This is a genomic window from Pseudonocardia oceani, from assembly GCF_019263585.2.
Lineage (GTDB): Bacteria > Actinomycetota > Actinomycetes > Mycobacteriales > Pseudonocardiaceae > Pseudonocardia > Pseudonocardia oceani.
Map to the genome: position 1 here is coordinate 5483662 of NZ_JADQDF010000001.1, position 55646 is coordinate 5539307.

The 55646-nt window shown below is 74.5% G+C and carries 54 protein-coding genes and 2 pseudogenes (2 of these 56 only partly in view); 36 read left to right on the plus strand and 20 right to left on the minus strand.

From position 1 onward, the window contains the following. The 5 genes in view from I4I82_RS27445 to I4I82_RS27465 are tightly spaced (at most 3 nt apart) and all read left to right on the plus strand, a layout consistent with a single transcriptional unit that may run on beyond the window. Positions 1-835, plus strand: the 3' portion of a protein-coding gene (locus I4I82_RS27445; protein WP_218590408.1) for a cupin domain-containing protein. The gene continues 251 nt to the left of window position 1, outside the view; the window shows 835 of its 1086 coding nt (coding positions 252-1086); its start codon lies off the left edge, out of view; it ends in the stop codon at positions 833-835. Beyond that, complete coding sequence (locus tag I4I82_RS27450; protein ID WP_218590407.1) at positions 832-1647, plus strand: fumarylacetoacetate hydrolase family protein; 816 nt, start codon at positions 832-834, stop codon at positions 1645-1647. Before I4I82_RS27445 ends, I4I82_RS27450 begins: the two co-directional genes overlap by 4 nt. A 3-nt stretch (positions 1648-1650) precedes the next feature. Then, positions 1651-3213, plus strand: a complete 1563-nt coding sequence (locus tag I4I82_RS27455) for an FAD-dependent monooxygenase (protein ID WP_218590406.1) — start codon at positions 1651-1653, stop codon at positions 3211-3213. After that, on the plus strand, positions 3210-5240 hold the full coding sequence (locus I4I82_RS27460; protein ID WP_218590405.1) for an acetate--CoA ligase family protein: 2031 nt from the start codon (positions 3210-3212) through the stop codon (positions 5238-5240). The genes I4I82_RS27455 and I4I82_RS27460 overlap by 4 nt, the downstream gene beginning before the upstream one ends. Continuing rightward, on the plus strand, positions 5221-6897 hold the full coding sequence (locus I4I82_RS27465) for a (2,3-dihydroxybenzoyl)adenylate synthase (protein WP_218590404.1): 1677 nt from the start codon (positions 5221-5223) through the stop codon (positions 6895-6897). The genes I4I82_RS27460 and I4I82_RS27465 overlap by 20 nt, the downstream gene beginning before the upstream one ends. 289 nt (positions 6898-7186) lie before the next feature. On the opposite strand, the gene I4I82_RS27470 is transcribed toward I4I82_RS27465, so the two are convergent. Further along, positions 7187-7393, minus strand: coding sequence for a hypothetical protein (locus I4I82_RS27470; protein ID WP_218590403.1), 207 nt, complete (start codon positions 7391-7393; stop codon positions 7187-7189). Between the two features lie 49 nt (positions 7394-7442). On the opposite strand from I4I82_RS27470, the gene I4I82_RS27475 reads away from it, so the two are divergent. After that, complete coding sequence (locus I4I82_RS27475) at positions 7443-7709, plus strand: DUF1330 domain-containing protein (RefSeq protein WP_218590402.1); 267 nt, start codon at positions 7443-7445, stop codon at positions 7707-7709. A gap of 10 nt (positions 7710-7719) precedes the next feature. On the opposite strand, the gene I4I82_RS27480 is transcribed toward I4I82_RS27475, so the two are convergent. From I4I82_RS27480 to I4I82_RS27510, 7 genes are read right to left on the minus strand one after another with little or no spacing between them, the layout of a single operon-like run. Then, complete coding sequence (locus I4I82_RS27480) at positions 7720-8922, minus strand: TetR/AcrR family transcriptional regulator (protein WP_218596210.1); 1203 nt, start codon at positions 8920-8922, stop codon at positions 7720-7722. A gap of 58 nt (positions 8923-8980) precedes the next feature. Continuing rightward, positions 8981-9844, minus strand: coding sequence for an SMP-30/gluconolactonase/LRE family protein (locus I4I82_RS27485; RefSeq protein WP_218588829.1), 864 nt, complete (start codon positions 9842-9844; stop codon positions 8981-8983). Beyond that, complete coding sequence (locus tag I4I82_RS27490; RefSeq protein WP_218588830.1) at positions 9841-11481, minus strand: AMP-binding protein; 1641 nt, start codon at positions 11479-11481, stop codon at positions 9841-9843. Before I4I82_RS27490 ends, I4I82_RS27485 begins: the two co-directional genes overlap by 4 nt. Beyond that, positions 11478-12506 (minus strand): acyl-CoA dehydrogenase family protein, encoded by a 1029-nt coding sequence (locus I4I82_RS27495; RefSeq protein ID WP_218588831.1) that lies wholly within the window; start codon positions 12504-12506, stop codon positions 11478-11480. The genes I4I82_RS27490 and I4I82_RS27495 overlap by 4 nt, the downstream gene beginning before the upstream one ends. Then, positions 12499-13659: an acyl-CoA dehydrogenase family protein gene (locus I4I82_RS27500; RefSeq protein WP_218588832.1), complete on the minus strand. Its 1161-nt coding sequence runs from the start codon at positions 13657-13659 to the stop codon at positions 12499-12501. The genes I4I82_RS27495 and I4I82_RS27500 overlap by 8 nt, the downstream gene beginning before the upstream one ends. A gap of 5 nt (positions 13660-13664) precedes the next feature. Continuing rightward, positions 13665-14438, minus strand: coding sequence for an enoyl-CoA hydratase-related protein (locus tag I4I82_RS27505; RefSeq protein WP_218588833.1), 774 nt, complete (start codon positions 14436-14438; stop codon positions 13665-13667). Between the two features lie 17 nt (positions 14439-14455). Then, positions 14456-15430, minus strand: a complete 975-nt coding sequence (locus I4I82_RS27510; protein WP_218588834.1) for an LLM class flavin-dependent oxidoreductase — start codon at positions 15428-15430, stop codon at positions 14456-14458. Positions 15431-15611: 181 nt separating this feature from the next. Here I4I82_RS27510 and I4I82_RS27515 point away from each other — a divergent pair, with 181 nt between their 5' ends. From I4I82_RS27515 to I4I82_RS27525, 3 genes and pseudogenes are all read left to right on the plus strand, one after another. Beyond that, positions 15612-15914 carry a Dabb family protein gene (locus tag I4I82_RS27515; protein WP_218588835.1) on the plus strand — a complete coding sequence of 101 codons (303 nt, stop codon included), beginning with the start codon at positions 15612-15614 and terminating at the stop codon, positions 15912-15914. 49 nt (positions 15915-15963) lie between these two features. After that, positions 15964-16791, plus strand: a complete 828-nt coding sequence (locus tag I4I82_RS27520) for a DNA/RNA non-specific endonuclease (protein ID WP_218588836.1) — start codon at positions 15964-15966, stop codon at positions 16789-16791. A gap of 54 nt (positions 16792-16845) precedes the next feature. Further along, positions 16846-17229 (plus strand): annotated as a pseudogene (locus tag I4I82_RS27525) (SDR family NAD(P)-dependent oxidoreductase); the annotation flags it as partial. Between the two features lie 161 nt (positions 17230-17390). On the opposite strand, the pseudogene I4I82_RS27530 reads toward I4I82_RS27525, so the two are convergent. Then, a pseudogene (locus tag I4I82_RS27530) lies at positions 17391-17516 on the minus strand (aldo/keto reductase); the annotation flags it as partial. On the opposite strand from I4I82_RS27530, the gene I4I82_RS35105 reads away from it, so the two are divergent. The 4 genes from I4I82_RS35105 to I4I82_RS27550 all read left to right on the plus strand — a co-directional run bounded on the left by I4I82_RS35105 (position 17485) and on the right by I4I82_RS27550 (position 19886). Continuing rightward, on the plus strand, positions 17485-17778 hold the full coding sequence (locus I4I82_RS35105) for an aldo/keto reductase (protein WP_226370275.1): 294 nt from the start codon (positions 17485-17487) through the stop codon (positions 17776-17778). The pseudogene I4I82_RS27530 and the gene I4I82_RS35105 sit on opposite strands and share 32 nt — an antisense overlap. Next, on the plus strand, positions 17703-17996 hold the full coding sequence (locus tag I4I82_RS27540) for an aldo/keto reductase (protein WP_226370447.1): 294 nt from the start codon (positions 17703-17705) through the stop codon (positions 17994-17996). The genes I4I82_RS35105 and I4I82_RS27540 overlap by 76 nt, the downstream gene beginning before the upstream one ends. An 86-nt stretch (positions 17997-18082) precedes the next feature. Beyond that, positions 18083-19234 (plus strand): zinc-dependent alcohol dehydrogenase, encoded by a 1152-nt coding sequence (locus tag I4I82_RS27545; protein WP_225920700.1) that lies wholly within the window; start codon positions 18083-18085, stop codon positions 19232-19234. A gap of 10 nt (positions 19235-19244) precedes the next feature. Continuing rightward, entirely contained in the window at positions 19245-19886 is a 642-nt protein-coding gene (locus I4I82_RS27550; RefSeq protein ID WP_225920701.1) for a hypothetical protein, read from the plus strand. Here the strand turns inward: I4I82_RS27550 and I4I82_RS27555 are convergent. Then, positions 19814-20980, minus strand: coding sequence for a glycosyltransferase (locus tag I4I82_RS27555; protein WP_218588839.1), 1167 nt, complete (start codon positions 20978-20980; stop codon positions 19814-19816). The genes I4I82_RS27550 and I4I82_RS27555 overlap by 73 nt on opposite strands. A gap of 48 nt (positions 20981-21028) precedes the next feature. Between I4I82_RS27555 and I4I82_RS27560 the strand changes: the two genes are divergently transcribed. Both I4I82_RS27560 and I4I82_RS27565 read left to right on the plus strand, forming a co-directional pair. Further along, positions 21029-22012, plus strand: coding sequence for a Gfo/Idh/MocA family protein (locus I4I82_RS27560; protein WP_225920702.1), 984 nt, complete (start codon positions 21029-21031; stop codon positions 22010-22012). Then, positions 22009-23106, plus strand: a complete 1098-nt coding sequence (locus I4I82_RS27565) for a zinc-dependent alcohol dehydrogenase (protein ID WP_218588841.1) — start codon at positions 22009-22011, stop codon at positions 23104-23106. The genes I4I82_RS27560 and I4I82_RS27565 overlap by 4 nt, the downstream gene beginning before the upstream one ends. 39 nt (positions 23107-23145) lie before the next feature. Here the strand turns inward: I4I82_RS27565 and I4I82_RS27570 are convergent, their stop codons facing one another. Next, positions 23146-25437, minus strand: coding sequence for a hydantoinase B/oxoprolinase family protein (locus tag I4I82_RS27570; RefSeq protein WP_218588842.1), 2292 nt, complete (start codon positions 25435-25437; stop codon positions 23146-23148). Then, positions 25434-27575, minus strand: a complete 2142-nt coding sequence (locus I4I82_RS27575; protein WP_218588843.1) for a hydantoinase/oxoprolinase family protein — start codon at positions 27573-27575, stop codon at positions 25434-25436. Before I4I82_RS27575 ends, I4I82_RS27570 begins: the two co-directional genes overlap by 4 nt. A 113-nt stretch (positions 27576-27688) precedes the next feature. Here I4I82_RS27575 and I4I82_RS27580 point away from each other — a divergent pair, with 113 nt between their 5' ends. Genes I4I82_RS27580 through I4I82_RS27610 form a run of 7 tightly spaced genes read left to right on the plus strand, consistent with a single transcriptional unit; the run spans position 27689 to position 34448 of the window. Then, entirely contained in the window at positions 27689-29167 is a 1479-nt protein-coding gene (locus tag I4I82_RS27580) for an FAD-dependent monooxygenase (RefSeq protein WP_218588844.1), read from the plus strand. After that, positions 29164-30756 (plus strand): (2,3-dihydroxybenzoyl)adenylate synthase, encoded by a 1593-nt coding sequence (locus tag I4I82_RS27585; RefSeq protein WP_218588845.1) that lies wholly within the window; start codon positions 29164-29166, stop codon positions 30754-30756. Before I4I82_RS27580 ends, I4I82_RS27585 begins: the two co-directional genes overlap by 4 nt. Then, complete coding sequence (locus tag I4I82_RS27590; protein ID WP_218588846.1) at positions 30753-31541, plus strand: maleate cis-trans isomerase family protein; 789 nt, start codon at positions 30753-30755, stop codon at positions 31539-31541. Before I4I82_RS27585 ends, I4I82_RS27590 begins: the two co-directional genes overlap by 4 nt. A 28-nt stretch (positions 31542-31569) precedes the next feature. Continuing rightward, positions 31570-32274, plus strand: coding sequence for a TetR/AcrR family transcriptional regulator (locus tag I4I82_RS27595; protein ID WP_218588847.1), 705 nt, complete (start codon positions 31570-31572; stop codon positions 32272-32274). A gap of 58 nt (positions 32275-32332) precedes the next feature. Beyond that, a complete protein-coding gene (locus I4I82_RS27600) occupies positions 32333-32962 on the plus strand; it encodes a VOC family protein (RefSeq protein ID WP_218588848.1) in 630 nt (209 codons plus the stop codon). Next, complete coding sequence (locus I4I82_RS27605) at positions 32959-33207, plus strand: hypothetical protein (protein ID WP_218588849.1); 249 nt, start codon at positions 32959-32961, stop codon at positions 33205-33207. The genes I4I82_RS27600 and I4I82_RS27605 overlap by 4 nt, the downstream gene beginning before the upstream one ends. Further along, the gene (locus tag I4I82_RS27610; RefSeq protein WP_218588850.1) at positions 33204-34448 is read left to right on the plus strand and encodes an alpha/beta hydrolase; all 1245 of its coding nucleotides are present in this window, start codon (positions 33204-33206) and stop codon (positions 34446-34448) included. Before I4I82_RS27605 ends, I4I82_RS27610 begins: the two co-directional genes overlap by 4 nt. Before the next feature lie 7 nt (positions 34449-34455). Here the strand turns inward: I4I82_RS27610 and I4I82_RS27615 are convergent, their stop codons facing one another. Further along, positions 34456-36246: a TerD family protein gene (locus tag I4I82_RS27615; protein ID WP_218588851.1), complete on the minus strand. Its 1791-nt coding sequence runs from the start codon at positions 36244-36246 to the stop codon at positions 34456-34458. 225 nt (positions 36247-36471) lie between these two features. Between I4I82_RS27615 and I4I82_RS27620 the strand changes: the two genes are divergently transcribed. From I4I82_RS27620 to I4I82_RS27650, 7 genes are all read left to right on the plus strand, one after another. Then, the gene (locus I4I82_RS27620) at positions 36472-36642 is read left to right on the plus strand and encodes an alpha/beta fold hydrolase (protein ID WP_218588852.1); all 171 of its coding nucleotides are present in this window, start codon (positions 36472-36474) and stop codon (positions 36640-36642) included. Positions 36643-36659: 17 nt separating this feature from the next. After that, positions 36660-39029: an FdhF/YdeP family oxidoreductase gene (locus I4I82_RS27625; protein WP_218588853.1), complete on the plus strand. Its 2370-nt coding sequence runs from the start codon at positions 36660-36662 to the stop codon at positions 39027-39029. A 240-nt stretch (positions 39030-39269) separates the two neighbouring features. Beyond that, the gene (locus tag I4I82_RS34555) at positions 39270-39536 is read left to right on the plus strand and encodes a LuxR C-terminal-related transcriptional regulator (protein WP_218588854.1); all 267 of its coding nucleotides are present in this window, start codon (positions 39270-39272) and stop codon (positions 39534-39536) included. 46 nt (positions 39537-39582) lie between these two features. Beyond that, a complete protein-coding gene (locus I4I82_RS27635) occupies positions 39583-40098 on the plus strand; it encodes a mycothiol transferase (protein WP_218588855.1) in 516 nt (171 codons plus the stop codon). 4 nt (positions 40099-40102) lie between these two features. Continuing rightward, positions 40103-40645: an isopentenyl-diphosphate Delta-isomerase gene (gene idi / locus I4I82_RS27640; RefSeq protein WP_218588856.1), complete on the plus strand. Its 543-nt coding sequence runs from the start codon at positions 40103-40105 to the stop codon at positions 40643-40645. Positions 40646-41346: 701 nt separating this feature from the next. Further along, entirely contained in the window at positions 41347-41697 is a 351-nt protein-coding gene (locus tag I4I82_RS27645) for a hypothetical protein (RefSeq protein ID WP_218588857.1), read from the plus strand. A 167-nt stretch (positions 41698-41864) separates the two neighbouring features. Next, positions 41865-42371, plus strand: coding sequence for a flavin reductase family protein (locus I4I82_RS27650; protein WP_218588858.1), 507 nt, complete (start codon positions 41865-41867; stop codon positions 42369-42371). A 164-nt stretch (positions 42372-42535) separates the two neighbouring features. Here I4I82_RS27650 and I4I82_RS27655 read toward each other — a convergent pair whose 3' ends face one another. From I4I82_RS27655 to I4I82_RS27665, 3 genes are all read right to left on the minus strand, one after another. Continuing rightward, positions 42536-43459 carry an aldo/keto reductase gene (locus tag I4I82_RS27655; protein ID WP_218588893.1) on the minus strand — a complete coding sequence of 308 codons (924 nt, stop codon included), beginning with the start codon at positions 43457-43459 and terminating at the stop codon, positions 42536-42538. 38 nt (positions 43460-43497) lie between these two features. Beyond that, a complete protein-coding gene (locus tag I4I82_RS27660) occupies positions 43498-44439 on the minus strand; it encodes a sigma-70 family RNA polymerase sigma factor (RefSeq protein WP_218588894.1) in 942 nt (313 codons plus the stop codon). 296 nt (positions 44440-44735) lie between these two features. Then, a complete protein-coding gene (locus I4I82_RS27665) occupies positions 44736-45992 on the minus strand; it encodes a DUF3141 domain-containing protein (RefSeq protein WP_218588859.1) in 1257 nt (418 codons plus the stop codon). Positions 45993-46229: 237 nt separating this feature from the next. On the opposite strand from I4I82_RS27665, the gene I4I82_RS27670 reads away from it, so the two are divergent. Then, complete coding sequence (locus I4I82_RS27670) at positions 46230-47972, plus strand: PHA/PHB synthase family protein (protein WP_226370276.1); 1743 nt, start codon at positions 46230-46232, stop codon at positions 47970-47972. 24 nt (positions 47973-47996) lie between these two features. Continuing rightward, positions 47997-48371 carry a helix-turn-helix domain-containing protein gene (locus I4I82_RS27675; RefSeq protein WP_218588860.1) on the plus strand — a complete coding sequence of 125 codons (375 nt, stop codon included), beginning with the start codon at positions 47997-47999 and terminating at the stop codon, positions 48369-48371. 147 nt (positions 48372-48518) lie between these two features. Here I4I82_RS27675 and I4I82_RS27680 read toward each other — a convergent pair whose 3' ends face one another. The 4 genes from I4I82_RS27680 to I4I82_RS27695 form a co-directional block, all read right to left on the minus strand. Continuing rightward, positions 48519-49775: an HNH endonuclease signature motif containing protein gene (locus tag I4I82_RS27680; protein ID WP_218596212.1), complete on the minus strand. Its 1257-nt coding sequence runs from the start codon at positions 49773-49775 to the stop codon at positions 48519-48521. A 235-nt stretch (positions 49776-50010) separates the two neighbouring features. Continuing rightward, on the minus strand, positions 50011-50436 hold the full coding sequence (dtd, locus tag I4I82_RS27685; protein WP_218591405.1) for a D-aminoacyl-tRNA deacylase: 426 nt from the start codon (positions 50434-50436) through the stop codon (positions 50011-50013). A gap of 30 nt (positions 50437-50466) precedes the next feature. Further along, complete coding sequence (locus I4I82_RS27690) at positions 50467-51954, minus strand: DUF7782 domain-containing protein (RefSeq protein WP_218591404.1); 1488 nt, start codon at positions 51952-51954, stop codon at positions 50467-50469. Positions 51955-51988: 34 nt separating this feature from the next. Then, entirely contained in the window at positions 51989-52651 is a 663-nt protein-coding gene (locus I4I82_RS27695) for an anti-sigma factor (RefSeq protein ID WP_218591403.1), read from the minus strand. A 167-nt stretch (positions 52652-52818) separates the two neighbouring features. Between I4I82_RS27695 and I4I82_RS27700 the strand changes: the two genes are divergently transcribed. The 5 genes from I4I82_RS27700 to cbiQ form a co-directional block, all read left to right on the plus strand. Continuing rightward, complete coding sequence (locus tag I4I82_RS27700) at positions 52819-53394, plus strand: HhH-GPD-type base excision DNA repair protein (RefSeq protein ID WP_218591402.1); 576 nt, start codon at positions 52819-52821, stop codon at positions 53392-53394. Between the two features lie 10 nt (positions 53395-53404). Beyond that, on the plus strand, positions 53405-53806 hold the full coding sequence (locus I4I82_RS27705) for an ArsR/SmtB family transcription factor (RefSeq protein WP_218591401.1): 402 nt from the start codon (positions 53405-53407) through the stop codon (positions 53804-53806). A gap of 109 nt (positions 53807-53915) precedes the next feature. Then, complete coding sequence (locus I4I82_RS27710) at positions 53916-54608, plus strand: energy-coupling factor ABC transporter permease (protein ID WP_218591400.1); 693 nt, start codon at positions 53916-53918, stop codon at positions 54606-54608. A 1-nt stretch (position 54609) separates the two neighbouring features. Further along, the gene (locus I4I82_RS27715; protein ID WP_218591399.1) at positions 54610-54936 is read left to right on the plus strand and encodes an energy-coupling factor ABC transporter substrate-binding protein; all 327 of its coding nucleotides are present in this window, start codon (positions 54610-54612) and stop codon (positions 54934-54936) included. Continuing rightward, positions 54936-55646 carry the 5' portion of a cobalt ECF transporter T component CbiQ gene (gene cbiQ / locus I4I82_RS27720; protein WP_218591398.1) on the plus strand. The gene runs 24 nt beyond the window's last position, so 711 of the gene's 735 nt are visible here — the first part of the coding sequence; the start codon lies at positions 54936-54938; the stop codon falls past the right edge of the window. The genes I4I82_RS27715 and cbiQ overlap by 1 nt, the downstream gene beginning before the upstream one ends.

The window sequence follows — 55646 nt, forward strand, 5'->3', positions numbered from 1 at the left end:
CGGTCTGCCCGGCACCGCCTACGCCACCCCGACGCTGTGGGCGGCCATCCAGTACCTGGGCCCGCGTGAGGAGGCGCCCGCGCACCGGCACACCCAGACCGCGTTCCGGTTCGTCGTCGAGGGCGAGGGTGTGTGGACCAACGTCGAGGGCGACCCGGTCGCGATGCGCCGCGGTGACCTGCTGCTCACCCCGGGCATGCACTTCCACGAACACCACAACACCACCGACCACCCGATGGCCTGGATCGACGGCCTCGACATCCCGCTGGTCCGCACGATCGACGCCGGCTTCTTCGAGTTCGGCCCCGACGTGCTGTCCACGACCGAGACCCCTGCGGTGTCGCGCAACGAGCGGCTGTGGGCGCACCCGGGGCTCACGCCCGTCGGCGCTTCGGCCGCGACGGCCTCACCGCTGATGGCCTACCGCTGGGAGCACACCGACGCCGCCCTGACCGCGCAGCTGGAGCTCGAGGACGAGGGGCACCCCGGCGTCGTCGAGCCCGGGCACGCCGTCGTCCGCTTCACCAACCCGGCGACGGCGGGGGACTGCCTGTCGACGATGCGCTGCGAGATGCACCGGCTTCGCGCGGGCACCTCGACGGCGCTGACCCGCACCGCCGGGTCGTCGGTCTGGCAGGTGTTCGAGGGCTCCGGCGTGGTCACGGTCGGCGACGAGCGCTACGAGGTCGGCCGGGGCGACCTGTTCTGCGTGCCGTCCTGGGCCGGGCTCGCGTTCGACGCCGGCCCCGAGGGGCTCGACGCCTTCGCCTTCTCCGACGCCCCCGTCTTCGAGGCCCTCGGTCTCGCCCGCACCTCCCGAGAGGACCGCTCGTGAAGCTCGCGACCATCCGGACCACCACCGGGACCGCCGCGGTCCGGATCGACGACGACGCCGCGGTCGAGCTCGGCGCGACCGACCTCGGCGCGTTCCTGGCCCGCCCGGACTGGAAGGACGCCGCGGCGGCCGCGGACGGGCCCCGTCACGACCTGGCCGGGCTCGACTACGCCACGCTGGTGCCGCGTCCGGAGAAGGTGTTCTGCGTCGGGCTGAACTACCGCACCCACATCCTGGAGATGGGCCGCGAGCTGCCGCGGTACCCGGCGCTGTTCGCCAAGTTCGCCCGCGCGCTGGTCGGTGCCCACGACCCGGTGGAGATGCCCGTGGGGTCGGAGCAGGTCGACTGGGAGGCCGAGCTCGGTGTCGTGATCGGCGCGGAGGTCCGCCACGCCACCCCGGAGCAGGCGGCCGCCGCGATCGCCGGGTACACGGTCGTCAACGACGTCACCGCGCGCGACTTCCAGTACCGGTCGATCGAGTGGCTGCAGGGCAAGACCTTCGAGCGCAGCACCCCGGTCGGGCCGTGGCTCGTCGTCGACGAGGGGACGCCGGGGGAGATCACCTGCGAGGTCGACGGCGACGTCGTGCAGAAGGCGGACAGCTCGGACCTGGTGTTCTCGCCCGCCGACCTGGTCGCCTACATCTCGCAGATCATCACCCTGGTCCCGGGCGACCTCATCGCCACCGGCACGCCGGGCGGGGTCGGCCACGCGCGCACGCCCCCGCGCTACCTGGCCGAGGGCTCGGAGCTGGTCACCCGGATCGAGGGCGTCGGCGAGCAGCGCAACACCCTCGTGACGGGCGCCTGAGGCATGCGCATCGCCGTCGCGGGAGGCGGCCCTGGTGGGCTGTTCTTCGCCACCCTGATGAAGCGCGCCGACCCGTCCGCCAACGTCACCGTCTTCGAGCGCAACAAGGCCGACGACACCTTCGGCTTCGGCGTCGTGTTCTCCGACCGCACCCTGGCCGGCATCCACGACGCCGACCCGGTCCTGCGGCAGGCGCTCACCGAGCACGGCCGGCACTGGGACGACATCGAGGTGCGGCTCAAGGGCGAGCGCATCCGCTGCGGCGGCAACGGCATGGCGTCCGTCGTGCGCACGACCCTGCTCGCGCTCATGCAGGCCCGCGCCCGCGACGTCGGCGCCGAGCTGCGGTTCTCCGCCGAGGTCACCCTCGACGACCTCGCCGGCTACGACCTCGTCGTGGCCGCCGACGGCAGCAGCTCGACCATTCGCGAGCAGCTCGACGCCGACCTGGGCGTCGAGGTGGAGACGGCGACGGCGAAGTTCGTCTGGTTCGGCACCGACTACCTGTTCGACGGCCTGACGTTCGTGCACGAGCGCAGCCCGGACGGCGTCTTCGCCGTGCACGGCTACCCGATCTCCGACCGGGTGTCGACCTTCATCGTGGAGACCGACGAGGCCTCCTGGCGCCGCGCCGGGCTCGACGAGTTCGACGTCACGCAGCCGCCGGGCGTCAGCGACCTGGTCACGAAGGACTACCTGGAGAAGCTGTTCGCCGACCAGATCGACGGGAGGCGGCTGCTCACCAACAACTCCCGCTGGGGCAACTTCCGCACCCGCCGCACGCAGCGCTGGCACAGCCTGGCGCCGCGCCCGGTCGCGCTGCTGGGCGACGCCGTGCACACCGCGCACTTCTCCGTCGGGTCGGGCACGAAGATGGCGATGGAGGACGCGGTCGCGCTGTCGGCGGCGCTGGCCGCGCACCCGGACGACGTCGCCGCCGCACTGGCGGCGTACGAGGAGGCGGCCCAGCCGTCGGTGCGCAGGATCCAGGACTCGGCGCGCCCGAGCCTGGCCTGGTGGGAGCACTTCGGGCGCTACCACGACGCCTTCGAGCCGTGGCAGTTCGCCTACCACTTCCTCTCCCGCAGCATCTCCGACGCGCGGCTGGCCCGGCGCGCCCCCGACTTCGTTGCGGCGAGCCACCGCGGCTGGGTCGACGCCCACGGCGCCGAGCCGCTGGACACGCCGTTCGAGCGCGGGGGGTGGTCGACGCCGGAGCGGCTGGTGCGCGTGTCGTCCACCGCGGTGGCGGGTGGGCTCCCGTTCGCCGACGAGCCGCAGCCCCGTGCCTGGGCCGCCTGCGTCGAGGCCCCCGCCCGCGAGGACGGGCTGCCGGAGGTCGTCGACCGCCTGCGCCGCCTCGCCGCCCTGGGGGAGCGGGCACCGGTGCTCGTCGCGGTGCACGGCGGTACGGCGCTGACCCGCACCCTGGTCTGCGAGCAGGCCCGGATGCAGGAGCGGCTGCCCGCGCTGCTGGTGGACATCGACGGCGGCGACGACCTGCGCGACCGCGCGGTCACCACGGTCCTGTCCGGCCGGGCCGACCTCGTCGGGGTCCCGACGTGACGGGCCTCGACGCGCTGTTCGCCCCCAAGGGCATCGCCGTCGTCGGCGCCTCCCGCGACCCCGGCAAGCTCGGGGCGACGATGGCGCGGTCGCTCGCCGGGTTCGGCGGGCACCTCGCCCTGGTCAACCCGCGCGACGACACCATGCACCCGAGCGTCGCCGCCGCCGCGGACGACGGGCCGGTCGACCTGGCGATCGTCTGCGTCCCCGCCGCCGCGAGCGCGGCCGTCGTGGCCGAGGCGGCGGCCGCGGGCGCCGGGGCGGCGGTGGTCTGCGGAGGCGGGTTCGCCGAGGCCGGCGGGCCGGGCGCCGGCTACCAGGCCGACCTCGCCGCCGTCGTCGCCGGTACCCGAATCCGCCTGCTCGGCCCCAACACCAGCGGCTTCCTCGCCCCGCACGCCGGCGTCACGGCCAGCTTCGTGCCCGGCGTGGCGCAGGTGCGGCCGGGACGGGTCGCGGTCGTCGCGGCCAGTGGCGGCGTCAACCACGTCCTGGCGTTCCTGCTCACCGAGGCCGGGCACGGGCTCAGCCTGGCCGTGGGCCTGGGCAACGCCGTCGACGTCTCCGCGCCCGACGTGCTCGACCACCTCGCGGGCGACCCGGGGACCACCGCGGTCGCGCTGCACCTCGAGTCCGTCGCCGACGGCCCCCGGCTGGTCGCGGCCGTCCGCAGGCTCTCGGCGCAGCGGCCGGTCGTGGCGCTGGTCGTGGGGCGCCACGACATCGGGGCGTTCGCCGCCTCGCACACCGGCGCCCTCGCCACGTCCTGGCGCGCCACCCGCGCGGCGCTGGCGCAGGCCGGGGCGGTCGTCGTCGACGACGAGCGCGAGCTGGTCGACGCGGTCGGCGCCCTGTCGGTGACGCGCGCGCGACCCGCGCGCTCGGCCGGCGTCGGGGTCGTGACCGCCCAGGCCGGACCGGGCCTGCTGCTGCTCGACGACCTGCGCGGCCGCCGGATCGACGTGCCGGAGCTCGTCCCCGCCACCCGTGACGCGCTGGCGGCCCTGCTGCCCCCGCTCACGTTCCAGGCCAACCCGGTCGACACCGGCCGCCCCGGCCCGGAGCTGGGCCGGATCCTGCGCGCCGTCGCCGCGGACCCCGGGGTCGACGTCCTCGCCGCGTACGCCCTCCACGAGCCGGACGCGGTGGACCTCGTCGCGGCCGCCGCGGAGGGCCGGGTCGCCGACGTGCCGGTGGTGCTCGGCGTCGGCGGCGCCGGCGACGAGGTGGTGCGGCAGCGGCGCGCCCTGCTCGCCGCCGGGATCGCGGTCGCCGCCGACCCCCGCGGCGTGGCCGCGGCCACCGGGGCGCTGGTCGCCGACGCCCGCGCCCGGTCCCGCGCCGCCGCCCCGACGGCGCCCGCCGAGGTGCCGTACGGGATCCACGGCCCGCACGACGAGGACCGGGCCAAGGGTCTGCTCGACCTGCTGGGCGTCACGACCCCCGCGCGCCGGGCGTGCGGTTCGCGCGCCGAGGCCCACGCGGCGCTCGCCGAGCTCGGCGGGCCGGTGGCCGTGAAGGTCCTCGACGCGGCCGTCCTGCACAAGACCGAGACCGGCGGCGTGCACCTCGGCGTCCGGACCGCGGCGGAGCTCGACACCGCCCTCGACGCGCTGCCGGCCGGGCGCTGCCTCGTCGAGTCCATGGCGCCCGCCGGCGTCGACCTGGTTCTCGGCGCCCGCCGCGACCCCGTCTTCGGGCCGATCGTGCTGCTCGGCATCGGTGGCACCACCGCCGAGGCGCTCGCCGACGTCGCGATCCGGCTCGCCCCGCTCACCCCGGCGGAGGCGGCGGACATGCCCGACGACCTGGCCGGACGCGCCCTGCTCGACGGCTGGCGAGGCGGCCCGGTGCTCGACGCGCCCGCGCTCGGCCGGGTCGTCGCCGCACTGGGCGAGCTGCTCGTGGCCAACCCCGGCCTCGCCGAGATCGAGATCAACCCCCTGCGCGTCACCGCGGCCGGTCCGGTCGCCCTCGACGCCGTCGTCATCCCCCGGGAGACCAGCGATGCCCAGCCCCGTCCGTGACCACACCGTGCCCTGGCCGTCCGACGTCGTCGAGGACTACGTCGCCCGGGGCTTCTGGCTCGGCGTCCCGCTCGGCAGCGCGCTGCGGCAGGTCGCGGACGGGCACCCGGAGGCCCCGGCGCTGGTCGACGTGGCCGCCGGCGTGCGGCTGGCCCACGGGGAGCTCGCCGACCGCGCCGACGCCGCCGCGGCCCGCCTGCTCGACCTCGGGATGGCGCCGGGGGAGCGGATCGTGGTGCAGCTGGGCAACGGGTGGGAGTTCGTCGTCCTCACGCTGGCGTGCCTGCGCGCCGGGATCGTGCCGGTCATGGCGCTGCCCGCGCACCGTCGCACCGAGCTCGCCCACCTCGCCCGGCACGCCGAGGCCACCGCGATCGCCGTGCCCGACCGGTTGCGGGACTTCGACCACCAGGCGTTCGCCCACGAGCTCGCCGACGACGTCCGCGAGGCCACCGGCGGTCCGTGGCACGTGCTCGTCGCGGGTGACGACGTCGCGCCCGGCAGCGTCGACCTGCGCGCGCTGTGCGGCCCCGGCGACCCGGCCGCCGATCGGGCCCGGCTCGACGCCCTGGCCCCGGGTAGCCGCGACGTCGCCGTCTTCCTGCTGTCGGGCGGTACGACCGGGCTGCCGAAGCTCATCGCCCGCACCCACGACGACTACGCCTACAACGCGCGCCGCAGCGCCGAGATGGCCGGCGTCGACGCGGGGACGGTGTACCTGGTCAGTCTCCCCGCCGGGCACAACTTCCCGCTGGCCTGCCCCGGCATCCTCGGGACGCTGCTGGCCGGGGGCGTGGTCGTGACGCTGCCCTCGCCCGAACCCGTCCGCGCCTTCGCCGCGATCCGGGACGAGGGCGTCACGCACACGGCGGTCGTCCCCGCGGTCGCAGGCCGCTGGCTCGACCACGCCGCCGAGCACGGTGCGCCCGCGCCGCTGCGCGTGCTCCAGGTCGGCGGCGCCCGGCTCGCCGACGAGCTGGCGCGCAGGGTCGCGCCGGTGCTCGGGTGCCGGCTGCAGCAGGTGTTCGGGATGGCCGAGGGGTTGCTCAACTACACCCGGCTCGACGACCCCGACGACGTCGTCTGCACCACCCAGGGGCGCCCGATGAGCCCGGCCGACGAGGTCCGGCTCGTCGACGAGCTCGACCGGGACGTCCCCGAGGGCGAGCCCGGCTCCCTGCTCACCCGCGGCCCCTACACCCCGCGCGGCTACTACCGGGCGGCCGAGCAGAACGCGCGCGCCTTCACCGACGACGGCTGGTACCGCTCCGGCGACATCTGCCGACGCACGCCCGAGGGCAACCTGGTCGTCGAGGGCCGCGACAAGGACATGATCAACCGGGGCGGGGAGAAGATCTCGGCCGAGGAGGTCGAGAACCTCGTCCACCAGCTGCCCGCGGTGGCGCAGGTGGCCGCGGTGGCCATGCCCGACCCACAGCTGGGGGAGCGGGTCTGCCTGTACGTGGTGCCCCGGCCGGGCGCGACCGTGACGCTGGAGGAGATCCGCGACGCGATGGACGCCGTCGGCGTGGCCCGCTTCAAGCTGCCCGAGCACCTCGTCCTGGTCGACGAGCTGGCCGCCACGAAGGTCGGGAAGATCGACAAGAAGGCCCTGCGCGCCGACATCGCCGAGCGGCTCAGCGGCACGCCCGCCTGACGCGGCCGGGCGCGTGACCCCCACCTGGCTGTGGTCGGGCCCTACGCCCTCCGGCGCCGCCGACGACGGCCCGCGACCTCGGGATCGTCCTCGGTGGCGGCCAGGGCGTGGCGGAACCGCTGCTGGCCGCCCTGCGTGCTGGTGTCGTAGGCGGCGCCGATCTCGGTCCAGGTGCCGCCCTCTCGGCCGCGGGATCGCGGCGCCGGCCGTCGATCCCGTGCGCGAGGTCGAGAGTGCGCCGCAGTGGTCGCCCCAGGGACCGTGGTGGTGCGGCTTCGGTGATCGCCCGCTACAGCCGGCGGAACGACCGGGCCAGCCAGGCGCCGGCCCCGAGGCAGCAGGCCACGCCGGGCAGCAGCGCCCCGACGGCGGCGAGCATCACGCCGAGGGTGAGCACGGACGTCGCCAGCACGAGCTGCACGAGCAGGCCGGGGGTCACCGGGCCCATCCTCCTCCACGACGCCCCGCGCACCACCACCCGCTCACGTGCGTGCACGCTTACAAGTATGTGGGGGAGAGGAGGACCCGAGGAGCGAGGAGACACGATGATCGAGATCGACGAGGCCGCCCCTGGATGCGATGCCGGGCGAGGGACCCGGGGGGACGGCCTGGAGGTCCTCCACCTCGGCGACGGCGGCCGCGCGCTGGTCGCCGACGAGGGGCAGGCCTGGGACACGGTCGTGCTGGTGCGCTACCCGAGCCGGCAGGCGTTCGTGGACGTGGTCCGCGACCCGGAGTACCGGGCGGGGGCGCACCTGCGGGCCGAGGCGCTGGTCGAGAGCGTCCTGCAGCCGACCGTTCCGGCCGGCTGACCCGGCGGGGTCACGCCTGCGGCAGCCCGAGCACGGCCCGGGCCGCGCCGACGAGCTCCGCGGTGAGGACGGGGTAGCGCCGCAGGTGGGGGATCCGCACGCAGTCGTCGACGAGCGTCTTCGCCGTGCGCACCAGGGTCGCCGCGAGGGCGTCGGGAAGGTCGGGCCGGGCGACCGACAGCCACCGCTGCCACTCCAGGACGTGGTCGGCCTGGATCCGGTCGATGCGCTCCCGGGCGGCGTCGGGGAGGTAGAGCCGCTCGGTGAGCCCGACGGCGAGCAGGTCGGTGGCCTCGCGGGCGACGCGGACGTAGCCCTCGATGAGCAGGCCGAGCACCGCCTCGTCGGGGCAGGGTGTGCGCATGGCGCGGTCGGCCTCCAGCGCCAGCCACTCGTGGAACCGGCTGACGGCCGCGACGAGGATGTCGGCCTTGGTGTCGAAGTAGCGGTACAGAGCGGGGCCGACGATGCCGAGCCCGGCGCCGATGTCGTCGATGCTGACGCCGGCGAAGCCCTTGGCGCGGAACTCCCGCGCCGCCACGTGGAGCAGCTGCTCGCGACGCGCGTTCGGCTCCCGGTCGGCCTCGTGCACCGGCCCGACCGGCGCGGCGGCCACGGGGGCGGCGATCACCCGCTTGCCCGCCTCGGCGAGCTCCTGGGTGAGGCGCGCGTGGGGGAGCGCGCTGTCGTAGAAGCCGGGCCCGGAGATGATGCTGACGGTGACCCAGCCGCGGATGTCGGCGGTCTCGCGGTCGAGGTCGCCCCGGGTGGCGCGCACGACGAGCTCCTCGAGCTGCTCGGCGATCCACCGCGTCCGGCGCCGGACCAGGCGGAAGTCGTCGACGGCCAGGTGGCGGGCCTCGCGCTGCCAGAGCAGGGACAGCCGGCGGCTGTCGAGCGCGGCCCCGGTGAGCGCGACGAGGCGGGCGTCGACGTCGTCCTGCCCGGGCGGCCGCTCGCCCAGCTCGGTGATGACGTCGATGACGTGCTGCTGGTCCTCCCGCACGACGTGCGCGAGGAGGGCCTGCTTGTTGTCGTAGTGGCGGTAGAGCGCGCGGGCGGTGATGCCGCTGGCCTCGGCGATGTCGTCCATGCGGACGGCGTGGAAGCCGCGGACGCTGAACAGCTCGCCGGCGTTGCGGGCGATCTCGGCCCGCCGGTGCCGGGGGCGGGTGCGGGGTGGGGGCAGTGACCCTGCCGGGGCAGCGTCCATGCCGTGGTCTCCTCTCGCCCTGCGGCGGCATCCTAGCGAGAGGGACCACGGCGGGAGCTCACGCGGCGGGCGCGCCCGTGCGCCCCACGCGGGCCGCGGCGACCACCGCGGTCGACCGGCCCTGCACGAACTCCTCCAGCGTGGTGGCGTTGCAGGTCATGTACAGCGTGCCGAGGTCGTCGTCGCCGAACGCGCAGGAGATCGCCTGCGCCCCCGTCACGGGCACCTTGTCGGTGAGCTCGCCGCCCTCCACGACGCGGTAGAAGCCCGCGTCGTCGCCGGTGGTGAGCGCGTTGCCGAACCACACGCCGCCCTCGTCGTCCAGCGCGATCCCGTCCGGCATGAACCCGTCCGCGAGCTGGGCCCAGGCGCGCGGGCGCGTCAGCGAGCCGTCGGCGGCGACGTCGAACGCGGTGATCCGGTGCAGGAACGTCTCGGCGAGGAGCAGGACCCCGTCGGGCGTGAGCGCCATGCCGTTCGGGAACAGCACGTCGCCCTCGACGCGGTGCACCTTCCCCTCCGGGTCGATGTGCGCGAGCGCTGTGGGCCTCGGGTCCTCGGTGCCGACGGCGAACCCGAAGTTGCCGGCGTAGGCGTGCCCGGCGGCGGTGACGAGCAGGTCGTTGCCGGGTCCGCCGGCGATGTCGCCGAAGTCGGCGTAGGGGGACAGGGCGCCGTCGGCGGCGATCCGCTGCACGGTGGCGTCGGCCTGCGACACCACGAGCGTCGACCCGTCGGGCAGGAACCCGAGTCCCGACGGCGCCCCCGGGACCTCGGCGACGGTCGTGGCGCGGCCGTCGGCGTCGAAGACCAGTACCTTCCCGCTGAAGAAGTCGCTGGCCCACAGCCTGCCGTCGCGCCAGCGCAGGGACTCGAGGAACCGGTGGCCGGAGGCGAACTCGGTCAGGGTGTGCTGCTTCATCGCGTCACTTCCGTGGGGGTTCGGCCGGCTCGCGCGAGATCGCGGAGCCGGAACTTCTGGACCTTGCCGCTGGGGTTGCGGGGCAGCTCGTCGAGCAGGATCAGGCGCTCGGGGAGCTTCTGGCGGGCCGTCCGCCGCTCCGTGAGCCAGGCGACGATCGCGGGCAGCGTCACGCTCTCCCCGGCGGCCGGGACGACGACCGCGCAGACCCGCTCGCCCAGGACCGGGTCGGGTGTGGAGACGACGGCGACGTCCGCGACCGCGGGGTGCTCGAAGAGCTGGTCCTCGATCTCCCGGGCGCTGATGTTCTCGCCGCCGCGGATGATGATGTCCTTCTTCCGGCCGACGATCTGCACGTAGCCGTCGGCGTCGATGCGGGCGAGGTCGCCGGTGCGGAACCAGCCGTCAACGGTGAAGGCGTCGGCGTCGAGCGCGGCGTCGAGGTAGCCCAGGAACAGCTCCGGCCCGCGCACCTCCAGCTCGCCGTCGGCCGAGAGCCGCACCTCCGCCGCGCCGATGGTGCGACCGTCGGTCTGCGCCCGCTTCTCCACGGGGTCGGTCGCGTTGCTGCTGGTCGCGGTGGGGTGCTCGGTGGAGCCGTAGCCCCGGCTGACCGTGCACCCCAGCGCGGTGGTCGCCGACCGGACCAGCTCCGGCGGCACGTCGGCGCCGCCGCAGGCGAACACGCGCAGCGAGCTCACGTCGTGCTGCGGCAGCGACGGGTGGTGGACGAGCCCGTGCAGGAACGGCGTCGCCGCCACCACGAAGCTGCAGCGGTGCTCCTCGATCAGGTCGAGCGCGCGCCCGGGCTCCCAGACGTCGAGCAGGACGACCGTGGTGCCGAGCATGAACGGCAGCTGCATGCCGTAGAGGACGCCGATGATGTGACCGACCGGCGAGGGCATGAACACGACGTCGGCCGCGGTGAGACCGAAGAACTCGATCATGCTGCGGTTCTCGTGCTCGAGGGTCCGGTGGCTGTGCAGCACGCCCTTGGGCGCCGACGTGGTGCCGGAGGTGTAGAGCAGCAGCGCGATGTCGGCGGCGGTGCGCGGGGCACGGCCCTCGTCGGCACGGCCCTCGTCGGCACGGCCCTCGTCGGCACGGCCCTCGTCGCGGCCCTCGGCGAGCAGGTCCTCGAAGCGCAGCCGGCCGTCGTCGGGCCCCGCGCCCACGACCACGACGGTGTGCAGCGCCGGGACCTCCGCCCGGATCCCGTCGACCATGCCGGGGTAGTCGAACCCCCGGAACAGGTGCGGCACCACCACGACCGTGGACGCCGCCTGGCGCAGGATGAACGCCGTCTCGCGGTGCCGGTAGATCGGGATGATCGGGTTGCTGACGGCGCCGAGCCGGATGGCGGCGAGGTGCACGACGATCGCCTCGGTCCAGTTCGGGAGCAGCCACGACACCACCTCGCCGGGCCGGACGCCGCGACCCCGCAGGGCCGAGGCGAAGCGGTCCACGGCGTCGTCGAGCTCGCGGTAGGTCCAGTGCCTGCCGCGGTCGACGACCGCGACCGCGTCCGGTGTGCGCCCGGCCACCGCGGCCAGGTGGGCGTCGACGAGGTCGTCGGTCCAGTGGCCCGCCTCCGTGCTGCGGCGGGCGCGCCCGCCGTCGGGCACCGTCGCCTTCACGCCGCCCTCCCGCCGTCCAGGAGGGCGGCGCCGACCCGCTGCCGGAGCTCGACCTCGTCGCCGTACCAGCCGCGCAGCGCCAGGGCGCGCCGGTAGAACCAGCTCACGTCGCTCTCGGTGGTGAACCCCATGCCGCCGTGCAGCTGGATCGCGTCCTCGCAGACCCCGACGGCGGCCTCGGCGGCGTGCGCCTTGGCGGTAGAGGCGAGCAGGTCCAGAGCCGCGGGCGGCGCCCCGTCGGCGTCGGCGACGGCGGACAGGCACAGGTTGTGCAGCCCCGTCGACCGCGCATGCATGTCGGCGGCGATGTGCTGGACCGCCTGGAAGCTCCCGATGGGCCGGCCGAACTGCTCGCGCTGCCCGATGTGCTCGACGGTGCGGTCGAGGGCGCCCCGGGCGAGCCCGCTGAGCTCGCAGGCGAGCAGCAGCCGGGCCCAGGAGCGCAGGCCGGCGACGCGCCCGTCGCCCGTCAGGACCTCGTCGGGGACGACCTCCTCCAGCGTGACGCGGGCGAACGCGGTGGCGGGGTCGGCGCTGTCGAGGGCCTCGATGCGCACCCCCGGCGCGGCCGCGCCGACCAGGCAGACCGCCTCCCCGGCGACCACCACCAGCCGGTCGGCCTGCGCGGCGAACCGGACGGCGTCGACGGTGCCGGTGAGCCGGTCCCCGGTCAGGACGGCCGTCCCGAGGGCGCCGGCACCGGGGTCGACCAGCGCGGCCGGAACGCCCTTCCCGTCCGCGTCGACGCCCTCCACCAGCGCCGGGAGCAGGCTGTTCTCCAGCTGCGGGCCGATCACCAGGTGCCGTCCGTACTGCTCGAAGACCGGGCCGAGGTCCGACAGGGTCGCGCCGAGGCCGCCCCGGTCCTCCGGCACGGCGAGCGCGTACCAGCCCAGGTCGGCCGACTCGGCCGCGAGCTCGGCGTCCCAGCCGCCCCGGTCGAGCAGCACGCGGCGGCGGTCGCCGTCGTAGGCGCGGGTGAGGTAGTCGTCCACCGCGGTGGCGTACTCGTGCTGCTCAGCCACGGGGGAGCTCCAGGAGTCGTTGGGCGACGATGGTCCGCTGGACCTGCGCGGACCCGCCGTAGATGGAGGCGGCGCGGGAGTAGAGGTGCTCGTGCGCCCAGTGCCCCGACCGCAGGCCCGACGGGCTCGCGCCGGGCACCGCACGCAGGGCGCCGAGCAGGCCGGCGATCTCGGCGAAGACGGTCTGCTCCACGTCGTTGAGGACGAGCTTGTCGACCGAGTCGGCCGGCGTCGGCCCGGTCCCGGCGACGAGCCGGGCCGCGGTCTGCCGCGTCTGGGCGTCCAGGACGCGCATCGCGATGTGCGCGCGCCCGACCGCGTCCCGCGCCCGGTCGCTCACCGAGCCGTGCGCGCGGAGCGCGGCGACCGCGTCGTCGAGGGCGACCTCCAGCTCGACGCGGCGACGGAGGTTGGCGCCCGAGCGCTCGCTGCCGAGCGTGTGCGTGGCGATGGCCCAGCCGTCGTCCAGGCCGCCCAGCAGGTTGCCGCGCGGCACGCGCACCTCGTCGAGGAAGACCTCGCAGAACTCCTCGTCGCCGGTCATCTGCCGGATGGGTCGGGTCGTGATGCCGGGGCTCGCCATGTCGGCGAGCAGGTAGCTGATTCCGGCCTGCTTGCGGACCGCGGGATCGGTGCGGACCAGCAGCGCGCACCACTGGGCCTTGTGCGCCCAGCTCGTCCAGATCTTCTGGCCGGAGACCACGAAGTCGTCGCCGTCGACGACGGCCCGGGTGCGCAGCGAGGCCAGGTCGGAACCGGCCTCGGGCTCGGAGAAGCCCTGGCACCAGATGTCCTCGCCCGACAGCAGCCGGGGCAGCAGCTCGCGGCGCTGCTGCTCGGTGCCGTAGCGGTCGATCGACGGGCCGACGACCTCCAGGCCGATGAGGCCGACGGGCTGCGGCGCCCTGGCCCGGACGAGCTCCTCGTCGAACACGAGCTGGTGGGCGTGGGTGAGCCCCTGGCCGCCCGCCTCCCGCGACCAGGCGAGGCCGGCCCAGCCGCCGTCGAACAGCGTCCGCTGCCAGCGCCGCAGCACGGCGAACCGGCCGTCGGGGTCCTCGGGGATCTCGGGGATCCCTGTGCCGGCGAGCCAGGACCGGACGCGGTCGCGGAACGCCTCGAGCGGTTCCCCCGTCACCGGGTTGTCGGTCACCGCGCTCACCGCCCCGTGTAGACGGGGGAGCGGCGGTCGAGGAAGGCGTTGACCGCCTCCTTCGAGTCCTCGTAGCCCGACAGCTCGCGGGTGAGGCCCTGCTCGAACTCGTAACCGGCCTTGAGGTCGGAGTACTCGATGCCGTTGAGGCTCCGCTTGGCCAGGCGCAGCGTGACCGGGCTGTGCCGGGCGATCGACCGCGCCAGCTCCTGCGCCGCGTCGAGCAGCTGCTCCGGCGGGACGATCTCGACGATGCCGCCGTAGGGCAGGAGCTGCTCGGCGGGGTAGAGGTCGCCGGTGTAGTGCATCAGCCGGACCATCCCCTGGGGCACCAGCCGGGACAGGTGCTTCGCGCCGCCCAGCACCCCGACGTTGACCTCGGGGGTGGCGAACCGGGCGCCCTCCGCGGCGACGACGAGGTCGCACGAGGCCGCGATCGCGAGGCCGGATCCCACGGCGACGCCGTGGACCGCCGCGATGACCGGGTAGGGCGAGTCGTAGATCGCCCAGAACGCCTCCCGGGCCAGCAGCAGCCGCTCCGGCGCGTTGTCGGGGTCGAGCGTCTGGAACTCGGCGAGGTCGTTGCCCGCGCAGAAGTGCTTGCCCCGCCCCGCGAGCACGACGACCCGGGCGGTGGTGAGGCGGTCGGGCAGGGTGCGGAAGAACGTGCGGATCTCGCTGTAGAGCTGGTGATCGGTGGCGTTGACCGGGGGCCGGTCCAGCCACGCGGTGGCGATCGGGCCGTCCTCGTGCCACTCGATGAGCTGCAGGTCGTCCATGCGCGGTTCTCCTCGGGTCAGCGGTGGTAGGCGGCGGCGAACGCCTCGAGCTCGCGGGGGATGTCGCGCCCGGCGGGCTGGAAGTGGACGTGTCCGCACCCGGCCTTCTCCAGCTCGGCGAGCCGGTCCCGCCACTGGTCGCGGGTGAGCGCGACGCCGGAGCCGGCCATCACCTCGCGGGTGACGAAGGGCCGGTCGATGTCGTTGAGGCCGACGACGTGACGGTCGTGCAGCGCGATGTGCCGGACGTCCGCGGGGACGTGGTCGTAGGCCGCCGCCCAGACGTGCCCGCCCTCGCCGAGCAGCTCGTCGATCACGCCGTGCTCGACGGCCCAGTGCAGGAACAGGGCGGCGGCGTGGCCGGCGGCGTCGACCGCGCGCTCGGACCCGGGGTCCTCCCCGTCGTCGAGCACGGTGCCGATGACCATCATCGTCTGCGGGCCGAAGTCCGGTTCGGGGACGGTGATCCGGAACAGGTCCGCCCCGAGGTCCTTCGCGACGCGGGTGCCCTTCGGACCCTCCCCGGCGACGGCCCAGGGCACCGAGACCGGCAGGGCCGGGCCGAACCGCTCGTCGGGGTGGATGAGCTGCATGACCGCGCCCTCCCACTCGACCTGCTCGCCGCGCAGCAGGGCCTGCACGACCCGCGTGTAGTGCTCGACCTGCGCCCACGGCACGGGCGGGCGGCCCATCGCGAGGCGACCGGTGAAGCCGCTGCCGACGCCGATGAGGACGCGGTCGGGCCCGGCGGTGTGGACGAGGGTGGTGATCGCCGACGCCGTGACCATCGGGTGGCGCAGACTCGGGATCAGCACGCCCGGGCCGAGCACGATCCGCTCGGTCAGCTCCGCGGCCCGGTCGAGCACCATCCAGACGTCCGGGTAGAGCGCGGGCGAGTCGTAGCAGAGGGCCCTCTCGTAGCCGAGCTCCTCCGCGATGCGGATGTGCTCTGGGGTCTCCAGGGACGTGGCGAACGAGCATCCCAGCTTCATCGTCGGGCCTCCCGGTCGTGGTGGACACGCGCTCCGGCGGAGGGTGTCGGGGACAGAAAGTAGGTCCGGCGACGTGAGCTTGTCAACGAACACTAACGCAAGAAATACGATGACTACTGGTTATCGTGGGTGCAGAGCGCTAATGTCCATGAGGACTCACCCGCAGGTCCAGGAGGGCGCCATGCTGCTGCACTGCCTCACGCTCAGGTTCACCGACGCCGCGACCGACGCCGACGTCGAGGCGTTCCGGGACGCGCTCGCGGCGCTGCCCGACCAGGTCCCGTTCCCGATCCGCACGCGGCAGGGGCGCGACCTGGGGGAGCGGCCGACGAACGCGGACTACGCGGTCGTCACCGAGTTCGCGGACGCCGACGACTTCCGGGAGTACCTGCGGCACCCTGCGCACCTGGCGGTGCCGCGCGACCACGTCGCGTCGGTGCACAGCGTGCAGTTCGTGGTCGGGGACGGACCGACCGACGCGTGAGTCGGGTCCGGTGGCTGCGGCGTCCCGCCGGCCGTGATCGGGTGGGAGCATGACCGCCCCCGGGTACGACGCCACCTTCCTCGACGTGCCGGTGCCGCTGCCCGCGGCGGACCGGGTGGTGCGCGAGCTGACCTACGTCCACTTCACGGTGCTGCTCGACCCGGCCCGGCGGCTGGCGGTGGCGACCGGCGTCAACATCGACGGCGCCGCCCTGCGCGACCTCGACCGCAGCGACGGCTGGCGGCTGGACCTGCGCGTCGACGCGGGGGAGCAGGCCGGCGCGGACGTCTACGCCGACAACGACCTCGACCGCGGGCACCTCGTGCGCCGCAGCGACCCCGTGTGGGGTGCGGAGGCGGAGCAGGCCGAGTGCGACACGTTCGTCTACCCGAACGCGGCGCCGCAGGCAGGGCTGTTCAACCAGTCCCGCGAGCTGTGGCTCGGTCTCGAGGACCACGTGCTCGCCTACGCCGACACCTACGACGCGCGGGTGAGCGTGTTCACCGCGCCGGTCCTGGCCGCGGAGGACCCGCCCTACCGCGGCGTGGGGATCCCGCGCCTGTTCTGGAAGGTGGCCGCCTGGGTCGCGCGTCCTGCACCCGACGCGGAGCCGGTGCTCGCGACGACCGGGTACGTGCTCGACCAGACCCCGCAGCTCGACGACATCGACCTGGAGACCGAGCGCGCGCGGCTGGCCGGGGAGCCGCCGCCGCTGGGCCCGTTCCGCATCTTCCAGGTGCCGGTCGCCGACATCGCCGCCCTCACCGGGCTGGACCTCGGCCCACTCGCCGCGGCCGACCGCCTACCGGCCGCCGCGTCGGTCGGCACCCGCGAGCGGTGGGTGGAGCTGGGCGCCCTGTCCGAGATCCGGATGTGAAGGGGCGGCCGGCCCGTACTCGACGTCGCGCCAGCCGACGGGCTCGCCGAGCGCGGCGGTGCCGTCGTCAACGTGGCGTCGGCGCTGTCGTGGATCGGGCTCGGCGCGAGCTACAGCGTGTCGAAGGCGGCGCTGTGGAGCGCCACCGACTCGATGCGCCTCGACCTCGCCCCTCGCGGCGTGCAGGTGGTCGGGGTCCACATGGGCTACGCCGACACCGACATGGCGGCCGGCGTCGACGCCCCCAAGACCTCGCCCGCCGACGTCGTCCGGCAGGTGCTGGACGGGGTGGAGTCGGGGGCGTCGGAGGTGCTGGCCGACGACACCGCCCGCGGGGTGCGGGCGGGCCTGCACCTGCCCGTCGACGAGCGGTACGCGCCCTTCCTGGCGCCGTCTGACCGACCCACCGCACCGCCGTCGTGTGGGCCGCACCGCTGACGCAACGGCGGTGCGGCCCCGGCGACGGCGGTGCGGTCGGACGCCGTGGGGTGCGGGCGCGCGGGAGGGCCGGCGCGGCCGTCCCGCGCGCGTTCCCTGCTCCCGCGAGGCCCCGGGGGCGCGCGGGAGCCGGTTCAGCGCGCGGGAACGACCTCGGCCCGCCACACGAGCCCGAACTTGCTCGCCAGCACCACGTCGTCCCGGCGGTGCGCGATCGCCCGCCCGACGAGCTCCTCGTTGCCGTAGGCGTCGGCGGTGTCGACCATCCGGACGCCGGCGTCGAGCGCCGCCCCGGGCGAGTACGACGTCCGGGCCGACGCCGCGTACGTCCGCCGGGCCTGCGACGCGAGCCTGCGGCGGCTGCGCTCCGACCGCATCGACCTCTACTACCTGCACCAGCGCAGCGACACGGTCCCGATCGAGGAGACGGTCACGGCGCTGGCCGGCCTGGTCGACGCGCGACGGACCTCGGGATCGCGGTCGTCGCCCACTCGCCGACCGGCCACGGGGCCCTGCACGACCCGGCCGCGGACGGACAGGCGGTCCTGAGCGACACGGCCGCGGCCCACGGCGTCACCGCGGGGCAGGTCGCGCTGGCCTGGGTCCACGCCCGCGGCCGCGTGCACGGCCTCGACGTCGTGCCGCTGCCGGGCACGAGCCGCGTCGCGCACGCGCGGGCGAACGTCGCGGCGGCCTCGCTCGTCCTCACGCCCGGGGAGCTGGCCCGGCTCGACGCCGCGTGGCCGGTGGACGCCCCGCCCGCGTAGCCACCCGCCTCCGAATGGCGCGTTCGGTCCGCGCGCCGGCGGGTACGACGTCCGCGCGGGCCGGTGGGGCGCGCGAGGAGGGAGGCATGATGCGAGCGATGGTCTACCGGGGCCCGCACAAGGTCCGGGTCGAGGACAAGCCGGTGCCGACGGTCGAGCACCCGAACGACGCGATCGTCAAGGTCGAGCTCGCCGCGATCTGCGGCTCCGACCTGCACCTCTACCACGGGATGATGCCCGACACCCGGATCGGCCACACGTTCGGCCACGAGTTCGTCGGCCGGGTGGAGGAGGTCGGGTCGTCCGTGCGGAACCTGCAGCGCGGCGACCGGGTGATGGTGCCGTTCAACATCTACTGCGGGACGTGCTGGTTCTGCGCGCGCGGCCTGTTCTCCAACTGCCACAACGTCAACCCCAACGCGACGGCCGTCGGCGGGATCTACGGCTACTCGCACACCTGCGGCGGCTACGACGGCGGTCAGGCGCAGTACGTGCGGGTGCCCTTCGCCGACGTCGGCCCGAGCGTCATCCCCGACTGGATGGACGACGAGGACGCGCTGCTGTGCACGGACGCGCTGGCCACGGGCTACTTCGGGGCGCAGCTCGGAGGCATCGTCGAGGGTGACGTCGTCGTGGTGTTCGGGGCCGGGCCGGTCGGGCTGTACGCGGCGCGGTCGGCGTGGCTGATGGGTGCGGGGCGCGTGATCGTCATCGACCACCTGGAGTACCGGCTGGAGAAGGCGCGCAGCTTCGCCCACGCCGAGACCTACAACTTCACCGAGCACGACGACGTGGTCGTGCTGCTCAAGCGGCTCACCGGGCACCTGGGCGCCGACGTCGCGATCGACGCGGTGGGCGCCGAGGCCGACGGCAACCTGCTCCAGCACGTCACGTCGGCGACCCTCAAGCTGCAGGGCGGCTCGCCCGTCGCGCTCAACTGGGCCATCGACGGCGTCCGCAAGGGCGCCACGATCTCGGTGGTCGGGGCGTACGGGCCGCTGTTCAGCGCCGTGAAGTTCGGCGACGCCATGAACAAGGGGCTGACGCTGCGGATGAACCAGGCGCCGGTGAAGCGGCAGTGGCCGCGGCTGTTCGAGCACATCCGCGCCGGCTACCTCAAGCCCAACGACATCGTGACCCACCGGATCCCGCTGGAGCACATCGCCGAGGGCTACCACATGTTCGCCAACAAGCTCGACGGCTGCATCAAGCCGGTCGTGCTCCCGCACGCGTCCTGAGGAGAGGGTCATGACCTACACGTCCGAGCGGCCCCCCGTGGCCGAGACGAGCGACGACCTGCGCGCCCGCATCCCCGGTTGGGGTGCCGACCTCGACCCGGCCGACCGCCCGTCGGTGCCCAAGCTGCAGTGGCAGGAGGACCGCAGCGGGGCCCACTGGGACTTCCCGGACCGACAGCCCGAGGATCGCCCGCGCGAGCGGTCCATCGAGCACGCGTTCCTCACGCCGGTGTTCGGGACGTCCTGCCCGACGAGCGGGGTGTCCGGGGCGATCCGCCGCCTCGCCTACGCCCGCTACAGCGAGGGCCGACTCGCGCACTGGCTGCTGCTGGTGCTCGGCGACCGCGTCGACGCCTGGGGCAGCCACGCCCGGTCGTTCCTGTCGCTGCGCCCCGACAACCCGGTCACCGAGACCGGGGTGCTCAGCGAGTTCCGCCGGCACGGCGTGTCCTCGCGGTTCGGGCGGGGGCGCACCGACCTGCCCCACCAGCTGGTCGTCACGCCGGTCGTCGTCGCGGGGCCGTGGGTGCTCGGCGCCGCCGCCCTCGTCCGGCTCGCGCGGCGGCGGGCGCGCCGTCGTCAGCCCGCGGAGCTGCCGGCCACCGTCCTGAGGCGGTCGCTCCGGGCGCTGCGGGCGAGCACCTCGCGGTAGAGGCGCAGGTACCGGTCGGCCATGCGCGCGGGGGTGAACCGCCGGACGGCCTCGCTGCGGCAGTGCCCGCGGTCGAGGAGCTCCGCGCGGCCGACGGCGTCGGCCAGGGCGTCCTCGTCGCCGGGGTCGACGAGGACCCCGGTCCGGCCGTCCTCGACGAGCTCGGGCAGGCAGCCGCGCCGGAACCCGACGACCGGGACGCCCATCGCGAGGGACTCGACCACGGCGGTACCGCCGGGCTCCTCCCAGTCGATCGGGAACAGGGCGGCCGCGGCGCCGCCGAGCACCTCGTCGCGCTCGCGCCCGCCGACGGTCCCGACCCAGCGCACCCGGCGGCCGTCGACGAGCGGGGCGACCTCCTCGCGGAAGTACCGGACGTCGGCGTTGTCGACCGGACCGGCGGCGGCGAGCGCCCCGGGGGTGTGGAACGGGCCGACGGGCCCGGCGAGGACGAGGTCGCGCCCGAGCCGGTGCGCGACCCGCGCGGCGACGTCCTGGCCCTTGTAGCGGGTGATCCGCCCGAGCACCACGAGGTGGCCGCGGTAGGGCACCTCCGGGGCCCGGCCGGCGAGCGGGGTGGCCAGGTGGACGTGCCCGACGCTCATCGCCCGCAGCGGCCGCGGTGCGGTCGTCAGCTGGTGGAAGGAGACGCCGTTGACCCACACCCGTCCGCCCCCGTCGACGTTGCCGTACAGGTCGGGGTGCTTGTGCAGGTCCCAGTGCAGCGTGTGCAGCACCGGTGGGGCGTCGGCGCCCAGCGCGGCGAGCACGGTGAGGCCGAAGGCCTCCTGGTGGTCGTGGACGAGGTCGATGTCGCCCCGGCGCACCCGGCAGGCCACGTGGTGCAGGTGCGCGGCGGCGATGCCCATCGACTGGTTGTAGGGGCGGGCGAGCTCGGCGAAGCGGCCCGCCGGGAACACCGCGACCCGCTCGTCGACCTCCACCTCCGAGTCTCCGACGGACGCGAGCACCACGCGCACCCCGCGGGCGCGCAGCGGCGGGATGAGCGTCGCCAGGACGTTCTCGATGCCGCCGTACCCGGGCGGGGGCACCGCGAGCCAGGGACCGGCGTTGACGAGCACGGTGAGGGCCATGGCCGTTGTTGCCCGTTTCGAGCACCCCGAAACGGGCTAGTCGGGCGCATGAACCGCAGGTCAGAGCCTCGATCGCCCGGTTGCCGCGTCGGGTTCGTCGGAACGGGGGGCGTCGCCGTGCGCCATGCCACCGTCCTCGCCGGGTTCGACGACGCGGTGCTCGTGTCGGCCACCGACGCCGATCCCGCGCGGGCGGTCGCGTTCGCCACGACGTTCGGCACGGACGCCGCCCCCGACGTCGACGCGCTGCTGGCCCACGGGCTCGACGCGGTCTACGTGTGCGTGCCCCCGTTCGCGCACGGGCCGATCGAGGAGCGGCTGGCCGACGCCGGCGTCGCGGTGTTCGTGGAGAAGCCGCCCGCCGTCGACGAGCCCACCGCCGAGCGGCTCGCCGCGGGCTTCACCGCCGCCGGGACGACGACCCGGGTGGGGCTGCACTGGCGGGTCGGCGAGCCGGCGCTGCGGGCGCGCGCCCTGCTGGAGGGGCGGACCGTGCGGGTGGTGAGCGGCCGGTGGCTCGACACGCTGCCGCCGGTGCCGTGGTGGGGCGACCCCGCGCGGTCCGGCGGGCAGGTCGTCGAGCAGGCCGTGCACGTGCTCGACCTGGCCCGGTTCCTCGTCGGGGAGGTGGCCGAGGTGCAGGCGTTCGCCGGAGGTCCCGTCGAGGGCGGCGGCGTCGACGTCGCGACGGCGGCGGTGCTGCGCTTCGCCGGGGGTGCGGTCGGCACCCTGGCGACGACGTGCGCGCTCGACCGCAAGGACTCCGCCGCCCTGCAGATCGTCACCGACGACCTCGTCCTCGACGTCGGCGAGCGCCGCTTGGAGGTGCGCGAGAACGGTGCCACCACGCACCGCCCGTTCGACCCGGCGACCGCCCACCGGGCCGCCGACCGCGCCTTCCTCGACGCCGTCGCCGGGCACCCGCCCGCCGACGACCTGCCCGACCACGCCGAGGCGCTGCGCAGCCACCGCCTCGCCTGCGCGGTGAGCCGCTCCGCGCGGTCCGGCCGTCCCGAGCGGGTCCACCCGTGAGCGCGTCCACCGACCGGGTGCTCGTCGTCGACCGTCCCGGGCACGCGGAGATCCGGCACCTGCCCCGGCCCGACGCGCCGGTCGTCGTCCAGACGCTGGCCAGCGGCGTGTCCGCGGGCACCGAGCTGAGCTTCTACACCGGCACGAACCCCGCCCTGCACGCCCGCTTCGACGCCGACCTCGGGCTGTTCCGCCGCGACGAACCCGCCACCGGCTACCCGGTGACGCGGCTGGGCTACATGGAGGTCGCCCGCATCACGGCGCTCGGGACCCCGGTGCCCGGCCTGGAGGTCGGCGCGACGGTCGCCATGACCTACGGCCACCGCAGCGGCTGGGCGGCCGACCCGGAGCGCGAGCGAATCGTCGCGCTCCCGCCCGACCTCGACCCCCTGCTCGGGATCTACGTCGCGCACATGGGCCCTATCTGCGCCAACGGCCTCCTGCACGCCGCCGCCGACCGGGTCGGCACGCAGGTCGCCTCCCTGGGCGACGGCGTGCGCGGGCTGCGCGTGGCCGTCGTCGGAGCGGGGGTGGTCGGGCTGCTGTGCGCGCTGTTCGCCCGCCACCACGGTGCCGCCGAGGTCGTGGTCGTCGACCCCACCCCGGGGCGCCGCGCCGCCGCGGCCGCCCTGGGCGCCGACGTCCTCGACCCCGACGCCGGCGACCCGGCCCTGGAGCTCAAGCGCCGCTGGCGCCACGGCCCGGGTGACCGTGGCGCCGACGTCGTCCTGCAGTGCCGCGGCCGCTCCGCCGCCCTCGCGACGGCGCTGCGGCTGTGCCGGCCGCAGGCCACCGTCGTCGACCTGGCGTTCTACGGCGACGACGCCGCCGCGGTGCGCCTGGGCGAGGAGTTCCACCACAACGGCCTGGGCATCCGGTGCGCCCAGATCGGCCGGGTGCCCCGCGGCACGGCCCCGGGGTGGGACCGCGACCGGCTGTCCGCGGAGACCGTCGACCTGCTGCGGGCGCACGGGGCGGCCGTCCGCGAGCACCTCGTCACCGACGTGCTGCCGCTCGACGCCGCCCCCGCCCTCTACGACGACCTGCAGCGCCGCGCCCGGCCGGTGCTGCAGGCCGTGCTCTCACCCTGCTGACCCCGGCACTCTGCTGACCCCGGCACCCTGCTGACCCCCTCACCGCGCCGACCGCACCCCGACGTGGTCCACGTGCAGCGCCGGCACCACCGCCGAGTACAGCGCGGTCGCGCACCCGGGGCAGGTGTACTGGCGGAACACCACCGGGTCGTCGACGTAGTCGGTCGGGTCGGCCAGCATCTGCGGACCGGCGTCGGTGGTCGGGCCCTCGTGCAGCGCGAGGTCGAGACTCCCGGGCTCGCCCAGGTGCTCGCCGCAGTGCCGGCAGCCCACCACGGTGCGGCCGTCCTCGGTGACCTCGACGAGGTTGTCGTCGAGCCGCCGCCCCGCGGTGGTGTCGATCTTCGAGCCGCTCGACGGGGAGGAGGACCGCTCCCGCCGGACCGTGCGCAGCCGCTCCCGCTCGTCGGCCGTCGCCCCCGCGTCGACGGCGCCGTCGCGGACGACCACGCCGTAGACCGCCCGGGCCGCCGCGGCGGTGATCTTCTCCTCACGAAGGTCGCGGACGACGGCGTCGGGCTCGCGGTGCAACGGGTCGCCGTAGCCGCCCCCGCCCTGCCACGTCATCGCGAGCACCTCGCCCGGCGCGAGGTAGCTCGACGCGTAGTTCTGGCCGATCTCCAACGTGTCGCTGACCTCGTCGAGCGAGGACGGCATCGTCCCGGCGGCGAGCAGCTCGGCGACCCGGCTCTGCCGCGCGACGACGTCGAGCCCGCTGTTGCCGGGGTGCCCGCCGGACAGGCCGGCGTTCTGGGCCACCGCCTTGCCCGCCGACGCGAGCACGAGGCCCATCGGCAGCGAGGTGCCGTGCGGGGTGATCGCCACCGACGCCCCGACCCCGCCGCGGTGGCGCCCCGGGCCGCCGGAGTCGGGCTCCTCGCGGCGCCACAGCGTGAGGACCGGATAGAGGAACTCGGTCATCTCGACGTCGGGGATGCGGCCCATCGGGATGCAGAACAGGCCGCCGGTGTCGATGCCGTCGGCGTGCGGGCGCGCGCCGTAGCCGCCGGCCATCGGCTCCATGATGATGTTGAGGAACGGCACCGGCTGCTCGCCGCGCTGGTCGAGGCCCGCGATGACGGCGGTGTCCCACGTGCCGCAGCACGTCGCCTGGACGTTGCGGCCCAGCTCCAGCGAGCGGTCGAGCATCTGCGCGAGGCACTCGGCCACGAGGCTGCCCGTCAGCCAGGCCGGGCCGATCGGGCCGCGTCCGACGGCGGCGGGGAACGTCGCGTTGTTGAGCGTGCCCTCCTCGGTGACGAGGTCGAAGCAGCGCATCAGCCCGCCCGCCGACCACGGGATGTCACCGGCCAGGATCGGCAGCAGCGCGAGCATCACCCCGCCGCGCATCCCGGCGTAGGTGCAGTTGACGACGCCGGACTGCGGGTCGGTGCCCGTGAAGTCGAACGTCAGGTGGTCGCCGGTCTTCGTCGTCGTCAGCGTGATCCTGTGCAGCCCGCGGTCGCCCTCGTGGGACTGGTCCTGGTAGCCCGTGGCGCTCCACGACCCGTCGGGCAGCGAGGCGAGCTTGTCGCGCAGCCGGTGCTCGGCGTCGCCCATCATCCGCTTCATCACGGCCTTGACCGTGTCGGCGCCGTACTGCGCGATGAGCGCGAGGATCCGCTCCCGGCCGACGTTGTTGGCGCCGACCTTGGCCCGCAGGTCCAGACCCACGAGCATCGGGACGCGCGAGCGGCGCACCCAGACGTCGGCGACGTCGCGCTGGAGCTGGAAGTCGCGCACGACCTTGACCGGCGGCGTGGGCAGCGACTCGGAGAACACGTCCTGCGCCGCGGGGGAGAAGGAGCCCAGCCCGACGCCGCCGAGGTCGGGCTCGTGGCAGATCGCGCTGGTCCAGGCGAACAGCTTCCCCTCGTGAAAGACCGGCTGGTAGACCATCGTGTCGTTCTGGTGCAGCCCGCCGCCGACCCACGGGTCGTTGGTGAGGAACATGTCGCCCTCGGCAATGCCGGGGTTGGCGGCGCGGTGGCGCAGCGTCCAGTAGATCGCCAGGTCGACGGCGCCGACGAGCATCGTGTTGTAGAGCCCGACCTGCACCTCCTGGCCGACCTCGTCGCTGATGGCGAAGTCGAAGTCGTTGGCGTCGGTGACGATCGGCGAGCCGGACATGCGCTTGAGCGCCTCGCCCATCTCGTCGGTGACCGACCACAGGCGGTGCCGGACGACCTCGTAGGTGAGCGGGTCGAGGCCGTCGATCTGCTCCTGCGTGACGGTGTGGGTCGCGAGCGTCGACGGCAGCGAGCGCTGCAGCTCGTCGGGGTCGACGGGACGGCTGGAGAAGACCTCCGAGCCGGGGATGGGCATGGTCACGACGGGCTCCCGACGGTGGAGGTGGGCCGGACGGCGGAGGTGGGCCGGAGGGTGAGGTTGCCGAGGCGGTCGACGGTGCCGGTGGTGCCGCCGGGCACGACCACGGTCGTCGTCGGCACCTCGACGATCGCCGGTCCGGTGAGGACGTGGCCCGCGCGCAGCCTGCGGTAGTCGTAGATCGTGGTGTCGACGTAGCCGGTGGCGGCGTCGAGGCACACCGGGCGGCTGCCGGCGACCGCGTCGGACGGGTCGGGGGAGTCGGCGACGCCCGTCTCGGGCAGCTCGGGCGAGAACGGCAGCCGGCCCACGCCCCGCACGCGGAACGTGATGGCCTGGATGCCGGCCTCGCGGAATCCGGCCTCGGCACCGTAGAGGGCGGCGTAGCGCTCCTCGAACGCCGCCGCCGCGGCCTCGACCGCGGCCGTGTCGAGCGACCCGCCCGGCACCGGCGCGGTGACCTCGGCGAGCTGCATCGTGTAGCGCATGTCGATCTCGCGGTGCAGCTCCACCGCGGAGAACGACACGCCCTGGCGGTCGAGGCCGTCGCGGACGCGCTGCTCGAGCTCGGCGAAGTTGCGCTCGGCCCGCTGCGGGTCGAACGGCACGACGGTGGGGTCCGACAGCTCGGCCGCGAGGACGATGTCCGACGCCGCGAGCCCGAACGCCGAGAACGCCGATGCCACCGGGCCCAGCGGCACGACGACCTCCTCGACGCCCACCTCGGCGGCGTAGCGCGCGCAGTGCGCGGGCCCGGCGCCGCCGAACGCGTAGAGGACGAACCCGCGCGGGTCGTGCCCGGCCTCCACGACGGACTTGCGCAGCAGGTCGCCGGTCTGCGCGTTCTGGATCGCGTGGATCGCGGCGGCGGCCTCCTCGACCGAGAGGCCCAGCGGCTTCGCGATCTGCGTGTCGATCGCCTGGCGGGCCAGCTCCAGCGACAGCGGCTTGCGCCCGCCGAGCAGGCCGCGCTCGGTGAGGATGCCCAGCACGAGGTTGGCGTCGGTGTTGGTCGGCTCGGTGCCGCCCTGGCCGTAGCAGGCGGGCCCGGGCACGGCCTGCGCGCTGCGCGGCCCGATCCGCAGGTTGCCGCCGGCGTCGAGCCAGGCGATCGCCCCGCCGCCCGAGCCGATGGCGTCGACGCGCAGGGTGGGCACGTTGACCGGGTGGTGGTTGATGATCGTCGTGGTGTCGCGGACGGGCTCGCCGTCGACGACCAGGCCGGCGAGGAACGTCGTCCCGCCGACGTCGGTCGAGATGATGTTGCGGTGGCCGAGCTGGCGGCCCAGCTGCACCGACCCGACGACGCCGCCGGTGAGCACCGAGCCGACGGTCGAGATCGCCGCGGCCGGGGCCTGCGCGGCCGCGACGGCGCCGCCGTTGCTCTGCATCACCAGCAGCGGACCGGCGAGGCCCCGCGCGCGCAGGGCGTCCTCGAGCGTCGTGAGGTAGTCGCGCAGGCCGGGCCCGATCTGCGTGCTCATGATCGTCGTCGCGTTGCGGGAGAACTCGCGGATGCGCGGGCTGACCTCGCTCGACAGCGCGACGAAGACGTCCGGGTCCTGCTCGGCGACCAGCTCGCGCAGGCGCTGCTCGTGGGCGGGGTTGCGGAAGGACCAGAGCAGGGAGATCGCGATCGCGCGGACGCCGTCGTCGAGCAGGGCGCGGATCGCGGCGCGGGCGCCGTCCTCGTCGAGGGCGACGATCACGGTGCCGTCGCGGTCGATGCGCTCGGTGACCTCCAGCGCGTGCCGCTTGGGCAGCAGGTGGTGGCCCTTGTCCTGCTCCAGCACGTGCTGCAGCTCGTGGGGGGAGCGGCCGAGGTAGCGGCCCTCGACGTTCATGATGAAGATCGAGTCGCGGTGCCCCTTGGTGGTCAGGAACCCGACCGGCGGCACGTTGCCCATCACCAGCGCGTTGAGCGAGGAGGTGGTGCCGTGCGCGATGTGGTGGGTGTCGGCCAGCATCTCGGGCAGCGTCCGGCCGATCTGCTCGGCGAGCAGCCCGAGGACGTCGAGCACACCCCGGGAGTAGTCGGGCGGGGTGGAGGGCGACTTCGCGGCGACCACCGTGCCGGAGTCGTCGTCCAGCACGGCGTCGGTGAACGTGCCGCCCACGTCCACGCCGATGACATAGGTCATGACTCACGCTCCTTCGCGGAGACGGCCGCAGTGAGCTGCGGTCCTGACGGTTGCGTAGACTATTCAACGTCTGCGAAAGTAGTCAAGGACGTCATCGATCCGAGGAGGAACGCATGCAGCCACGCCGGGTAGCGGTGCTCGGGGGTGGGCCCGGCGGGCTCTACGCCGCCCGCCTGCTCAAGCTGGCGCAGCCCGCCTGCGAGGTCGTCGTGCACGAGCAGGGCGACCGCGAGACCACGTTCGGCTTCGGCGTCGGGCTGGCGGCGGGCACGCAGCGCAAGCTCGAGGCCGCCGACGCCGACACTCTGCGCGACATCCAGGCCGCGGGCCGCCGCCACGACATGACGATGGAGGTCGGCGGCGCGGTCGCCCGCGTGCGCAACGACAACCTCATCGGCATCGCCCGCACCGAGCTCCTCGACGTGCTCCAGCGCCACGCCGAGAAGGCCGGCGTGCAGCTCGAGTACGGCTCCCGGCGCACCGCCGACGACCTGGACGCCGACGTGGTCGTCGCCGCCGACGGCGTCGGCAGCGCCACCCGCGAGGCCGGGGACTTCGGGACGGACGTCGAGACCGGGCGCGGGCTCTACCTCTGGTGCGGCGCGGCCTTCGCGCTCGACGACGCCGTCTTCGCGCCCGTCGACACCGAGCACGGCACGTTCGTCACCCACGCCTATCCCTACTCGCCCGACCGCAGCACGTTCCTGGTCGAGACCGACGAGGCGACGTGGCGGGCGGCCGGGTTCGAGGTCCCGGACCTGGATGCGGACGGCACCGACGCCCGTTCCCTCGACCACCTCGCCGCCGTCTTCGCCGGGCACCTGCGCGGCCACGCGCTGATCGGCAACCGCACCCGCTGGACGCGGTTCCGCACCGTCCGCTGCGACCGCTGGTCCGACGGGCGCATCGTGCTGCTCGGCGACGCCGCCCACACCGCGCACTTCTCCATCGGCTCGGGCACCAAGCTCGCGATGGAGGACGCGATCGCGCTGGTCACGGCCCTGGGGGAGGAGGACGGCGCGGCCGCCGCGTTCGTCCGGTACGAGGCCGAGCGCCGTCCGGCCGTCGAGCGGCTCCAAGAGCTGGCCCGGCGCAGCCGCCTGTGGTGGGAGTCGTTCCCCTCGCGCACCCACCTGCCGGTGGAGCGGCTGATGGTGTCCTACATGACCCGGGCGGGGAACGTGCCGCTCGACCGGTTCGCCGAGACCAGCCCCGACGTGGTCGGCGCCGCGCTCGCGCAGTACGCGGGCGCCGCGCCGGTGGTGCCCGACGACGTGACGGGCTGGGTGCTCGACCACGCGGCCGACCCGCCCGCAGTCGGTGCGGCGGAGACCGTCGTCGACGCCGTCGTGGAGGACCCGTGGGGCCGCGAGGCCGACGCCGTCGTGGCCGGGAGCACCGGGTCCGGGGCGGTGCGGGTCGTCGGCCCGCCGGACCGGCCCGCGCTGCTCACCCGGCTCGACCTGGCCGAGCGGCTGCGCCTGGAAGCGGGTGCCGTCGTGACGGTCGAGGGCCCGCCGGAGCTGCGCGACGACCTCGCCGCCGGGCTGGTCAGCGGCCGCGCCGACCGCGTGGCGCTGGTGGCGTCGTGAGCGTCCCGTACCCGCCGGAGTTCGTCCGCCGCTACCGCGAGGCCGGGCTGTGGGGCGACCGGACGCTGGCCGAGGAGTTCCACGCCGTGGCCCGCGCGCACGCCGACCGGCCCGCCGTGGTCGCCGCCGAGGGTCGCCTCACCTTCGACGAGCTCGACGCCGCGTCCGACCGCCTCGCCGCCGGGCTCGCCGCGCGGGGCCTGGCGCCGGGCGACCCGGTGCTGTTCCAGGTCGCCAACCGGCTCGCGACCGTCGTCGCCTGGTACGGCGTGCTCAAGGCCGGGCTGGTGCCGGTCTGCACGCTGGCCGCGCACCGCGGCCACGAGATCGGCGACATCAGCAGGCGGGTCGGGGCGGTCGCGCACCTCGTGGAGGCCGGGACGCGGGGGTTCGACCTCGTCGCGTTCGCCCGCGAGCAGGCGGCCGGGCACCCGACCCTGCGCCACGTCCTCGTGCTCGACGAGCTGGACGCGCTGGGTGCGGGGCTCGACCGGGCGGCCGCGCGCGCGGTCGTCGAGGACGTCCAGCGCGGCATCGACCCCGACGACGTCGCGGTGTTCCAGCTCTCCGGCGGCACGACCGGGGTGCCCAAGGTGATCCCGCGCCGCCACGCCGAGTACTGGTACAACGCCGCCGAGTACGCCCGCTCCTGGAGCTGGACGCCCGGCACCCGCGTCGCGCACCTCATCCCGGTGATCCACAACGCCGGCATCGTCTGCGCGGTGCACGCCCCGCACTCGGCCGGGGCCGCCCTGGTGCTCGGCACCGCCGACCTCGACGCCTCGCTGCCGCTGCTCGCCCAGGCCGGCGCCACGCACGTCCTGCTCGGGCACGGCCACTTCGGCGCGCCCGACCACCCCGGCTTCGACGCCGTCGCGCGCACCCTGACCCAGGTCGTGCTGTCCGGGAGCAAGGTCCCGCCCGCGCTGTTCGACGCGATCGAGCGCCGCGGACTCTGGTCGGGCCAGCTGTTCGGGATGGGCGAGGGCCTGTTCCTCACCACCCGGCCCGGTGCCTCCCGCGAGGCGCGCGCGACGACCGTCGGCACCCCGCTCTCGCCGCACGACGAGATCCGCGTGCTGGAGCCGGGCGCCGAGGACGAGGTCGCCGACGGCGAGGTCGGCGAGCTGTGCTGCCGCGGGCCGTACACGCTGCGCGGCTACCTCGACGCGCCCGAGCACAACGCCCGCGCGTTCACCTCCGACGGCTTCTACCGCACCGGCGACCTCGCCGCGGTCCGCACGGTCGACGGCGAGCGCTGCGTGTCGATCGAGGGCCGGATCAAGGACCTCATCAACCGCGGCGGCGAGAAGATCAGCGCCGAGGAGGTCGAGCTGCTCCTGCTGCGCCACCCCCGCGTGCGCGGCGCGGCCGTCGTCGCGGTGCCGGACCCGCGGCTGGGGGAGCGCAGCTGCGCGTTCCTCGTCGTCGACGGGGAGCCGCTCGGGCTGCCGGAGGTGCAGCAGCACTTCGCCGGCCTGCAGGTCGCGAAGTTCAAGTGGCCCGAGCGCGTGGAGCTGCTCGCCGAGATCCCGCGCACGCTCGTCGGCAAGGTCGACAAGAAGCGCCTGACCGAAGGACTGACATGACCCCGCTGCACCCGACCCCGCTGCACCCGACCCCGCTGCACTCGACCCCGCTGCACCGGATCGGGCTGGTCGTCCCCAGCTCGAACGTCACCGTCGAGACCGAGGTGCCGGCGCTGCTCGCCCGGCACGCCGGCGCGCGGTTCTCCTTCCACTCCAGCCGGATGCGCATGCACACGGTCAGCCCGGAGGAGCTGCGCGCCATGAACGACCAGCGGGGGCGGTGCGTCGACGAGCTGGCCGACGCCGGCGTCGACGCCCTGCTCTACGCCTGCCTCGTGGCGCTCATGGCGCAGGGGCCGGGGGAGCACCGGCGCGCGAAGGAGGCCGTCGCCACCCAGCTCGCCGCGGCCGGGCAGGCGCCGGCGGTCCTGTCCAGCGCGGGCGCGCTCGTGTCCGGTCTGCACGCGCTGGGCGCGCAGCGGATCGGGCTCGTCACGCCCTACCTGCTCCCGCTGGCGAAGCAGGTCGTGGAGTACCTGGAGTCGGAGGGGTTCACGGTGCAGTCCTTCGCCGCGCTCGAGGTCGGCGACAACGCCGAGGTCGGCTGCATCCCCGGCGACCGCGTCCTCGACGCCGCCCGCGGGCTCGACCTCACCGGCGCCGACGCGCTCGTCATCTCCGCCTGCGTGCAGATGCCGTCGCTGGACCTCGTGGCCCCGGCCGAGGCGGAGTTCGGCCTCCCGGTCCTCTCGGCGGCCACGGCCGGGGCGCACGCCCTGCTGCGCGCGCTGGAGCTGCCCGCCGTGCTGCCCGGGGCCGGCGCGCTGCTCGCCGCGGGCGGGTGACGTGCCGCGCCGCACTACGCTCACGCCCATGAGCGGCCCGGCGGAGCGCAGGAACGGCCGCGGCGGCTCCCGCCGCGAGCTCGTCGAGAACGAGATGTACGACCACGCCGTACGGCTGTTCGCCGAGCGCGGGTTCGCCGGCACGAGCCTGCAGGACATCGCCGACGCCATGGGCGTCACGCGTCCGGCGCTCTACTACTACGTCAAGAGCAAGGACGAGCTGCTGGCGAAGCTGGCGGCCGACGTGGCGGGAGGGTCGGCGGCGGAGATGGCCGAGATCGCCGCCCGCACCGACCTGGACGCGCTGGGCAAGCTGCACGCCATCGCGCGGCTCACGGTCGTGCGCCTGGCCCGTCAGCCCGACCGGTTCCGGCTGCTCATCCGCTCCGAGGCCGAGCTGCCCCCCGAGCTCGCCGCGTCCTACGACGCCAGCAGGCGCGCGGTGCTCAAGGCCGTCGCCGACGTCGTCGAGCAGGGGGTGGTCGCCGGTCTGCTCCGTCCGGTCGACGCCCGCGTGGGCGCGCTGGCCGTGATCGGCATGTGCAACTGGGTGGCGTGGTGGTTCCGGCCCGGACGCGACGACGTCGACGCCGTGGCCGACCAGATCGCCGACATGGCGCTCGCCGCGCTGCAGCGCGCCGACCACCGGACGCCGGAGGGGGAGGGTCCCGCCGCCGCGATCGCGATGCTGCGCCAGGACCTGGACCACCTCGAACGCATCCTGGACGTGTGATTCGTCGCTCGCGTAGAACTGTTGACGCTTCCGTAGAAGCAAGCGTAGCGTTGCGGTCATGACGGAGCTCGACCACCGCGTCCAGGGCGTCGACCACACGGCGTTCCCCACCTTCGACCCCGCCGGCACGGTCCGCTTCTACCGCGACGTGCTCGGCTTCCCCGTCGTGCACTCGATCTGCGCGGCGGGCTGGGGCCCGGAGGACCACCCCGACTTCATCCACTTCTTCTTCGACATCGGCAACGACGACCGCATCGCGTTCTTCTACTACTTCGGCCTCGCCCCGGTGCACGAGCACGCGCGAGGCGACGTCTACGCGGGCTTCGGCCCGGACGTGCCGGAGTTCTTCGTGCGGTCGCGCCACCTCGCGATCCACGTCGCCGACGAGGACGACCTGCTGGAGTACCGGCGTCGCCTCGACGACAGCGACTGGCCCGTCGAGATGCAGATCAAGCACGAGACCATCGAGTCGATCTACACCCACGACCCCAACGGCTACATGGTCGAGTTCACGCGCGCGATGCGGCCGGTCACGCCGCAGGAGGACCTCGACGCGAACCTCACCATCGACGCGCTGCTCGACGTCGTCGACGAGGGAGAGCCGACGTTCGGCAAGCTGCTGGCGCGCAAGGCGGAGCTGATCGTCGAGCGGGCGGCGGCGTGGGAGCTCGCCCGGACGCCGCGATGACCGTCCTCTACGTCCTCCACGTCCCCGAGAACACGCCGCTGGCGAAGGTCGCCGCGCAGGACCCGGCCGTCACCGTCGACCGGATCGGGCCCTACTTCGCGATCGCCGCCGACGGTCCGATCGTCATCGACCGCCGGGCCACCGGCTGCCGGCACGCCGTCTGGTACAGCTCGGTCGCCGGGGTGGAGCGGGGCAGCCGGATCACCCAGCACGACAAGGACGCGCTGCGGGTGGAGCCGGCATGACCACGACCGAACGGCTGGGCGCGGGGCGATACCTCGACGCCGGTGCCCGGCCGGACGCCACGCGCACATCGCTGCACGAGCTGACCACCGCCGACGGCGCGACGGTCCGCGGCGTGCTGGCGACGGTGCCGGGCGCCACCACGGTGGTGTGCCTGATGCACCCGCGCCAGGACCTCACCCACCACCCGCTGGTGCCGGTGCTGCTGCAGGCCGGCGTCGCGGTGTGGACGCAGCACACGCGGTCGGTCAACAACGACCTGGTGCTGGTCCACGAGCAGGCGCTGCTCGACGTCGCCGCGGGGCTGGTGCTGCTGCGCGAGCGGTTCGCGTCGGTCGTCACACTGGGGCACTCCGGGGGCGGCCCGCTCTACGCGTTCTACCTGGAGCAGGCCGGTCTCCCGCCCGCCGACCGGATCGCGACGACGCCGGGCGGGCGCCCCACCGGGCTCGCCGACGCCGTGCTGCCCGGCGTCGACGGGGTGGTGTTCCTGGCCCCGCACCCCGGCCAGGGCCGGCTGCTGCTGGGCTGCATCGACCCGTCGGTGGCCGACGAGGCCGACCCGCTCTCGGTCGTGCCCGGCCTCGACCCGTACGACCCGGCCAACGGGTTCGCCGAGCCGCCGCGCAGCTCGTCCTACGACGCGGCCTTCCTCGACCGCTACCGGGCCGCGCAGCGCGCCCGGGTCGCCCGGATCGACGCCGTCGCGCGGCTGCACCTGGCGCGCGCGGCCGAGGCCCGGGCCACGGCGAAGCGCACCGGCTCGGCGGCCGACCGGCGCCGCGCCCTGGCCCCGCGGATCATGGTGGTGCCGCGCACCGACGCCGACCCGCGCACCGTGGACCTGTCGATCGACCCCAGCGAGCGGCCCTACGGCTCGCTGTTCGGCCGCCGCCCCGACCTGATCAACTACGGGCAGGTGGGGTTCGGGCGGGTCACCACGCCCGAGGCCTGGCTCTCGACGTGGTCGGGGCTGAGCTCGCACGCCGACTTCGTCCGCTGCGCGCCCGGCGTCACCGCCCCGACGCTGTTCCTGGAGCTGACCGGCGACCAGGCCGCGTTCCCGGCCGACTCCCGGCGGATGGTCGACGCCCTGGGAGCCGCCGACCTCACCCACCGCACCGTCCGCGGCCTGCACTTCGGCGCCGCGATCGCCGAGGGCGAGCCGACGGGCAACGCGCTGGCCGGGCAGGAGATCGCCGCCTGGCTGGGCGAGCGGTTCGCGACGGTGCCGCCGGGCTGACCCGCGCTCACCCGGCGTCGACGACCACCCCGTACCGCACGGCCAGCTCCGCGAGCCCGTCGTCGTAGCCCTGGCCGACGGCGCGCACCCGCCACACGTCCTGGCGCCGGTAGACCTCGGCCAGCAGCATCGTGCGCTCGGTGGTGCCGGCGTCGAGCGTGGCGGTGGCGGCCGTCGCAGTGTCGCCGTCGACGCTGACGGTGACCGCGCCCAGGTCGCCGAACGTCGCATCGCCGTCCAGCGCGGCCGCCACGACGATCCGGTCGTGCTGGGCGGAGACGAGGTCGAGGTCGATGCGGACGCTGCGCTCGCTGTCGCCGTCGGTGTTCACGGCGACGGTGCCGTGCTCGCTGACCGGCGCGTTGTAGAAGACGAAGTCCTCGTCGGCGATGACGCACTCGTCGGCGTCGACGAGGAACGCGACGACGTCGACGTCCGTGCCGCCGGCCAGGGCGTCGGCGCGCCAGGCCACGTTGACGGTCCAGACGCTCTCCGCGGGCAGGTCGAGCACCGCGCCGCGGGGCAGGACCGGCACGCCGGCGCCGGGCGCGGCGCTGCGGTGGCGGCCGACGTAGTCACCGGGGTCGGGCACGGTGCACGGCGCGGGCAGGGCGATGCCGAGCGCGACCTCGCCGCGGTGCAGGGGCAGCTCGGCCTCGCGGATGCGCGGCAGGCGCCGGTCGGTCTCGCCACCCGCCATGAGGACGACGTCGGTGACGCCCGCGGTGAGGTTGACCGCCGCCGCGCCACCCGCGCCGGTGATCTCCGCGCGCACCGCCGCGGCCTGGGCGTGCGTGCCGCCCAGGACCAGCACGCGCCGGCCGTGCAGCGGTCCGCGCACGACCTGCCGGGCGGTCCCGGTGCGCCGCGGGGCGCGCGGCTCCACGGGCGTGCCGGGCCGCACGTCGTCGAGCAGGCGGAGCAGGGTCGCCTCGTCCACGACCGGGACGCCCTCGGCCCGCGCCCGGGCGGCCTTGCGCGTGGTCGAGGCGGGTGCGTTGGTGACCAGGACGCTGGTCAGCCGGCTGACGGAGTTCTGCACGTCCAGGCCCGCCGCGGTGAGCCGGGCGGCCAGCCGCGGCCGCGGCACGTCGGTGGCCCCGGTGACGGCGACCTTCATGCCCTGCACGAGCGGCTGCTCCGCGGCCAGGCGCCCGGGGTAGGCCCACGGGCACGGCGGGGAGGCGGCGTGCGGCGGGTAGCGGGTGGCGGTGGTGCGGTCGTCGCAGCCGATCAGGGGCAGGGGCAGCCCGAGGTTCGCCGCGAGCAGCAGGCTGTGGGTGAGCACCCGCGACAGGACATGGGCGTCGTCGTCGGCGGTGTGCGCACCGACCTGCGGGACGCCCCAGTAGGCCGCGAGGGTGGCCAGCTTGTGGTTGGGGACGTCGATCCCGAGGCGGCGGCTCAGCGCGAGGGTGCACAGGCGCCGGTCCACGGGCAGCTTGATGCCGGCCCGGTCGGACTCCGCGGCGAGGAACCCGTGGTCGAACGCGGCGTTGTGCGCGACCAGGATCCGGCCGTCGAGCACCTCCAGCAGGCGCGGTGCGATCTCCTCGAAGCGCGGCGACCCGGCCAGCCGCTCGCGGGTGAGCCCGTGCACGTGCACCGGCCCGGGATCGCAGCCGGGGTCGACGAGCGAGCTGAAGCGCGGGCCGTCGGGCCGGCCCGCGGCGTCGAGGCCGACGGCGGCGACGGAGAGCACCCGGCTGCGGTCGGGGTAGAAGCCGGTGGTCTCGACGTCGACGACGGCGAAGGTGTGGCCGGCGTCGAGCAGGTCGTCGATCTGGGCGGTGGTCACGGCGGACGTCCTCCGGGCACGGGCGAGCGGCGAAGGGGGAGCGTCGCCGTCCGATCTCTCGCGCGGCGGAGGTGATCCGTTACGTGCGGTGACCGGTGGAGTCACGTCGCACACCGGGTGGTGACCTCGCACAGGGTCGGCGGTGTGCGAGGTGCGTGCTGGGTGTGCGAGGTCGGCACCGACCGCTGGGACGGATCAGGGGCTGCGGGTCGGAGGGTCGCCGTGATGGTCGCAGCGGTCCGTGAGCGGTGGCGCGGCTCGCAGCGCTACATCGCCGAGCAGGTCCCCGGCGCCCAGCTCCACGTCTTCCCGGTCGACGAGGCCGACTCGCACTTCCCGTTCCTGGAGAACCCGGCGCGGTTCGACGAGGTCGTCTCGGCATTCCTCGACGCGTGAGCGGGTAGTCCCGCTGCATGGATCATGCGAAGCGCCGGACGACGGACTACGACGAGTCGGACCTGCGCGTCGGCGAGCCCGAGGACTGGGCCGCCGGCGCCACCGGCGTCGCGGTCTCGATGAAGCGGTCGCTGGAGCGCATGGGTCCCTCGCGCACGGCCCGCACGCTGCTGAAGCTCAACCAGGCCGAGGGCTTCGACTGCATGAGCTGCGCGTGGCCCGACCCCGACCCGGGGCACCGGTCGGTCGCCGAGTTCTGCGAGAACGGCGCGAAGGCCGTGGCCGAGGAGGCCACCACCGACCGGGCGACGCCGGACTTCTTCGCCCGCCACAGCATCGCCGAGCTCGACGCGCGCTCGGAGTACTGGCTCGGGCAGCAGGGCCGGATCACCCACCCGATGGTCAAGCGACCCGGCGACACGCACTACCGCGCGATCGACTGGGACGACGCCCTCGCCCTGGTCGGCGACGAGCTGCGCGCCCTGGGCAGCCCCGACGAGGCCACGTTCTACACCTCCGGCCGGGCGTCGAACGAGGTCGCGTTCGCCTACCAGCTCTTCGCGCGCGCCTACGGTACGAACAACCTGCCGGACTGCTCGAACATGTGCCACGAGTCGACGTCGATCGCGCTGCAGGAGTCGATCGGGATCGGCAAGGCCAGCGTCGTGATGAGTGACCTGGAGAACGCCGAGCTGATCGTCATCGCCGGGCAGAACCCGGGCACGAACCACCCGCGGATGCTCACCCACCTCGAGATGGCCAAGGACCGCGGCGCCAAGATCCTGACGATCAACCCGCTGCGCGAGGCCGGGCTCACCCGCTTCAAGAACCCGCAGCGGCCCAAGGGCGTCGTCGGTCCGGGCACGGCGCTGTCGGACCTGCACCTGCCGATCCGCGTCAACGGCGACCTCGCGCTGTTCCAGGCGATGGGCGCGCTGCTCGTCGAGTGGGACGCGCTGGACCACGACTTCATCGAGCGCCACACCACCGGCTTCGACGCGTGGAAGGCCCACGTGGCCGACATCGACTGGTCCGACGTCGTCGCGTCGACGGGCCTGACGCGCGAGCAGATCACCGAGGCCGCGCAGATGCTGCGCGACTCCGGCTCCACCGTGTTCTGCTGGGCGATGGGCATCACCCAGCACCGCAACGGCGTCGCGACGATCAAGGAGATCACCAACCTGGCGCTGGCCCAGGGCGGCATCGGACGGCCCGGTGCCGGGCTGTTCCCCGTCCGCGGGCACTCCAACGTGCAGGGCGACCGCACGATGGGCATCTGGGAGCGGGTGCCCGACTCGTTCCTCGACGCGATCCAGGAGGAGTTCGGCTTCGACCCGCCGCGCGAGCACGGGCTCGACACCGTGGACTCGGTGCGGGCGATGCGCGACGGGAAGGTCCGCGTGTTCGTCGGGCTGGGCGGCAACTTCGCCCAGGCGACGCCCGACACCGACGTCACCGCGGCCGCGCTGCGCTCCACGAGCCTCACCGTCCAGATCTCCACCAAGATCAACCGCAGCCATCTGGTGTGCGGGGAGACCGCGCTGATCCTGCCCACCCTCGGCCGAACCGAGAAGGACGTGCAGGCCGGCGGGCCGCAGTGGATCTCGGTCGAGGACTCGACGTGCTCGGTGCACTCCTCGCGCGGCCCGCTGCCGCCGGCGAGCCCGCACCTGCGCTCGGAGGTCGCGATCATCACCGGCATCGCGGAGGCGACGATCGGCGACCGCCACGGCATCGACTGGGCCGCCATGCGCCGCGACTACAGCCGCATCCGCGAGCACATCGCGCGGGTCGTGCCGGGCTGCGAGAGCTACGAGGTCAACGCCCGGCGTCCCGGCGGGTTCGTCCTGCCGCACCCCCCGCGCGACACCCGGACGTTCCCGACCGAGTCCGGGTCGGCGGAGTTCGCCGTGTCGCCGGTGGAGGTGCTGCACGTCCCCGACGGGCACCTGCTGCTGCAGACGCTGCGCAGCCACGACCAGTTCAACACCACGATCTACGGGCTGTCCGACCGCTACCGCGGCATCGAGGACGGGCGGCGCGTCGTGTTCCTGCACCGCGAGGACATCGCCGCCCTCGGCTTCGACGACGGCGACCACGTCGACCTCACCACCCGCTGGGACGACGACGACGTCGAGCGCTGCGCCCGCGACTTCCGGATCGTCGCCTACGACACCCCGCGCGGCACGGCGGCGGCCTACTACCCGGAGACCAACCCGCTCGTGCCGCTCGACCACACCGCCGAGGGCAGCCACCAGCCCGCGTCCAAGTCGGTGATCATCTCGCTCGCCCGCTCGGCGGGCCCCGCCGGCGGCACCGGCCGGCAGGAGGGCGTGTCCGACGACGCGGGGGAGAAGGACCACCCGCAGCCGAAGCACCTGTCCTGACGTCACGGACCCGCCGGCGGGGTCCCGCCAACGCCTCCCCGGCGTCGGTCGGGCCCAGGGCGGTGACGGCCGCCGCGTCGATCACGGAGAGCTCGACCGGCACGCCGTCAGGGGCCCGCAGGTCGAGGTGGTGGCCCGACCCGGAGTCGGGGACGAGCGAGCAGGGCAGCCCGAACTCCGTCAGGCGGCGGTGCCGGTCGTGCAGGGCGCCGACGAGCCGAACACCCCGATCCAGAAGCTGTGCGCCGGCCGGCTCGGCGCGCTGCTCGGGCGGCCCGGGCAGGCGCGGGCGCACCCGCAGGCCGCGCTGCGGGCCGCCGCCCGGCCCGCTGTCGCCGCGGGAGTTCGGAGATCGCCACGCTCGTGGCCGAGGGGCTCGGCAACCGCGCCATCGCGCAGCGCCTGACGCTCCCGGAGCGGACCGTCGAGAACCGCGTCAGCCAGATCATGCGCAAGCTCGACCGCCCGTTGCGGGTCGCGGTCGCGGCGTGGGTGCGCGAGCGGTGAGCGGGCGCAGCGTTACCCGGCGTAGTTCTCCGGGCATACGGACCCCATGAACGGCATCGACGTCCTGACCGACGGGTTCTCGCGCCTGCGCGAGAGCGCGCACGCCGCCGTGGCGGACCTGACCCCCGACCAGCTCGCGTGGCGCGCCGACCCCGAGGCCAACACCGTCGCCTGGCTGCTCTGGCACCTGGCCCGCGTGCAGGACGACCACGTGGCGGGCCTCGCCGGGAGCCCGCAGGTGTGGACGCGCGACGGGTGGTCGGAGCGGTTCGCGCTCCCGTTCGACGACGCCGAGATCGGCTACGGCCAGGATACGGACGCCGTCGCCGCGGTGCGCCCCGGCTCGGTCGACCTGCTCACCGGTTACCTCGACGCCGTCCTCGACCGCACCGGTGAGTACCTGCGCACGCTGGGCGAGACCGACCTCGACCACGTCGTCGACGCCGACTGGGACCCGCCCGTCACGGTCGGGGTGCGGCTGGTGAGCGTGCTCGACGACGACCTGCAGCACGTGGGCCAGGCCGCACTGCTTCGCGGTATCGCGCGACGGATGGCAGGCTGACGTGGTGCCCACTCCCGAACAGGTCGTGCTCGTCGACGACGCGGGGCGCCCGGTGGGCGTCGCCGAGAAGGCCACCGTGCACGGCCGCCAGACCCCCCGCCACCTGGCGTTCTCCTGCTACGGCTTCGACGCGGCCGGCCGCGTGCTGGTCACGCGCCGCGCCCGCGGCAAGCGCGCGTTCCCCCTGGTCTGGACCGGAACCTGCTGCGGTCACCCGGCGCCGGGGGAGGACATGGCCGACGCCGTGCACCGCCGCCTGGAGCACGAGCTCGGCCTCCGCGCCCACGACCTGGGACTGGTGCTGCCCGACTTCTCCTACCGCGCGTCGGACGTCAACGGGGTGGAGGAGCACGAGTTCTGCCCCGTGTTCGTCTGCTCGCTCGACGGCGACCCCGAGCCCCGGCCCGACGAGGTCGAGACCTGGGAGTGGTGGGGCTGGGAGCGGTTCCTCGACGCCGCCGCGGGCGGGGAGCTCTCGCCGTGGGCGACGCTGCAGGCTCCGCTGCTGGCGGAGACGGTCGACCCGCGGACGCGGCGGACGGGCTGACCGCAAGCCGGGCGGCCTTCCTGAGATCGTCCCCGGCGAGCGGCGCAAATCGGCTGGGCCGGCCGGATCACCCGTTCGAGCCGCTGGTGAGCGGTGATCGCCGGGAGTGCGACGTGGCGGCCCCAGCCGCGAGTGTGGCGCGACGGTCCTGAGCTGATCCCCGCCGGCCGCCGGCCGCCGGCCGCGGCGGTCATCGGGCGGCGGCGATCAGGGGCCGTCCCGCGCGAGTTCCCGTCTGCCGCGCGCGTTTCCGGCTCCCGCGCGGCACACGCCACGTTCCCGGCGATCTCAGGCCGTCGGACCCACCCGACCACCGGCTCCCGACCCCATTCCCCCACAAACAGCGCGCCGATCCTCCACGCATGGTGATTCCGAGCCGTCAACGCCCTTTTCGGGGTCGTTCGGAGCGGGCGACGGGTGATGCCCGTTCGGGGGGTCGATCACGGTGGGTAGTTCCAGGATCCGATGTTCGGACGATCGGGTGATGTGATCTTGCTCAGAGTGACGGTAACGCGGTGACCTGGGGGGAACTCCGGAGGTGCGGACGCCCGAAAAAGAGCAATATCCTCACGTCGAGTATTTGTGGTCATCCGATAGTGGTAGTTGATAGGGGTGCTGCGGGTGAATCCGGATAGCGTTCTCCATGTCAGCGAGGCTCCCCCTCACAGGCTGGCATTCGGATCACCAGAAGGAGAAGTACTGTGCTGAAGAAGGCTGGCATCCTGGTCGCCGCAACCGCCGCGGGTCTGCTCGCGGTGAGCCCGCTCGCCTTCGCCGGCGACAAGGGCGGCTGGGACGGACACGGGGACAACGACGGTGACCGCCAGGTCAACCGCGTCGACAACGACCGCGACAGCGCCCAGACCGGCCTCGTCAACGTGGGCGACGTCAACGCCCTCAACGACGTCAACGTCTGCCCGGCCATCCCCGTCGCCGCGGGCATCGGCAACATCCTCGGCATCCTGGGCACCGGCGCAGCCGACGCCGACGCCGACGGTGCCGCCGCGTGCGTGAACGACGACAGCGTGAACCAGGCGAACTTCGACGACTGATCGTCGCGCCGGGGACAGCTGTCCCCGTAGTTCGACCGGGGAGCCCGTGCCGGGCCGCGATTCCGCGGCCCGGCTCGGGTGTTTTCGCGTTCGGCACGGTCCGCGCCGGACGTGACGGATGACCGTCACACCTCCCCCGAACCGGGCGCCGTGGTTAGGCTCGACCCATGAGTGCGCCTCCGGGACCGGTCTCGCCCGCGGTCATGCGTGACGTGCTCGGGCACTTCGTGTCCGGGATCGTCGTGATCACCGCCGCAGGACCGGACGGTCCGCTGGGCTTCACGTGCCAGTCCTTCTCGTCGCTGTCGCTGGAGCCGCCGCTGGTGAGCTTCGCGCCGTCGCGCACGTCGACGACGTGGCCGCGCATCCGCGAGGTCGGCGCGTTCTGCATCAACGTCCTCGCCGCCGACCACCAGGAGATCTCGGCCGGGTTCGCGCGGTCGGGCACCGACAAGTTCGCGGGCGTCGCCTGGCGGCCGGGCCCGTCGGGGGCTCCGCTGCTCGAGGGCGTCAGCGCCTGGGTCGACTGCACCCTGTGGGGCGAGCACGACGGCGGCGACCACACCATCGCGATCGGGCACGTCCAGGACCTGGGCGCCGACGCCGCCCGTCTGCCGCTGCTGTTCTACCGCGGGCGCTACGGCGTCACGGCCGACCCGGGCGACCTCGGCTGAGGCTCGTCGCCGCTGGCCGGACCCCGATCGTCGCACGGTGGAGTGAACTCCAGTTCGGCTCGGCGCGGCGTGTGTCGCCGGTGCCGCCGGGGGAGTAGACATGTCGTCGACCGGCGCCGCCCGTGCTCAGGGGAGCCCGACGGGCGGCGTCGGTCAGATTCCTCTCAGCTCCACGACCGCGCCGAGCGGGCCGCCCAGTAGGCGGCGGGTTCCTCGGCCGGCACGTCCAGCACGTCACCCGGGACGGCCACGGCGGCCGCGTTGCTCGCCACCTGCGCCGCGTCGACGGCCCCCGAGAGCACCAGCCCGGCCCACGGCTGCGCGAGCGCCGCGGCGAGGGCCAGCCGGTCCAGCGGGATCCCGGCCCGCTCCGCCAGCGCGACGGCCCGCGGGTCGGCGTCGGGCGTGGGCGCGAGCCGGCCGTTGGCCACCGGCTCCTTGACGATCACCAGCGCGCCGGCCGCGTGCGCCTCGGCGAGCGCCGGCCCGGCCGAGGGCTCCAGGACGTTCCACGTCGACTGGACCGAGGTGAACAGCGGCTCCCCGTCGACGACGACCTCCAGCGCGCGGCGCACCGCGTCGGCCTGGGCGGGTCCGGAGGTCGAGATCCCGACGCGCACCCCCTGCTCGCGCAGCCCGGCCAGCGCACGGTGCAGCGGCGCGTCGTCGAGCACTCCGGTCTCGAGCGTGGCCGAGTGGACGTGGTAGATCGCGGGGACGCCGAGCGTCGCCCGGGTCTGGGCCCACTGCTCGGAGAACGCCGCGAGCGAGTGGTCCTTGACCTCGTGCACGTCGGCGTCGAGGCGCCACCCGCCGACGTAGCGGTAGCCCCACTTCGACCCCACGCGCACCGGACGGTCGGGGTGCGCGGCGCGCCAGGAGGCCACGAACTCCTCCGCGCGGCCGTAGGACCGGGCGACGTCGACGTAGCGGACGCCCGCCGCCCACGCCGCGTCGAGCACGGCGTGGGTGCGGGCGCGCAGGGCGTTGACATCGCGGTGGCCGCCGAGGTCGGACGCGCGCCCGGACGTGATGTACGCCGGACGCGCGACCGCCGCGAGGCCGATACCCAGGCGGTCGGTGCCCAGGCGGTCGGCGTCGCGGCGGTCGGTGTCGATCGGCGTGCTCAGCTGGCGTAGGCCCGCAGGCGGTCGGCGCGCTCGCCGATGCGCAGCTTGGCCATGACCTCGCGCTCGATCTGGCGGACGCGCTCGCGGGAGAGCCCGAAGCGGCGGCCGATCTGGTCGAGCGTGCGCGGCTGGCCGTCGTCGAGGCCGTAGCGCATGCGGATGACGTGCTGCTCGCGGTCCTCCAGTGTGGAGAGCACGCGCCGCAGGTCGTCGTGCAGCAGGTGCGAGATCACCGTGGTCTCGGCGTCGGTGGCCTCGCCGTCCTCGATGAAGTCGCCCAGCGGCGCCTCCTCGTCGGACCCCACCGGCATGTCCAGGCTCACCGGGTCGCGCGCGTGGTCGAGCAGGTCGGCGATCTTGCCCTCGGGGATGCCGGACTCCTCGGCCAGCTCCTCGTGGGTGGCGTCGCGGCCCAGCTTCTGGTGCAGGTCGCGCTTGATGCGCGCCAGCTTGTTGACCTGCTCGACGAGGTGCACGGGCAGCCGGATCGTGCGGGCCTGGTCGGCCATGCCGCGCGTGATCGCCTGCCGGATCCACCAGGTGGCGTAGGTCGAGAACTTGAAGCCCTTGGCGTAGTCGAACTTCTCGACCGCGCGGATCAGGCCGAGGTTGCCCTCCTGGATGAGGTCGAGCAGCGGCATCCCGCGGCCGGTGTAGCGCTTGGCCAGCGAGACGACCAGCCGCAGGTTGGCCTCGAGCAGGTGGTTGCGGGCGCGCTCACCGTCGCGCACGATCGCGCGCAGGTCGGCGGCGTACTGCTTCTCCAGCGGCTCCTCGGCGGTGTCGAGCACGTGCTTGGCGAACACGCCGGCCTCGATGCGCTTGGCCAGGTCGACCTCCTGCGCCGCGGTGAGCAGCGCGGTCTTGCCGATGCCGTTGAGGTAGACGCGGACCAGGTCGGCCGCCGGGCTCTGCGCGTCGAGGTCCTCGGCGGACATCTCGGGGCGCTCCCCGGGCGCGGCCGAGGCGAACACCGATGCCACCGGCTCGGCGGAGTCGTCGACGGTGCGGGAGCCGGTACGCTGGCTCGGGACGGTGCGGCCGGCGGTGGCCGGGCGGGCCTTGGTGGGCGCTGTCATGGTGTCTTCCTCCCCTGCGCGGCCCGGGCGAAACGGATCTGTGGTCCGTCGTCGCCGGGCTCTCACGCAGTTGAACGCGCCCGTGCCGGGAATCGTTCCCGACTCCGGGCGCGCTCTCGTGCACCCTCAGCGCATCCTCAGCGATGCGGCCCCGGTCACGGAGCCGGGATGCGGGGCGTGTCGCCGGGATCGGCCACCGCGCCCGCGCGCTCGCGGCGCGTCACCCCGGGAGCCGACAGGGCGTAGACGGCCTCCATGAGCGGGGGCCAGTCGTCGCGCAGCGCGTCGCGCCCCATGAACAGCCCCAGGTGCCCACCGGTCGCGGTCCGGCGGGTGACCTGCGGGGCAGGCGTGCCCACCGCGTCGGCCGCGGCGAACAGCTGCGCGGGCGGCGTGATGTGGTCGGTCGACCCGGCCAGCAGGAACAGCGGACAGGTGATGTTCGCGAGGTCGGCGCGGCGCCCGTCGACGACGAGGTCGCCCGAGATGAGCTCGTTGCCGTGGAACAGGTGCTCGACGAGCCACAGGTAGAACGCGCCCGGGATGTCCTGGGTGTGCTTGAACCAGTCCTCGAACACGCGGTAGCGCTCGACGTGCGCGGCGTCGTCGATGTTCTCCAGGAGCTGGAGCTGGCGCGACACCTCCGACTGCGGCTGGATCGCGACGAAGTTGGCGAGCACGGCGGCGCCGGGCATGTTGCCCCCGCCCATGCGCACCAGCGCGCGGTAGGGTGCGAGGCCCAGCGCGCCGGTCATCGCGCGGGTCGAGGAGGCGATCACCGACTCGCCGGCGTGGAAGTCGATGGGCGCGCCCGCCAAGGTCAGGGTGTGGACGCGCTCGGGGTGCAGCGCCGCGTAGATCGCGGCGAGCCACCCGCCCTGGCAGTCGCCGACGAGGTTGGCGCGCCCGCCCATGCGCCGGATCGACCGGTCGATGAGGTCGAGGTAGTCGGTGATGCCGACGTCGCGGGTGGCCGTGGTGGCGGGGCGCCACTCCAGCGCGTAGAGCTTCGTCAGCCCGGCGGCGGCGAGCACGGCGAGCTGGCTCTGGCGCGGGGAGAAGTCGATGACGTGGCTCGAGTGCCCGGCCTGCGGCGGCAGCACCAGCGTCGGCACGACGTCGTCGTGGGCGTCGGCGGGTGCGGTGAAGTCGCGCAGGTGCGCGAACGGCGTCGACAGCGTGATCGTGTTCTCGCGGTGCCAGCGGGGCTCGCGGCGGTCGGCCATCGTGCTCCACCACAGCGCGCCGCGGGCGAGGTTCGCCAGCGGGGTCCGGGGGCGGGTCACGGCGTCGAGCCACAGGTTGCCCGCCGAGCGCGTGAGCTCGACGGTCGTGCGGGCCGCCGCGTTGGCGTTGTAGGCCGCGAGGTGGCGCAGGGCGCCACCGATTCCGGTGGAGGTGGGTGCGGTCATCACGGGCTCCCGGGTGCGGGACGGCAGCGTCGCCGTCGTTACCCGACGGTAGGTGGCGCTAGGCATGTGACGCAACAGCTGGCTTACCCGGAGGTAGCGTTCGGGATGTCAAGCACCTACGTGACCACGCTCGCACGTGACCTGTGACCAGCAGTTATGTCTACCCGTGGGTAAGCCGTCACCCTGGGGTAGTCCCCGTGTGCCACGAGCACCGACATCGACGACGAAGGAGTTGCCGTGACCCAGACGAGCGACCCGACCAGCACGCTCCAGCGGACCGCATCGGGGGTGGTGAACGGCGTGCGCGACCTCCTCGACCCCGGTGCGCTGGCCGCCCGGGTCGATCCCGTGGCGTTCGGCGGGGCGCTCGGCGACGTCGCGAAGGGGCTGCTGGCGCACCCGCTACCGGTGGCGCGCCGCACCGCGGGTCTCGCCGCCGGCTCGGGCCGGGCCGCGCTGGCCGCGCTCGCGCGCAGCGTCGGCGGCCACGGCGCCGGGCCCGCGCCGCTGCCCGACAAGGACCGCCGCTACGCCGACCCGGCATGGGAGGGCAACGCGTACTACTACCTGCTCCGCCAGCAGCACGCGCTGTTCGCCGAGTACCTGGAGGCGGTGGCGAAGGGCGTCGAGCTGAAGCCCGTCTCCCGGCGGAAGATCGACTTCCTGGTGCAGCAGGCCGTCGAGGCGACCTCGCCGGTCAACTGGCCGTGGTCGAACCCGACGATGGTGAAGAAGGCGTTCGAGACCGGCGGGCAGAGCCTGTTCCGCGGGAGCCGCAACCTGCTGCGCGACGTCGTCGGCGGCGGCGGGATGCCGCGCCAGACGACGCCCGGCGAGTTCGAGGTCGGCAAGGACCTGGCCGCGACGCCCGGGGTCGTGGTGCACCGCAACCGGCTGATGGAGCTGATCCAGTACAAGCCGCAGACCGAGCAGGTGCACGAGATCCCGCTGCTGCTCTCGCCGCCGTGGATCAACAAGTACTACATCATGGATCTCGCGCCGCAGAAGAGCCTCGTCGAGTGGGCGGTGCAGCACGGGCACACCGTCTTCGTCATCTCCTACCGCAACCCCGACGAGAGCATGCGCGACGTCGTGATGGCCGACTACATGCAGGAGGGCCCGCTCGCCGCCCTCGACGTGGTGCAGGACATCACCGGCTCCGACAAGGTCAACGTCGCGGCGCTGTGCCTGGGCGGCACGCTCGCCGCGGCCACCGCCGCGTGGCTCGCCGCGCGGGGCGACCAGCGGATCAACACGATCACGCTGATGAACACGCTGCTCGACTTCAGCGAGCCCGGCCGCCTCGGCGTCTTCACCGACGAGACCACGGTGAACCGGCTCGAGAACACGATGCGTCGCACCGGTTACCTGCCCGCGAGCAGCATGAAGACGACCTTCGACCTGCTGCGCGCCACCGACCTCGTGTGGAACTACGTGATCAACGACTGGCTGCTCGGCGAGGAGCCCGCGGCCTTCGACATGCTCGCGTGGAACGCCGACTCGACCCGCATGCCGGCCGCGATGCAGACCGAGTACCTGCGCAACCTCTACCTCGACAACCAGCTCGTCGAGGGCAAGATGGAGCTCGCGGGGGAGCGGCTGGACCTGGGCGCCGTCACGCAGGACGCGTACGTCGTCAGCGCGGAGGCCGACCACATCGCGCCGTGGCGCTCGGTCTACAAGGGCCTGCGCCACCTGGGCGGCACCGTGCGGTTCGTGCTCTCGAACTCGGGCCACATCGCGGGTGTCGTCAACCCGCCGTCGCCGAAGTCGAAGCACTGGTTCGGCGAGGGTGCCGACCTCCCCGAGAGCGCCGACGACTGGCGCGACGACGCCGGCGAGCACCGTGCGAGCTGGTGGGAGGACTGGTCCCCGTGGATCGGCGAGCGCGCCGGCGAGATGACCGCCCCGCCGCGCCTGGGCAGCGACGCCCACCCCGTCCTGCAGGCCGCGCCGGGGAGCTACGTCTTGGGAACCTGAGCCGCGAGCCGTCATGATGCGGGCATGAGTGCGGCAGAGCAGCCCGAACCGTCCGGGTCGTGGTCGATCAACGCGCTGGGCCACTTCATCCGCGCGCAGCGGCAGCTGGCGAAGCTGTCGCTGCGGGAGATGGCCGCCATGACCAGCGTGTCGAACGCCTACCTGAGCCAGGTCGAGCGGGGGCTGCACCAGCCCTCGCTCAAGGTGCTGCACTCCATCGCCGACGCCCTGCAGCTCTCGACGGAGCAGCTGCTGATCCAGGCCGGGTGGCGGGACGCGGGTCCGACGCCGGATCCGGAGACGACCGAGGACGTGATCGCGCGCGACCCTCGTCTCACGCCGGCGCAGCGGGCGGCGCTGCTGTCGGTGTACCGGAGCTTCGTGGACGACGACGCCTGATCGGCTCGTCGGCCGCCGTCCGCCCTGCCGCCGGTGATCAGCGGTTTCGGGAGGGTGCGGGGCCGCGCGGACGTCATGATCGCCAGGAGTGGTGCGAGGGGTCATTCCTGACCGCCTGGCACCACTCTCGGTGATCTTGACTTGAAATCAGGCTGCGGCGAGGTGGGCGAGGATCTTGCGGCGGGGTGTTCGGTGCGGGTCGATCCACTTCGGTGGCACGAACTCCGGTAGTCCGTCGCGGATGCGGACGGCCCAGTCGGTGTGGTGGATCTGGCGGTGGTGGGCTCTGCACAGCATCACCAGGTTGTTCAGGGCTGTGGGTCCGCCGTGTTCCCAGTGGTGGATGTGGTGGATCTCGGACCAGGAGGGTGGGCGGTCGCAGCCGGGGTGGGCGCAGCCGCGGTCGCGTGCGGTGACGGCGCGTCGGAGGCCGTCGGGGATGGTGCGGGTGGCGCGGCCGATGTCGAGGGGTTGTCCGGCGCCGTTCATCACGACCGGGATGACGCTGGCGTCGCAGGCCAGGGTGCGCAGCGCGGCCGGGGTGAGCGTGCCGCCGAACTCGAGCATGGCCGATCGGGCGCGGTGCTCGAGGTCCTCGAGCCGGACGAGGACGGTCAACACCGGGCGGCGGCCGCCGGTGTCGGGCAGGTCGTCGCCGTGGTCGAGGACGTGCCCGCAGATGTCGGCGAGTGCTTCGGCCTGTCGTTGTGGCGCCGGTCGGTCGTCGTCGGTGGTGAGCGGGGCGGCTTTGGCGTCGATGACCGCGGCGATGGCGTCGTAGAGGGCGGGGTCCTGGAACCGGCCCTTGATCGACCCTCCGGCTGCGTGGCGGGTGAGACGGAGTTCATTGACCGGGGCAGGCACCCGGTCGTCGGGTTCGGCCCCGTCCTGGTCGAGCAGGGCGACCAGCGCGGTGCCCAGCGTCTGGAGCTCGGACGGGTTGAGGCGGGTGGCGTCGGCGGCGAGCTGGGCTTCGACCCCGGCCCACTGCTCGGGTGAAAGTCGCTCGGCAGCGTCGGTGGCGAGCACCCGCCCGATGACCTCGACGTGCCGCAGCGCGATGTCGCCCGCACCGAACGCGGCCGCAGCAGAGGGCAGCCGAGCAGGCAGCGGTGTCCCGTCGAGAGTGGTCCGGGCGTGGACGTCAGAAGCAACGGCGGCACGTCGCCGGGCCTCGACGTAGTCCCACGACAACAGGTCCGAAAGGGCACGGGCCGCAGACCGGTAGCCGCGGGTCAGAAAGGCGCCTTGAGCGTCCAATGCAGCGATGGCAGAAGTGGAGATCGCATCCACGCGGCGGACAACGCTCTCGCACAGCCTCACCAGCGCGAGGAGCTCGGCCTCGGACCCGGTGGCAGTGACGGAAGCCAGCTCGTCGAGCGCAGAGTCGAAAACCCGTCCCATGCTCTGATCGTACTAGAACACACGTTCGAATAATAGGCTTTGAGCTGGCATAACGGGACCACAAGCTAGTCCCAGCAATCAGAACGGGAACCGTTCTGTGCCCGGGTCCGGAGGCCATCGGGACCACGACGGCAACCGACCCGGTACACGTTCTTCAACGCAACGGAACCACGGCTCAGGCCGCACGCAGGGCAAACTCGCCGGGCGCGGAAGGCACACTCGCCGGGGAGGGGAGTCAGGCGTCGATGAGGACGGTGAACGGTCCGTCGTTCACCGACTCCACCGCCATGTCCGCCCCGAACACCCCGGTCTCCACCACCGCCCCCCGCTCCCGCAACGCCTCGATGACGGCGTCGACCAGCGGCTCGGCAACGGCAGGAGGAGCCGCCGACGACCACGACGGCCGCCGCCCCTTGCGCGTGTCGCCGTAGAGCGTGAACTGGCTGACGACCAGCAGCGGCGCCCCGAGCTCCGCGCACGACCGCTCCCCGGACAGGATCCGCAGCTCGTGCAGCTTGCGCGCCATCACCGGAACGGCGGCGGCCGTGTCGTCGCGGTGCACCCCGAGCAGGACGAGCAGCCCGGGTCCGGTGATCGAGCCGACCACCGCACCGTCGACCGTCACCGAGGCCCGCGACACCCGCGCCGCCACCGCCCTCACGCCGCCACCGCCCTCACGCCGCCACCGCCCTCACGACGGCACCAGCAGCCCGTGCCGGACCAGCTCGCGGACCGCGGGCAGGGTGGCCGCGACGAGCTCGCCCACCGGCCGGTCGTGGGCGAAGGCCAGCAGCTCCAGCAGCTCGTCGAGCGGCAGCGTGCCCCGGCACCCGGCCAGCAGGGCGGCCGCTGGGGCGTCGACCTCGTGGCGCCAGCGCGGGCCGTCGAGCCGGGCGACGGCCGAACCGGCGTCGGTCCAGCCCTCCTCGCCCGGCTCCGACCAGCTCTCCAGGACCACGCCGGGCGCCACGGCGAGGCGGGCGCCGAGCAGGACGTCGTCGGCGGCGTGGGCGCGCAGCCAGTCGATGCGGTCGAGCCAGCCGGCGACCTCGGGGCCCAGCGGGTCGGACACCTCGGTGAGCAGGTCCTCGACCACGACCTCGGGCGCACCGTCGGTGCGGCGCAGCACCAGGTACCCGAAACCGACGGCCTCGACGTCGGCGGACTCCATCCAGTCCAGCCACGCGCCGGCCTGCGCGCGGGCGGCGGGCGAGGTGAGATCGAGCCCGGCGTCGCGCTGCCAGGTGCCCACGTGCAGCGCCGGGTCGGCCACCTCCCGCTGCACGATCCACGCGTCGACGCCCGGCGGGAGCCACGAGCGGACGCGGTCGGGCCAGTCCTCGCCGCGCACGTGCAGCCACGACCCCAGCAGCTGCGCCACCCCGCCCGGCTCCAGGTGCGCGGGCAGGTCGGCCACCAGCGCGGCGAGCGCCTCGTCGCCGGCGCGGCCGGAGTCGCGGTAGACGTAGTCGACGCGGGCGGGCCCGGGCACGAACGGCGGGTTGGAGACGATCCGGTCGAACCGGCGCCCGGCGACGGGTTCGAGCCACGGCCCGTCCAGCAGCTCGACGTCGAGCCCGTTGAGCGCGAACGTGGCCCGGGCCAGCGCGAGCGCGCGCGGCGCGACGTCGGTGGCGGTGACGGCGCGGGCGTGCCGGGTGGCGTGCAGCGCCTGCACGCCGCAGCCGGTGCCGAGGTCGAGCAGGGTCCCGACCGGCCGGCGGTCGGTGGCCGAGGCCAGCGTCAGCGACGCCCCGCCGACGCCGGTGACGTGGTCGCGCTCCTGGCCCCGACGACTGATCTGGGGTGCGTCGAGGTCCGACAGGACCCACCACTCGGCCGGGTCCTCCGGGTCGTCGACGCCGTAGGGCCGCAGGTCGAGCGCGGCCGCCCACCCGCCGTCGACGGCCCGCAGCAGGCCGGCCGCGGCGGCGTCTGCGGGGGAGAGCGGTGCGAGTGCGGCGGCCACCGCGGCATCCGGCTCGACGGCCCCGAGCAGCAGCAGCCGCACCAGCACGCCCAGCTCGCCCGCGTCGCGCGCGGCCCGGTGCGCGGGCTCGACCTCGCCCCGGCCCAGCGCCGCGTGCGCCCCCGCGCCGAGCAGCTCGCGCACGGCGTCGGTGGTGTAGCGGTGGCGGGTGAGAGCGGTCCGGAGGGCATCGGTGACGGCGGCATCCACCCCGTGATCCAAGCAGGGACGCACGCACGCGCCCTCAGTGCACCGCGCCGCGCAGCAGGCTGTCGCGCGAGTGCGCGGCGACGCCGTCGAACCGCTCGGCCGACACCTCCAGCGTCGGGAACCGCTCCATCGGCAGGTCCGACGGGACGGTGAACTCGCCGTCGTAGCCGCCGCCGTCGCGGGCCAGCGCGCCGAGCGAGAACATCCGGACTCCGGAGCCGTCGGTCAGCCAGACCTCGAGGTAGTCGTCCTCCGGCGCGGCCACGACCCCCTCCACGTGGACGACGACCGCGCGCACGCCCTCGCGGTCCACCAGCGACGCCGAGCCGGTGGCCCCCGTCCCGTCGACGGCGGCGAGCACGGCCAGCGGACGCCCGGCGGGCGGCTCGTCGCCGACCAGGCGCCCCGCCGCGAACCCGACGAGCAGCGCGACCAGGGCGGCCGCGACGGGAGGAGCCCACCGCCGCGGCCGCGGTCCGTGGCCGAGCTCGCCGGTGATCGCGGTCCAGATGCGGTCGGGCGGCGGCTCGTCGTCGGCGGCCGCCCCGCCGGACGTGGCGAGGTCGACCGTGCGCCGCAGCTCCTCGACGTGCGCGCGGCACAGCGCACAGCCTGCCAGGTGGCGCTCCACCTGCGCATCCACGCTGTGCGAAGGGAGGGCGGCCAGCGCGAGCCGGTCGGGGTGGGGATGCCGCACGTCGGCCTCCCGCCGTCGTCGTGCCCGTCCGGCGGTGCCGGGCGGGTCGTGACCGTGCCGAGCGGTCGTGGCGGGTTCGTTGCTCCGGGGCCCAGCGGTTCGGCCCGGACGGGCGACGTCGCGAGTCCGCGCCCGGTGCGTCCCGGTTCGCGACTAGTCTCGGGGGCGTGCCGCTGCAGCTGAGCCAGGACGCCGACTCCGACGCGCTGCTCGACCGCGACCCCCTCGCCCTCCTGATCGGGATGCTGCTCGACCAGCAGATCCCGATGGAGCACGCGTTCTGGGCGCCCGCCGAGCTCGCCCGCCGGCTGGGCCGCGACCGGCTCGACGCCCGCGAGATCGCCGAGCACGACCCGGACGCCCTCGTCGCCCTGTTCGCGACGCCGCGGGCGCTGCACCGCTACCCGAAGTCGATGGCCGGGCGGGTGCAGGCGCTGTGCGCGGCGCTCGTCGAGACCTACGACGCGGACGTCACGCTCGTGTGGAGCGGCGCCGAGGACGGCAGGGAGCTGGTGGCCCGGCTCGTCGCCCTCCCCGGCTTCGGCACGCAGAAGGCGCAGATCTTCACGGCGCTGCTGGGCAAGCAGCGCGGCGTCACCCCGCCGGGCTGGCGGGAGGCCGCCGGCTCCTACGGCGACGAGGGCGCGCACCGCTCGGTGGCCGACGTCCGCGACCCCGAGTCGCTGCTGAAGGTGCGGGAGTTCAAGCAGGCCGCGAAGGCCGCCGCGAAGGCCGCGAAGTAGGGGCCGGGACGTGCACCAGGTCCCCGAGAAGCTCCGCGACGTGCGGGTCGTCGACCCCGACCAGGTCTGCGACGCCACCGCCGTGCTCGCCGACACCGAGCAGGTGCAGCACGCCGCGGCGGTGCTCGACGCGCTCGGCGACGTCAACCGCCTGTCGATCCTGCTCGCCCTGCACCACGCCGGCGACCTGTGCGTGTCCGACCTCGCGTTCGCCGTGGGGATGAGCGACAGCGCCGTCTCGCACGCCCTGCGGCTGCTGCGCGCGCACGGGATGGTGCTGGCGAGCCGCGAGGGCCGGCTCGTGCGCTACCGCGTCACCGGCGCGCTCACCGAGCGGCTGCTCGACGTGGTCTCCGACGGGGTCGTCGGGGAGGTCGCGCTGCACGCCCACGGCCATCCCGTCGACGGCTGAGATCGGAAACAAGAACGTCAAACATTGAAGACCTGTTCATGCTTGCAGGGGTGCCCGCCCGGGTCCTAGGGTCGACCGACCGTCGCCGTCACGATCCGGGAGTCCCGCCATGCACATCGCCGAGGGGTACCTCCCGCCGCTGCACGCGGCCGCCTGGACGGTGGCGGCGGCGCCGTTCGTCGTCCACGGGGCCCGGGCGGTGGTCCGCCGGGTCCGCGAGGACCCGGACACGAAGCTGCTGCTCGGGGCGGCCGGCGCGTTCGCGTTCGTGCTCTCGGCGCTGAAGATCCCGTCGGTCACGGGGTCGAGCTCGCACCCCACCGGCACCGGCCTGGGGGCGATCCTGTTCCGGCCCCCGGTGATGGCGCTGCTGGGCACGATCGTGCTGCTGTTCCAGGCCCTGCTCATCGCGCACGGCGGCATCACGACGCTGGGCGCGAACGCGTTCTCGATGGCGATCGTCGGGCCGTGGGTCGCCTACGGGGTGTTCGTGCTGGTCGGCAAGCTCGGCGGCGGGCTGTCGGTCGGGGTGTTCCTCGCGGCGTCGCTGGCGGACCTGGCCACGTACTCGACCACCTCGGTGCAGCTCGCGCTGGCCTACCCCGACGCCACCTCCGGCGTGCTCGGCTCGATCGTCAAGTTCGGCACGATCTTCTCGATCACCCAGATCCCGCTCGCGGTCTGCGAGGGGCTGCTGACGGTGCTGATCGTGCGGCTGCTGGTGAAGGTCAGTCCCGCGGAGCTGCTCCGCCTGGGTGTCCTGCGCCGTCCCGCCACCACCCCCGCCCCCCAGGAGGTCTGACGTGTCGCGCTCCGCACTGGTCAACTGGCTGCTCGTGCTCGCGGTGGTGGTGATCGCCGTGGTCCCGCTGGTGTTCATCGGCAGCGACACGGAGTTCGGGGGAGCCGACGGGGTGGCCGTCGAGCAGATCGAGGCCGACAACCCCGGTTACGAGCCGTGGTTCACGCCGCTGTTCGAGCCGGAGGCGGAGACGGCCTCGACGCTGTTCGCGCTGCAGGCGGCTCTCGGCGCGGGGTTCCTGGGCTACCTGTTCGGCGTCCTGAACACCCGGCGCCGCCTGGCCCGCGCGGCCGTCGTGACCGACGCTCAGCGCGACGACCCGGCCTGATGCACGGGCTCGACGCCCTGGCCCAGACGACGCCGTGGCGGCGGCGGCACCCGGGGGAGAAGGCGCTGCTGGCCCTCGGGCTGGTCGGCGCGGCGGTCGCGCTGCCGCCGTGGCCGGGCGCGCCCGTCGTCGGCGCGGTGGCGCTGGCGCTGCTGCTCGGCCCGCTGCGCCTGCGGCCCGGGCAGGTGCTGCGCGCGGTGCGGGCGCCGCTGGTGTTCGTCGTCGTCGGGTCGGTGCCGCTGCTCGTCGCCGTCGGGGGCGTCCCGCTGGTCCGGTGGGCCCCGGAGGGCCTCGGCCCCGCGGTCGCCCTGGCCGGGCGGGCCACCGCCGCGCTGCTCTGCCTCATCCTGTTCGCCGCCAGCACCCCGCTGGCCGACGCGCTGCCGCGGCTGGAGCGCCTCGGCGTGCCCGCCGCCGTCACCGAGGTGGCGGCACTGGTCTACCGGCTGCTGTTCCTCCTGCTGGAGACGGCCGGCACCGTCCGCGAGGCGCAGGCCGGGCGGCTGGGCTTCCGGACCTGGCGCACCACCTACCGGTGCGTCGCCGGGCAGGCCGCCGCGGTCTTCGTCGGCGCGTTCGACCGCGCCCGGCGCCTGGAGCAGGGGCTCGCGCTGCGCGGCTACACCGGGTCGCTGCGGGTGCAGGTCGACGAGCGGCCGCTGTCGGTGCCGTTCGTCGTCGCCTCGGCGGCGCTGGTCGGAGCCGTCGTC

Bases quoted from the DNA above. Each gene is read 5' to 3' on its own strand.
- I4I82_RS27635 (WP_218588855.1), top strand. From the start codon at position 39,583: ATGAACGGCATCGACGTCCTGACCGACGGGTTCTCGCGCCTGCGCGAG.
- I4I82_RS27595 (WP_218588847.1), top strand. From the start codon at position 31,570: ATGAGCGGCCCGGCGGAGCGCAGGAACGGCCGCGGCGGCTCCCGCCGC.
- I4I82_RS27590 (WP_218588846.1), top strand. From the start codon at position 30,753: ATGACCCCGCTGCACCCGACCCCGCTGCACCCGACCCCGCTGCACTCG.
- I4I82_RS27560 (WP_225920702.1), top strand. From the start codon at position 21,029: ATGAACCGCAGGTCAGAGCCTCGATCGCCCGGTTGCCGCGTCGGGTTC.
- I4I82_RS27550 (WP_225920701.1), top strand. From the start codon at position 19,245: ATGACCTACACGTCCGAGCGGCCCCCCGTGGCCGAGACGAGCGACGAC.
- I4I82_RS27625 (WP_218588853.1), top strand. From the start codon at position 36,660: ATGGATCATGCGAAGCGCCGGACGACGGACTACGACGAGTCGGACCTG.
- I4I82_RS27660 (WP_218588894.1), bottom strand. From the start codon at position 44,439: ATGTCCGCCGAGGACCTCGACGCGCAGAGCCCGGCGGCCGACCTGGTC.
- I4I82_RS27610 (WP_218588850.1), top strand. From the start codon at position 33,204: ATGACCACGACCGAACGGCTGGGCGCGGGGCGATACCTCGACGCCGGT.
- I4I82_RS27485 (WP_218588829.1), bottom strand. From the start codon at position 9,844: ATGAAGCAGCACACCCTGACCGAGTTCGCCTCCGGCCACCGGTTCCTC.
- I4I82_RS27520 (WP_218588836.1), top strand. From the start codon at position 15,964: ATGACCGCCCCCGGGTACGACGCCACCTTCCTCGACGTGCCGGTGCCG.
- I4I82_RS27510 (WP_218588834.1), bottom strand. From the start codon at position 15,430: ATGAAGCTGGGATGCTCGTTCGCCACGTCCCTGGAGACCCCAGAGCAC.
- I4I82_RS27680 (WP_218596212.1), bottom strand. From the start codon at position 49,775: ATGGGACGGGTTTTCGACTCTGCGCTCGACGAGCTGGCTTCCGTCACT.
- I4I82_RS27580 (WP_218588844.1), top strand. From the start codon at position 27,689: ATGCAGCCACGCCGGGTAGCGGTGCTCGGGGGTGGGCCCGGCGGGCTC.
- I4I82_RS27605 (WP_218588849.1), top strand. From the start codon at position 32,959: ATGACCGTCCTCTACGTCCTCCACGTCCCCGAGAACACGCCGCTGGCG.
- I4I82_RS27620 (WP_218588852.1), top strand. From the start codon at position 36,472: ATGGTCGCAGCGGTCCGTGAGCGGTGGCGCGGCTCGCAGCGCTACATC.
- I4I82_RS27600 (WP_218588848.1), top strand. From the start codon at position 32,333: ATGACGGAGCTCGACCACCGCGTCCAGGGCGTCGACCACACGGCGTTC.
- I4I82_RS27455 (WP_218590406.1), top strand. From the start codon at position 1,651: ATGCGCATCGCCGTCGCGGGAGGCGGCCCTGGTGGGCTGTTCTTCGCC.
- I4I82_RS27575 (WP_218588843.1), bottom strand. From the start codon at position 27,575: ATGACCTATGTCATCGGCGTGGACGTGGGCGGCACGTTCACCGACGCC.
- I4I82_RS27555 (WP_218588839.1), bottom strand. From the start codon at position 20,980: ATGGCCCTCACCGTGCTCGTCAACGCCGGTCCCTGGCTCGCGGTGCCC.
- I4I82_RS27505 (WP_218588833.1), bottom strand. From the start codon at position 14,438: ATGGACGACCTGCAGCTCATCGAGTGGCACGAGGACGGCCCGATCGCC.
- I4I82_RS27465 (WP_218590404.1), top strand. From the start codon at position 5,221: ATGCCCAGCCCCGTCCGTGACCACACCGTGCCCTGGCCGTCCGACGTC.
- I4I82_RS27650 (WP_218588858.1), top strand. From the start codon at position 41,865: ATGAGTGCGCCTCCGGGACCGGTCTCGCCCGCGGTCATGCGTGACGTG.
- I4I82_RS27480 (WP_218596210.1), bottom strand. From the start codon at position 8,922: ATGGACGCTGCCCCGGCAGGGTCACTGCCCCCACCCCGCACCCGCCCC.
- I4I82_RS27515 (WP_218588835.1), top strand. From the start codon at position 15,612: ATGCTGCTGCACTGCCTCACGCTCAGGTTCACCGACGCCGCGACCGAC.
- I4I82_RS27665 (WP_218588859.1), bottom strand. From the start codon at position 45,992: ATGACCGCACCCACCTCCACCGGAATCGGTGGCGCCCTGCGCCACCTC.
- I4I82_RS27675 (WP_218588860.1), top strand. From the start codon at position 47,997: ATGAGTGCGGCAGAGCAGCCCGAACCGTCCGGGTCGTGGTCGATCAAC.
- I4I82_RS27545 (WP_225920700.1), top strand. From the start codon at position 18,083: ATGATGCGAGCGATGGTCTACCGGGGCCCGCACAAGGTCCGGGTCGAG.
- I4I82_RS27475 (WP_218590402.1), top strand. From the start codon at position 7,443: ATGATCGAGATCGACGAGGCCGCCCCTGGATGCGATGCCGGGCGAGGG.
- I4I82_RS27710 (WP_218591400.1), top strand. From the start codon at position 53,916: ATGCACATCGCCGAGGGGTACCTCCCGCCGCTGCACGCGGCCGCCTGG.